This window comes from Streptomyces sp. NPDC059009 (assembly GCF_042740175.1).
GTDB lineage: Bacteria > Actinomycetota > Actinomycetes > Streptomycetales > Streptomycetaceae > Streptomyces.
This window is the reverse complement of sequence record NZ_JBHYJB010000064.1, coordinates 1-47095: the sequence shown is the minus strand read 5'-3', so window position 1 is coordinate 47095 and position 47095 is coordinate 1. Positions and strand designations below refer to the sequence as shown.

47 protein-coding genes are annotated in these 47095 nt (G+C 70.2%); 12 read left to right on the top strand and 35 right to left on the bottom strand.

What is annotated here, in order from left to right; genetic code table 11:
- Nucleotides 1–634 precede the first annotated feature (634 nt).
- Entirely contained in the window at nt 635–1564 is a 930-nt protein-coding gene (locus tag ACFWYM_RS41745; protein ID WP_384849938.1) for a LysR family transcriptional regulator, read from the bottom strand.
- Between the two features lie 151 nt (nt 1565–1715).
- On the opposite strand from ACFWYM_RS41745, the gene ACFWYM_RS41740 reads away from it, so the two are divergent.
- Nucleotides 1716–2840, top strand: coding sequence for a TDT family transporter (locus ACFWYM_RS41740; RefSeq protein ID WP_384849926.1), 1125 nt, complete (start codon nt 1716–1718; stop codon nt 2838–2840).
- Here ACFWYM_RS41740 and ACFWYM_RS41735 read toward each other — a convergent pair.
- From ACFWYM_RS41735 to ACFWYM_RS41715, 5 genes are all read right to left on the bottom strand, one after another.
- Nucleotides 2809–3546 carry a helical backbone metal receptor gene (locus ACFWYM_RS41735; protein ID WP_384849923.1) on the bottom strand — a complete coding sequence of 246 codons (738 nt, stop codon included), beginning with the start codon at nt 3544–3546 and terminating at the stop codon, nt 2809–2811. The two genes, ACFWYM_RS41740 and ACFWYM_RS41735, sit on opposite strands and share 32 nt — an antisense overlap.
- Before the next feature lie 82 nt (nt 3547–3628).
- Nucleotides 3629–4213: a helix-turn-helix domain-containing protein gene (locus ACFWYM_RS41730; protein WP_384849920.1), complete on the bottom strand. Its 585-nt coding sequence runs from the start codon at nt 4211–4213 to the stop codon at nt 3629–3631.
- Nucleotides 4214–4365: 152 nt separating this feature from the next.
- Nucleotides 4366–5397, bottom strand: a complete 1032-nt coding sequence (locus ACFWYM_RS41725; RefSeq protein WP_384849917.1) for a hypothetical protein — start codon at nt 5395–5397, stop codon at nt 4366–4368.
- 404 nt (nt 5398–5801) lie between these two features.
- Nucleotides 5802–6320, bottom strand: coding sequence for a phospholipase A2 (locus tag ACFWYM_RS41720; RefSeq protein ID WP_384849914.1), 519 nt, complete (start codon nt 6318–6320; stop codon nt 5802–5804).
- Nucleotides 6321–6440: 120 nt separating this feature from the next.
- On the bottom strand, nt 6441–6782 hold the full coding sequence (locus ACFWYM_RS41715) for a helix-turn-helix transcriptional regulator (RefSeq protein WP_384849911.1): 342 nt from the start codon (nt 6780–6782) through the stop codon (nt 6441–6443).
- Between the two features lie 121 nt (nt 6783–6903).
- Between ACFWYM_RS41715 and ACFWYM_RS41710 the strand changes: the two genes are divergently transcribed.
- From ACFWYM_RS41710 to ACFWYM_RS41695, 4 genes are all read left to right on the top strand, one after another.
- Nucleotides 6904–7263, top strand: coding sequence for a transposase (locus ACFWYM_RS41710; protein WP_384849935.1), 360 nt, complete (start codon nt 6904–6906; stop codon nt 7261–7263).
- Nucleotides 7264–7694: 431 nt separating this feature from the next.
- Complete coding sequence (locus ACFWYM_RS41705; protein ID WP_384849908.1) at nt 7695–8132, top strand: hypothetical protein; 438 nt, start codon at nt 7695–7697, stop codon at nt 8130–8132.
- Between the two features lie 65 nt (nt 8133–8197).
- Entirely contained in the window at nt 8198–8656 is a 459-nt protein-coding gene (locus ACFWYM_RS41700) for a hypothetical protein (protein ID WP_384849905.1), read from the top strand.
- 7 nt (nt 8657–8663) lie between these two features.
- Nucleotides 8664–9017 (top strand): hypothetical protein, encoded by a 354-nt coding sequence (locus ACFWYM_RS41695; RefSeq protein ID WP_384849902.1) that lies wholly within the window; start codon nt 8664–8666, stop codon nt 9015–9017.
- A gap of 125 nt (nt 9018–9142) precedes the next feature.
- On the opposite strand, the gene ACFWYM_RS41690 is transcribed toward ACFWYM_RS41695, so the two are convergent.
- Both ACFWYM_RS41690 and ACFWYM_RS41685 read right to left on the bottom strand, forming a co-directional pair.
- A complete protein-coding gene (locus ACFWYM_RS41690) occupies nt 9143–11755 on the bottom strand; it encodes an ABC transporter permease/substrate binding protein (RefSeq protein ID WP_384849900.1) in 2613 nt (870 codons plus the stop codon).
- On the bottom strand, nt 11748–12938 hold the full coding sequence (locus ACFWYM_RS41685) for a glycine betaine/L-proline ABC transporter ATP-binding protein (protein ID WP_384849897.1): 1191 nt from the start codon (nt 12936–12938) through the stop codon (nt 11748–11750). The genes ACFWYM_RS41690 and ACFWYM_RS41685 overlap by 8 nt, the downstream gene beginning before the upstream one ends.
- Nucleotides 12939–13229: 291 nt before the next feature.
- On the opposite strand from ACFWYM_RS41685, the gene ACFWYM_RS41680 reads away from it, so the two are divergent.
- Entirely contained in the window at nt 13230–14168 is a 939-nt protein-coding gene (locus ACFWYM_RS41680) for a 5'-3' exonuclease H3TH domain-containing protein (RefSeq protein ID WP_384849894.1), read from the top strand.
- Between the two features lie 48 nt (nt 14169–14216).
- Nucleotides 14217–15053 (top strand): siderophore-interacting protein, encoded by an 837-nt coding sequence (locus tag ACFWYM_RS41675; protein WP_384849890.1) that lies wholly within the window; start codon nt 14217–14219, stop codon nt 15051–15053.
- 78 nt (nt 15054–15131) lie between these two features.
- Here the strand turns inward: ACFWYM_RS41675 and ACFWYM_RS41670 are convergent, their stop codons facing one another.
- The 3 genes from ACFWYM_RS41670 to ACFWYM_RS41660 form a co-directional block, all read right to left on the bottom strand.
- Nucleotides 15132–15908 (bottom strand): ABC transporter permease, encoded by a 777-nt coding sequence (locus ACFWYM_RS41670; RefSeq protein WP_384849887.1) that lies wholly within the window; start codon nt 15906–15908, stop codon nt 15132–15134.
- Nucleotides 15905–16927, bottom strand: a complete 1023-nt coding sequence (locus ACFWYM_RS41665; RefSeq protein WP_384849884.1) for an ATP-binding cassette domain-containing protein — start codon at nt 16925–16927, stop codon at nt 15905–15907. Before ACFWYM_RS41665 ends, ACFWYM_RS41670 begins: the two co-directional genes overlap by 4 nt.
- A gap of 224 nt (nt 16928–17151) precedes the next feature.
- A complete protein-coding gene (locus ACFWYM_RS41660; protein WP_384849881.1) occupies nt 17152–17787 on the bottom strand; it encodes a PadR family transcriptional regulator in 636 nt (211 codons plus the stop codon).
- Between the two features lie 177 nt (nt 17788–17964).
- On the opposite strand from ACFWYM_RS41660, the gene ACFWYM_RS41655 reads away from it, so the two are divergent.
- Nucleotides 17965–18582, top strand: a complete 618-nt coding sequence (locus ACFWYM_RS41655; protein ID WP_384849878.1) for a GNAT family N-acetyltransferase — start codon at nt 17965–17967, stop codon at nt 18580–18582.
- Between the two features lie 7 nt (nt 18583–18589).
- Nucleotides 18590–19582 (top strand): RluA family pseudouridine synthase, encoded by a 993-nt coding sequence (locus ACFWYM_RS41650; protein ID WP_384849875.1) that lies wholly within the window; start codon nt 18590–18592, stop codon nt 19580–19582.
- Here the strand turns inward: ACFWYM_RS41650 and ACFWYM_RS41645 are convergent.
- From ACFWYM_RS41645 to ACFWYM_RS41625, 5 genes are all read right to left on the bottom strand, one after another.
- The gene (locus ACFWYM_RS41645; protein ID WP_384849872.1) at nt 19576–21057 is read right to left on the bottom strand and encodes a cytochrome P450; all 1482 of its coding nucleotides are present in this window, start codon (nt 21055–21057) and stop codon (nt 19576–19578) included. The genes ACFWYM_RS41650 and ACFWYM_RS41645 overlap by 7 nt on opposite strands.
- 128 nt (nt 21058–21185) lie before the next feature.
- Nucleotides 21186–21806, bottom strand: a complete 621-nt coding sequence (locus ACFWYM_RS41640; protein WP_384849868.1) for an ATP/GTP-binding protein — start codon at nt 21804–21806, stop codon at nt 21186–21188.
- Entirely contained in the window at nt 21787–22203 is a 417-nt protein-coding gene (locus ACFWYM_RS41635) for a DUF742 domain-containing protein (RefSeq protein WP_384849865.1), read from the bottom strand. Before ACFWYM_RS41635 ends, ACFWYM_RS41640 begins: the two co-directional genes overlap by 20 nt.
- Nucleotides 22200–22607 (bottom strand): roadblock/LC7 domain-containing protein, encoded by a 408-nt coding sequence (locus tag ACFWYM_RS41630; RefSeq protein ID WP_384849862.1) that lies wholly within the window; start codon nt 22605–22607, stop codon nt 22200–22202. Before ACFWYM_RS41630 ends, ACFWYM_RS41635 begins: the two co-directional genes overlap by 4 nt.
- Entirely contained in the window at nt 22604–24295 is a 1692-nt protein-coding gene (locus ACFWYM_RS41625; protein ID WP_384849859.1) for an ATP-binding protein, read from the bottom strand. Before ACFWYM_RS41625 ends, ACFWYM_RS41630 begins: the two co-directional genes overlap by 4 nt.
- Nucleotides 24296–24822: 527 nt before the next feature.
- On the opposite strand from ACFWYM_RS41625, the gene ACFWYM_RS41620 reads away from it, so the two are divergent.
- On the top strand, nt 24823–25926 hold the full coding sequence (locus ACFWYM_RS41620) for an LLM class flavin-dependent oxidoreductase (protein WP_384849856.1): 1104 nt from the start codon (nt 24823–24825) through the stop codon (nt 25924–25926).
- Between the two features lie 64 nt (nt 25927–25990).
- Here ACFWYM_RS41620 and ACFWYM_RS41615 read toward each other — a convergent pair whose 3' ends face one another.
- From ACFWYM_RS41615 to ACFWYM_RS41560, 12 genes are all read right to left on the bottom strand, one after another.
- Nucleotides 25991–28846, bottom strand: coding sequence for a DEAD/DEAH box helicase (locus ACFWYM_RS41615; protein WP_384849932.1), 2856 nt, complete (start codon nt 28844–28846; stop codon nt 25991–25993).
- 77 nt (nt 28847–28923) lie between these two features.
- Nucleotides 28924–29814, bottom strand: coding sequence for a diacylglycerol kinase (locus tag ACFWYM_RS41610; protein ID WP_384849853.1), 891 nt, complete (start codon nt 29812–29814; stop codon nt 28924–28926).
- Between the two features lie 17 nt (nt 29815–29831).
- Nucleotides 29832–30722: a twin-arginine translocase subunit TatC gene (tatC, locus tag ACFWYM_RS41605; RefSeq protein ID WP_384849929.1), complete on the bottom strand. Its 891-nt coding sequence runs from the start codon at nt 30720–30722 to the stop codon at nt 29832–29834.
- Nucleotides 30723–30817: 95 nt separating this feature from the next.
- Nucleotides 30818–31102 carry a Sec-independent protein translocase subunit TatA gene (gene tatA / locus ACFWYM_RS41600; RefSeq protein WP_384849850.1) on the bottom strand — a complete coding sequence of 95 codons (285 nt, stop codon included), beginning with the start codon at nt 31100–31102 and terminating at the stop codon, nt 30818–30820.
- A 244-nt stretch (nt 31103–31346) separates the two neighbouring features.
- The gene (locus ACFWYM_RS41595; RefSeq protein WP_384849847.1) at nt 31347–31544 is read right to left on the bottom strand and encodes a hypothetical protein; all 198 of its coding nucleotides are present in this window, start codon (nt 31542–31544) and stop codon (nt 31347–31349) included.
- A 9-nt stretch (nt 31545–31553) separates the two neighbouring features.
- On the bottom strand, nt 31554–31817 hold the full coding sequence (locus ACFWYM_RS41590) for a hypothetical protein (RefSeq protein WP_384849845.1): 264 nt from the start codon (nt 31815–31817) through the stop codon (nt 31554–31556).
- A 14-nt stretch (nt 31818–31831) separates the two neighbouring features.
- A complete protein-coding gene (locus ACFWYM_RS41585; RefSeq protein WP_384849842.1) occupies nt 31832–32800 on the bottom strand; it encodes a helix-turn-helix transcriptional regulator in 969 nt (322 codons plus the stop codon).
- Between the two features lie 17 nt (nt 32801–32817).
- Nucleotides 32818–33774 carry a helix-turn-helix transcriptional regulator gene (locus ACFWYM_RS41580; RefSeq protein WP_384849839.1) on the bottom strand — a complete coding sequence of 319 codons (957 nt, stop codon included), beginning with the start codon at nt 33772–33774 and terminating at the stop codon, nt 32818–32820.
- 186 nt (nt 33775–33960) lie between these two features.
- A complete protein-coding gene (locus ACFWYM_RS41575) occupies nt 33961–34335 on the bottom strand; it encodes an FKBP-type peptidyl-prolyl cis-trans isomerase (RefSeq protein ID WP_384849836.1) in 375 nt (124 codons plus the stop codon).
- Between the two features lie 60 nt (nt 34336–34395).
- A complete protein-coding gene (locus tag ACFWYM_RS41570) occupies nt 34396–35394 on the bottom strand; it encodes an FKBP-type peptidyl-prolyl cis-trans isomerase (RefSeq protein ID WP_384849833.1) in 999 nt (332 codons plus the stop codon).
- A gap of 166 nt (nt 35395–35560) precedes the next feature.
- Nucleotides 35561–36922, bottom strand: coding sequence for a Pup--protein ligase (gene pafA / locus ACFWYM_RS41565; RefSeq protein WP_384849830.1), 1362 nt, complete (start codon nt 36920–36922; stop codon nt 35561–35563).
- Between the two features lie 9 nt (nt 36923–36931).
- Nucleotides 36932–38200: an MFS transporter gene (locus tag ACFWYM_RS41560; protein WP_384849828.1), complete on the bottom strand. Its 1269-nt coding sequence runs from the start codon at nt 38198–38200 to the stop codon at nt 36932–36934.
- Nucleotides 38201–38317: 117 nt separating this feature from the next.
- On the opposite strand from ACFWYM_RS41560, the gene ACFWYM_RS41555 reads away from it, so the two are divergent.
- Nucleotides 38318–39349, top strand: a complete 1032-nt coding sequence (locus ACFWYM_RS41555) for a LacI family DNA-binding transcriptional regulator (RefSeq protein ID WP_384849825.1) — start codon at nt 38318–38320, stop codon at nt 39347–39349.
- 99 nt (nt 39350–39448) lie between these two features.
- Here ACFWYM_RS41555 and prcA read toward each other — a convergent pair whose 3' ends face one another.
- The 6 genes from prcA to arc all read right to left on the bottom strand — a co-directional run bounded on the left by prcA (nt 39449) and on the right by arc (nt 45552).
- A complete protein-coding gene (prcA, locus tag ACFWYM_RS41550; protein WP_384849822.1) occupies nt 39449–40219 on the bottom strand; it encodes a proteasome subunit alpha in 771 nt (256 codons plus the stop codon).
- A gap of 79 nt (nt 40220–40298) precedes the next feature.
- Nucleotides 40299–41141, bottom strand: a complete 843-nt coding sequence (gene prcB, locus ACFWYM_RS41545; RefSeq protein ID WP_384849819.1) for a proteasome subunit beta — start codon at nt 41139–41141, stop codon at nt 40299–40301.
- Nucleotides 41123–41683, bottom strand: coding sequence for an endonuclease VII domain-containing protein (locus ACFWYM_RS41540; protein ID WP_384849816.1), 561 nt, complete (start codon nt 41681–41683; stop codon nt 41123–41125). The genes prcB and ACFWYM_RS41540 overlap by 19 nt, the downstream gene beginning before the upstream one ends.
- A 6-nt stretch (nt 41684–41689) precedes the next feature.
- Nucleotides 41690–41908, bottom strand: coding sequence for a ubiquitin-like protein Pup (locus tag ACFWYM_RS41535; protein ID WP_011027899.1), 219 nt, complete (start codon nt 41906–41908; stop codon nt 41690–41692).
- Nucleotides 41909–42039: 131 nt separating this feature from the next.
- Nucleotides 42040–43551: a depupylase/deamidase Dop gene (gene dop / locus ACFWYM_RS41530; RefSeq protein ID WP_384849812.1), complete on the bottom strand. Its 1512-nt coding sequence runs from the start codon at nt 43549–43551 to the stop codon at nt 42040–42042.
- 234 nt (nt 43552–43785) lie between these two features.
- Nucleotides 43786–45552, bottom strand: a complete 1767-nt coding sequence (gene arc, locus ACFWYM_RS41525) for a proteasome ATPase (RefSeq protein ID WP_384849809.1) — start codon at nt 45550–45552, stop codon at nt 43786–43788.
- Between the two features lie 254 nt (nt 45553–45806).
- Between arc and ACFWYM_RS41520 the strand changes: the two genes are divergently transcribed.
- Nucleotides 45807–46121, top strand: a complete 315-nt coding sequence (locus tag ACFWYM_RS41520) for a ferredoxin (RefSeq protein WP_384849806.1) — start codon at nt 45807–45809, stop codon at nt 46119–46121.
- A gap of 163 nt (nt 46122–46284) precedes the next feature.
- On the opposite strand, the gene ACFWYM_RS41515 is transcribed toward ACFWYM_RS41520, so the two are convergent.
- Complete coding sequence (locus tag ACFWYM_RS41515; RefSeq protein WP_384849803.1) at nt 46285–46866, bottom strand: hypothetical protein; 582 nt, start codon at nt 46864–46866, stop codon at nt 46285–46287.
- Nucleotides 46867–47095: the final 229 nt, after the last annotated feature.

Below are 47095 nucleotides of genomic sequence, written 5' to 3'. Positions count from 1 at the left end.
GGGGGGGGGGGGGGGGGGGGGGGGGGGGGGGGGGGGGGGGGGGGGGGCACGCGGCGGTATGTCCGTCCTCGAAAAGCCGGGGGCGCCGGACGAGTACACGAGTACTGACTTGGGCGGGGTGCTGTACTGCGGGCGGACATACCGCCGCGTCCCCACCCCTCACGCCGTCCCCCGCCTGCAGCCCGTCCCCTGCTCCCGCTCCCGCCCAACCTCATCCCCACCCCAGAGCCGGTAGCGCGTCTGCAGCCCGTCCCCCACTCCCGCCCACTCCCCGCGCCACCCCAGGACCAGTAGCGCGCCTGCAACCCGTCCCCCACTCCCGCCCAACCCACCCCACACCAGAACCGGTAGCGCGTCTGCAGCCCGTCCCCCCTGCCCTGCCCTGCCCTGCCCTGCCCTGCCCCAAGACCGGTAGCCCGTCCCCCACTCCCGCCCGCCCCCCGGCACGGGGACAGCCCCTCCAGCCTCCGCAGGGGCTGGCCTTTCAGCCCGTCCGGCGTTTGAGGACGAGGCGCGTTCAGCGCCGAAAAGGGGGTCTAGGGGCGAAGCCCCAGGAAGGCCCGCCCAGGGGCGACGGAGTCGCCGTTTCGGGAAGGGGCGGGGTTGGGGAAGAAGCCCCCGGCAGGGCAACGCCTCACCCCACCCCCCGCGTCAGCCCCAGCAGATCCCTCGCAGGCCCCACCGGCCGCTGCCCCGTCGGCCAGACAGCCCGCAGCGCCCTCCCCAGCCGCACACCGTCCAACGGCACCTCCACCAGCCGACGAGCCGACAGCTCCTCACCCACCGCCAGCTCACTCAGAACCGCCGGACCCGCCCCACTCACCGCCGCCGCCTTGACCGCCGTCGTGGAGGAGAGCTCCATCAGCGGACGGGCAAGACCGCCGAGCGCCGCGTCCAGGACCTGCCGGGTACCCGAACCCTGCTCCCGGAGAATCAGCGGCGCATCCGCCAACTCCCCCGCACCCAACGGCTTTCGGCGCCGCGCCCACGTGTGGTCCGGCGCCGTCACCACGATCAGCCGGTCGTGCCCGATCACCGCCGAGTCGAGACCCGACGGAAGAGTCAGGCCCTCGACGAAGCCCAGGTCGGCCTCGCCGCCCAGCACCCGCTCCGCGACCACCGCCGAGTTCCCGGCGAGCAGGGACACCGCCGTGTCGGGGCGCTGCGCGCGCAGCGCGATCAGCCAGCCCGGCAGCAGGTACTCCGCGATGGTCATGCTCGCCGCGACCCGCAGCCGCGAGTCCCTCCGGTCACGCAACGCCTGCGCCCCCGCGTCGAACGCCTCCGCCGCCTCCACGACACGCCGCGCCCAGTCCGTGACCAGGGCACCCGCGTCGGTCAGCCGCGAGCCGCGCGGGGAGCGCTCGACGAGGGCCACGCCGAGCTGGCGCTCCATGGACCGGACGCGGCTGCTGGCCGCGGGCTGGGTGATGCCCAGCTCCCGCGCGGCCCGCCCCAGGCTGCCCAGGCGCGCCACGGCGAGCAGCAGCTCCAGCGCGCCGAGGTCCGGCACCCGATGGGACAGCGAGGACACCGGAACCGGAACCGGAACCGACACCGGCATCACCACCGCAGCCCCCGCCTCAGCCTCAGCCCCAGCCGCAGCCGGTGCTCCGCCATTGCCCTCCCGATTCGCCTCACTCATAAGTCCACTTTATGACCTCATAGACGAGTGGTCCCTGGCGGGCCGCCCGAAAGGGGATCACCGTGGAGTCATGGTCACCGCAGCATCCCAGCCCCTCGGCGCCGCCGCCCGCACCCGCGTCGGCACCCGCGCCCCCGCCGTCCGCCACCTCGGCCCCAACTGGTACGCCTCCGTCATGGGCACCGCGATCATCGCCAACGCCGGCGCCGCCCTCCCGGTGCACGTACCGGGCCTGCGCACGGCGTGCACGGTGGTGTGGGCCCTGTCTCTGCTGATGCTGACCACCCTGCTCGGCGCCCGGGCCCTGCACTGGCGCCACCACCGCGACCAGGCCCGCGCCCACCTCCTCGACCCGACGATGGCCCCCTTCTACGGCTGTCTGTCGATGGCCCTGCTCGCGGTCGGCGGCGGCACCATGATCGTGGGCGTCGACTGGATCGGCACGACCGCCGCCGTCGCCCTCGACACCGTCCTGTTCATCGCGGGCACCCTCATCGGGCTCGCGGCCGCCGTGGCCATCCCGTATCTGATGGTGGCCCGCCACAAGATCGCCGCGGACCAGGCGTCGCCGGTCTGGCTGCTCCCCGTCGTAGCCCCCATGGTCTCGGCGGCCCTCGGCCCGCTGCTGATCCCGCACCTTCCGGCCGGCCAGGCACAGCAGACGATGCTGTACGCCTGCGTGGCGATGTTCGGGCTCAGCCTGCTCGCCACCCTGGTGATGCTGCCGATCATCTTCGCCCGCCTGGTCACCGGACCCGCGCTGCCCCTCGCCCTCACCCCGACCCTGTTCCTGGTCCTCGGCCCGCTCGGCCAGTCCACCACCGCCACCAACAAGTTCGCCGACCTCGCCCCCGGCGTGGTCCCCGCCCCGCTCGACCAGGGCTTCACCGTCTTCGCCGTCCTGTACGGCGTGCCCGTGATGGGATTCGCCCTGATGTGGCTGGCCCTCGCGCTCGCCATGGTGGTGCGCGCCCGCCGCCAGGGCATGGGCTTCGCGATGACCTGGTGGGCCTTCACCTTCCCCGTAGGCACCTGCGTCACCGGCGCCGAGGGCCTCGGCAAGCACACCGGCCTGACGGCCTACGACTGGCTCGCGGTCGCCCTGTACGCCTTCCTGGTCCTCGCAGCGGCCACGGCCCTCGTCCAGACGGCCCGCGGTCTCGTCAGCGGAAAGCTGCTCGCAGCGCCTCGCTGAGCACCCCCGGCGCCTCCGCCAACGACGGCCCGTACCAGGTGAGATGACGCCCGCTGACCAGCGCGACCGGCAGCCCGGCGGGGAACGCCTCCGGGCCGTCGTCGCGCGTGAAGCGGTACGGCTCGTCGGGGAGGACCACCAAGTCGAGTTGCTCGGAGTGGAGTTGGTCCAGGGGGATGCGGGGGTAGCGCTCGGCGTGGGTCGCGTAGGCGTTGTCGATGCCCAGGCGGTGCAGGAGGTCGCCGGCGAAGGTGTCGCGGCCCAGGACCATCCAGGGGCGGCGCCAGATGGGGATCGCTGCTCTCAAGTGGTCATTGGGGACGGGGAGTTGGGACCAGGATGCCGCCGCCCGGTCCAGCCACTCCGGGCGGTTCGCGCCGCAGGCCGTGAGGACCCGGGACAGTTCGCCCAGTGCCTGGTCGAGCGTGCGGATCTCGGTCACCAGGACGTCGAGGCCCGCCGCGCGCAGGTCCGCCAGGTCGGGGGCGCGGTTCTCCTCCTCGTTGGCGATCACCAGGTCCGGGGCGAGGCGCACGATGCCCGGCACGTCCGGGTTCTTCGTGCCGCCCACCCGCACGACGTCGAGGCCGGCCGGGTGACTGCACCACTCCGTGGCCCCGACCAGCGCACCCGGCGCGCTCACCGCGACCGCCTCGGTGAGAGAGGGGACGAGGGAGACGACGCGCGGGACGCCTGGGCCTGGCACGGGGGAGCTCCTCCTCAGCAGCGGGTGTCGTCCACAGCGGCCTCGGCCTCAGCGGCGGGTGTCGTTCACGGTGGCCTCGGCCTCAGCGGCGGGTGTCGTCCACGGCCTCGATGTGGTCGCCGACGGCCACCACCAGGACCCGGGTGTCCGCGCTCGCGGCCCGCCAGCGGTGCCGCACCCCACCGGTCAGATAGAGGCAGTCGCCGGGACCCAGGTGGTAGGCCCGGCCCTCCGCCTCCACCTCGACGCCGCCCTCGACGACGTACATCAACTCGTCGTTGCGGTGCTGGAATTCGCGGCCCTCGTCGTGGTCGCCGGTGAACTCCAGGGCCTGCATCTGGTGGTGCCCACGGATCAGTCCGCGCAGCTTCGCGTCGGGCGAGAAGTGCGCGGGGCCGCCGCCGTCCCCCGCCTCACCGGCGCGGACGACGTCGACGGAGCAGGCGGGGTCGGCGGCGGCGAGCAGCTCGACCGCGGTGGTGCGCAGCGCGTCGGCGACGGCCTGGAGGGAGCGCATGCTGGGCCGCGCCCGCTCGTTCTCCACCTGGCTGAGGAAGGGCACGGAGAGGCCGCTGCGCTCGGCGACAACGGCGAGGGTGAGCTCCAGCTCGCGGCGGCGCCGCCGGACGGCGGAGCCGACCCGGGGGGTCTCCTTGTTCTCGTCCATCGCTGCGGCTCCCTTCTGCGCTTCGGTCCACCGGTCCCGGCCACCGTGGTCCGTCGCTCGGCCCTGATGGGTTCAATGCACCCTACGCATGTTCGCCAAACGGTTTTGCCTGGTTTCACTCGCCAGGTACTAGAGCTTTCGCCCGAGGCGTACTAGAGCTCACGCCAGTAGAGCAGCTGACCGGCCTCCCCGGGGGCCGATCCCTCCCCCGGTATGAACACGCTGACCAGCAGCGCCGGTTGGCCGCCCGGCGCGGTGAGCAGGGTGGCCGAGGGGTTGGCGAAGGCGTCGCTTCCCCCGTGGGTGCGGATGCCGATCCGGTCGGCCCGGCCGCCCGCGGGGTCGTACGCGTACGTGCGCCAGCTGCCGAAGTCGCCGCGCCAGCGCTGCCCCTCGATGAACACGACGGGCCGCCCGTCCAGCTCGACGCCGGACCGGTCCCCGATGTTGCCGCTGTTGCCCCAGGCTTCCAGGGCCCGGTCGAGGCGGTGGTCCGGGGCGGCGTGCCAGGTGCGGAAGCCGGTGAGGGTGGCGCGCAGCTGCCGGTCGGTGTCGCAGTTCGCGCGGTAGTGGCCGGTCAGCTCGACGGTGTCGCCGCGCACGGCGGTGATCGCGGGGGTGCCCTCGGCGCAGCGCGAGAGGGTGCGCGGCGCGTCGTAGGCGTCGCGGGCCCGCCCGGCCAGGAGGGCCGCCAGATCCTCGTAGCCGCGGACCGCGATGTGGTTGCGGGGGTCCTTCTCGTACGCGAGGACGTAGCCGCCCCGGCCGTCGTGCGCGAGCGACGCCTGGTGCGTGCCGGGGCCGAAGTCGTGGCGGCGCTGCCAGTGGCGCAGGTCGGTGGAGGTGGCGACCGCCGCGTGGAAGCGGCCGTCGTCGAGGAGGGTGTGGTAGACGGCGAGGTAGCTGCCGTCGGGGGCCTGGGCCACCTGCGCGGCGTCCATGGTGCGGCCGGTGTCGTCACGGGCGTCGTAGCGGACCCCGTCGGCGTCCCGTACGTCCCCGGCGAGCGCGGCGAGGAGGGCGGTGGCCGGGGAGGCGGGGGCGGCCCCGGCGTTCGGTATCTGGCACAGCACCAGGGCGACGGCGAGCGCGAGCACCAGGGCGACGAGGGGCGCGGCGGGCGCCGGCTCCGGCAGGCCGGGCTGACGGCCGGGCCGGGAGAGGGGGTGGGGGCGGCGGGGCATGGAGCGGGGGTGACTTTCGGTGGCGGGCGCTGTCGAGCGTAAGGAGCGACGACGGCCCACCGGAACGCCGTGCGGGGTGGGCTTCGCCACATGGAACATGGCGAGGCCCACCCCGCACGGCACGATGCGCGGGTCGGCTCTCAGCGGTACGCAGGTCGGCGACCCGCCCGCGGGCGCGGGAGCGGCCGTCCTCCCGGATCCCGGTCGACGTCCACGACGACGACCGGCCCGCGGGCGCGGGGACGGCCGCACTGGCGCCGCCCGCTCAGCCGCACCACTGGCGCCGCCCGCTCAGCCGCACCACTGGCGCCGCCCGCTCAGCTGCCCGGGCCCCGCCCGCTCAGCGTCCGGTCCCGCCCACTCGGCGGCCCGGCCCCGCTCGCGCGGCTGCGCGGTCCGCTCGCTCAGCTGACCCTCTTGTAGTACTTCTTCGCGGTCGCGCGGCACTTCTCGCGCTGCGCCGAGGTCTTGTTCGGCTCGACCTTGCACTGCTGCAGCATGTCGAAGTAGAACGCCTTGTCCACGCGCTTCTCGTGCTTCGAGCCCGCGAACGCCTTCTTGCCGATCAGCGTCTTGTAGTTGCGATAGCCGAAGTCGTGCCGCGCGCAGGAGAGCCGGAAGTCGAAGCCGCCGGGCTGGTCGACGAGCTTCGTGCACCAGTCGGTGTCCCAGCGGAAGTTCCAGCGGTCGATCCCCGCCTTGGCGAGCTTCCGCGTCTGACGCCAGTCCTTGAGGCTCGTCTTGGAAGAGCGCGTCAGGGTGTACAGGCGCTTCATCTTGGCCGGGCTGGGCGCCTTGGCCGCCTCGGCCGACGCCGTCACCGTGTGGCCGGACTCCGGCGCCGCCGTGGCGACCGCGCCCGAGCCCGTGGCCAGGACGCCCGCCACGGCGAGCGACGCGACGGTGATGCGCGTAGTGAGCATGTGGTGATCCCCGTTCTTCGATGTGCCTCTGATGAGGGCGCATCGAGCGTATGAACGAGCGGTCACCGGGGGTAGTGGATCTTTGGGCACTGCCCCAAAGGGCAGTGCCCGCTCCGTCCTCTAGGCCGTGGCCCCCGCGTCCGGGCACAGCAGGTCGTGGTGGACCACGGCGACGACGACGGCGTCGAGGCGGGTGTGCAGCCCCAGCTTGCCGATGATGCGCGCGACATGAGCCTTCACGGTCCGCTCCGCTATCCCGAGCCTCCGGGCGAGCACGGGGTTCGGCAGCCCCGCTCCCAGAAGCAGCAGCACCTCCCGCTCACGGACCGTCAGATCGCTGACGGCCGGGGGTGCCACGGTCGAGTGGAGTGCGGACCGGCACGGACAGTGCGCTTCCAGCGCGTCCAGCCCGTCCAGAGACTCGTTGCAGAGGTGCCCTTGCTCCGTGTCCTGAATTGTCACAGCGATTGTCACCTTTCCCCGTTCCCCGTTCCCCGTTGTATGTGCTGCAACAAGCACTGTATGGCAGGGAGTTCGCACTAGTGAGCCCACAATTCCGTCTCACGTGGCACTCGGTTACGGCATGATGTCCGGTGTGACCAGTGAGCTTTCCCGACGCCTCGTATCCGACCAACTATGGGATTTGGCACGTCCGTTGCTGCCTCCGTTCGCCGCGCGCCCCCAGGGCGGCGGTACGGCTCCGCGCGATGAGCGCGCCGTCTTGACAGCGGTGGTGTACGTGCTGACCAGCGACTGCGCCTGGCGTCAGCTCCCGGCGATGTTCGGCGTCCCGGCCGCCACCGCGCACCGCCGCTACGCCGCGTGGACCGAGGTTCACCTGTGGCGACGACTGGATGACGCGGCCAAGGAGGCCGGGGTCGACCCCTCCTGGACAGCGACGATCGTCGCGGCGGCGGATCGGCGGGCCTCGTCAGCCACATGAGATGAGAGCCTCATGAAACTCGTTACGCCATCAGGACGGGCCCCGGAACTCCCCGGAATCAACAACTCCACAATGTCGCGATTAGTGGCCATCTGCCGCCCCCTGCCAGGCATGTTGACTGGCTGTGGGCCAACCAACGCCGGTATTTGAGGTAGATTTGAGATAGCGGCCGGAGGCGCCCGCGAGCGCCTCCGGCGTCGGTCACCAGTCGGGACAAAGAGCGCAAACTCCGGCCAAAGCACCGGATTTGCTATTACGACGCGCACACAGCGAAGGCCCCGTGAGGGCGCGCGAGCGCTCCCGGCCCCGACATCCCTTTGAGGCATTGCCCCTTCGGCCAATACCGAGCGTCCGTTACACGTAATACCTTGCGGCGGTCGTTCATTTTTCGCGAGATTGGGGATCCCCAAGTGGCCGGAAACCATGGGCGGATGACGGCCGTCGCCGCCCTCTCCTCCCTCGCCGTCCTTGCCGGCGGAGTCGCTCAGGCCGAGGCAGCGGGGAGCCCGTCGGCACAGGGCGTGACCGCGACCGCCAAGGCCAAGAAGTGCAAGCTGAAGCGGCACCTCTACCACCCGGTGCGCACCACCGTGGTGGTCGGCAACGTCTCGGTGCGCTGCTCGAAGGCGTCCAAGGTCACCAAGGTCAAGAACGTCCTGACCCTGTACCGCAACGGCAAGGTGGTCGACCACCTCAACGCGAACGGCCCCAAGGGCAAGCGCTACGCGGACGCGCAGACGTCGGCGCAGATGTCGGGCAGGCACTGCCAGAAGTGGAAGCTCAAGGTCTGGACGCTCGCCTTCAACAAGAAGCACAAGCTGGTCTACGAGTTCGCCAAGACCTCCAAGGCGAAGAAGATCTGCCCCTGAGATCCCGGCGCCCGCGCGACCGCGCTCGACTGACGTCGCACCAGGAAGAGCACCAGGAAGGAATCATGCTCACTCGCAAGCACCGCATACGCCTCGGCGTATGTGCCGCCGCCGTGGCCGGCGCGGCGCTCACCCCGATGGCGATCGGCAGCGCGTCCGCCACCCCGGAGGGCGCGGGGCCCGCCGCCCTGACGGCCGAGGCCAAGACGGCCAAGGCCGCCAAGGAGATGCAGGCCGCCAAGGTCAAGGGGTTCCACTCCAAGAAGGGCGTCAAGTCCTGCGCGAAGCGCGGCGAGACGGTCTTCGTCTCCATCAAGGCGGCCCTCAAGTACCGCTTCACGTGGAAGAGCCCGGGCGGCAAGCTGCACTCCCAGCACTACTGGAACGCGAGCGACGGCACCATCGGCATCCGCAAGATGCCGACCTGGCGCAAGGACGTGTACTGGAAGGTGACGTCGCTGCCGGGCAAGAACACCAAGGCCCTCGTGAAGGTGTACGCCTACTGCAGCAAGACGGGACTGTGATCCGGACATGAAGAAGCAGCTCACCACCGTCCTGCTCGCCGCCTGCGCGGCCGCCGCCCTGATCCCCGGCTCCGCGGCCCACGCCACCGAGTCCGAGAGCGGCACCAAGCGCTGCGGCAAGGGCCAGCAGGTGATCATCTCGTCCTTCGCCGGCGGCCACGTCATCCACAAGTTCAAGACCCCGGGCAAGGGCCACCACGTCTACACCCACGACTTCGGCGGCACCCAGGGCTGGCTGTTCACGGTCCGCTACACGCCGACCGGCAAGCGGGCGATCACGTACAAGATCATCGCCAAGGACACCAAGAAGGTGAAGAACGCCTTCGTACAGAAGAAGCACCTTCTGTGCAAGAAGTTCTGACGTAGCGTCAGGCAGTCTCACGAACGCGCGTCCGCGGCGGCGGACGCGACGGAGCCCCGCCACCGGAATCCATCCGGCGACGGGGCTCTGCCGTGTGTGTGCGGTGAACTCCCCCGCTACGAGGGTTACTTCACCGGCGCCATCTTGTCGACGATGTCCGGGTGGGCGTCCACCCAGTTCGCGACGCCCTCTTCCTCATGGCCCGTGCCGGCCTTCTGCACGGCCTGCTCGAGGCTCATCAGGTCGTCCGGGCTCATGTGCCAGTTCTTCAGCCAGCCGTTGAGCTCCGAGTACTTCTTCGGGAAGCTCTTGTGGGCCAGCGTCTTGATCTGGTTGTTGGCACCCCAGGTCTTCTTGGGGTCCTCGAGCCGCTGGAGGTCGTACTTCTTGTACGCCCAGTGCGGCGACCAGAGCACGACCGCGATCGGCTCCTTCTTGGAGTAGGCACGCTCCAGTTCGGCGAGCATCGAGCTGGAGCCCGAGCTCGTCACCTCGAAGTCGTCGAGGCCGTAGGCGGGCAGGACCTTGTCCTTGAGGCGCATCATCTGCCCCGTCCCCGGCTCGATGCCCACGATCCTGCCCTTGAACTTGTCCTTGTTCTTGCGCAGGTCGTCCATCGTCTTGACGCCCTTGACGTACGACGGGACCGAGACCTCCAGCGTGGTCTTGTCGTACCAGGCACCGACGTCGACGAGGTTCTTCTTGTACTTGTCCCAGTACTGCTTCTGCGCGACCGGCAGCCAGCCGTCGAGCTCGAAGTCGACCTGCCCGGTGGACAGGCCCGTGAACAGCGGGCCCACGTCGAGCTTGGTGGTCTTCGGCTTGTAGCCGCGCTTCTCCAGGACGTTCTTCCACAGGTACGTGGCGGCGATGCCCTCGTCCCACGCGGGGTAGCCGATGTTCGGCGCGGCCCCGGCCTGCTTGCCCGGCGTGTAGCTGTCCTTGGCGACCGGGGCGAACTTGTCGACGATGCCCGGGTTCTTCTTCAGCCAGTTCTTGACGCCCTGGTCCTGGTTGCCCTTGCCGGCGTCCTGGATGGCGCCCTCGAGGGAGGTGAGCTGCGCCTCGCTGAGCTTGAAGTCCTTCAGCCACTTCGCGACCTGGGGCTCCTTCTCCGCGAAGCCCTTGCGGCCGATGGTGTGGATGCCGTCGCCCGAACCGAAGGCGCCCTTGGGGTCCTTCAGCTTCGTCAGGTCGTACTTGTCGTAGGCCCAGTGCGGCGACCACAGGGTGACCGCGACCGGCTCCTTCTTCTTGATGGAGCGGTCCAACTGGGCCAGCATCGCCGAGGTGTTGGACTTGACCAGCTCGTACTTGCCCTTGAGGCCGTACTCGTTCTGGACCTTGTCCTCGTAGAGCTTCATCTCACCGGCACCGGGCTCGATGCCGTAGATCTTGCCCTTGAACAGGTCGCTCTTGCCCTTGAGGTCGTCGAGCGTCTTGACGCCCTTGACGTACGACGGGACGGCGATCTCCAGGGAGGTCGGGCCGTACCAGCTGCCGTAGTCCTCGAGCTTGTCCTGGTACTTCTTCCAGTACGGGGCGTGCGTGGCCGGCAGCCAGGAGTTGGTCTGCACGTCGATGCTGCCCTGCGCCTGGCCGTTGTAGAGGGCGCCCACTTCGAGGGCCTTCACGTCGGGCTTGAAGCCGCGCTGCTCGAGGATGTTCTTCCACAGGTAGGTGGAGGCGGTGCCCTCGGGCCAGTCGATGTAGCCGAACTTGACGGTGCGGCCGTGGCCGACGTCCGCGGACACCTTGGTGCCCTCGTCGTCCTTGCCGAAGACGTTCATGCCGCCCGCGACGAGCGCGAGGACCAGGACGCCGACCATGGCGACCGGCGTGGCCGGCTTCCACTGCATGATCTTCAGGCCGCCGAGCGCGGCGTTGGCCTTGGCGAGCGCGCGCCGGCCGAGCGGCGAGACCCGCTGGTTGAGGGCGCCGGTCATGCGGTCCAGGTACATCGCGAGGATGACCACCGCGATGCCGCCCTCGAAGCCGAGCGCGACGTCGACGGAGCTGATGCCGTCGTACACGGTGGAGCCGAGGCCGCCACCGCCGACCATGCCCGCGACGACGACCATCGACAGGGCCAGCATGATCGCCTGGTTGACGCCCGCCATGATCGTGGGCAGCGCCAGCGGGAGCTGGACGCGCCACAGGGTGGAGCGCGGGTGGGTGCCGAACGCCTCTGCGGCCTCGACGAGTTCCTCGTCGACCTGCCGGATGCCGAGCTCGGTCAGGCGGACGGCCGGGGGCATGGCGAACACGATGGTCGCGACCATGCCGGGCACCGGGCCGACGCCGAAGAAGAAGATGCCCGGGATCAGATAGACCATGGCGGGCATGGTCTGCATGAAGTCGAGCACCGGGCGGATCAGACCGCTGACGGTGCGGCTCTTGGCCGCCCAGATGCCGATCGGCAGCGCGAACACGAAGATGATCACGCAGGAGACGAGCACCAGCGACAGCGTGTTCATCGCCGGGTCCCACTGCTCGATCGAGTCGATCAGCGCGAAGCCCGCGAAGGCGAGGACACCGGCGAGCAGACCGCGCAGCCAGAAGGCGAGCACGGCGAAGATGCCCATGAGCAGCAGCGGCTCGGGCGAGGTGAGGACCGCGTTGACGCCGTCGTAGGCGTTGCCGACGACCCACTTGATGAAGTCGAAGAGCCACTCGCAGTTGTCGCGCAGCCAGTCGACGCCGCGCGCGACCCAGTCGCCTATGTGGATCCTAGGCATCGGCGATCACCTTGCTCACCTTGGTACCGCCGTTGCTGTCGGCCGCACCGGCCTCGTCCGCCTTGTCGGCACCGCCCTGGGCCGGCAGGACCACGTCCTGCGGCTCGCTCTCCGGCGTCATCGGCTCACCGAGCACGGCGAGCAGCCGGGAGCTCGGCACGACGCCGACGAGGGCGCCGTCGCCGTCGGTCACGGCGACCGGCACGGTGCTGGTGGAGCAGGGCGTGAACAGCTCGATGATCGGCGTGTCGACGGACACGGCCGCGGGGGCGGCGGCCAGTACGTCGTCGGCCGTGCGCAGTTCGGCGCCCTCGGCGGTCTTCGTGCCGAACGCCGTCTCCGGCTCGGCCATGATCGCGCCCGCGGTCAGCACCCGGGCGCGGTCGACGTCCTGGGTGAAGGAGGCCACGTACTCGTTGGCCGGGGTGACCAGGATGTCCTCGGCGCTGCCGGTCTGGACGATGCGGCCGTCGCGCATGACGGCGATCTGGTCGCCCAGGCGCATGGCCTCGTTCAGGTCGTGCGTGATGAAGACGATGGTCTTCTTCAGCGTCTTCTGCAGCTCCAGGAGCTGGTCCTGCATGTCGCGCCGGATCAGCGGGTCGAGCGCGCTGAACGACTCGTCCATGAGGAGCAGTTCGGCGTCGGTGGCGAGGGCGCGGGCCAGGCCCACGCGCTGCTGCATGCCGCCGGACAGCTCGTCGGGCCAGGACTTCTCCCAGCCCTTGAGCCCGGCGAGCTCGAGCGCCTCGGTGGCGCGCTTCTCGCGCTCGGCGCGCGGGACGCCCTGGACCTCGAGGCCGTAGCCGGCGTTCTCGAGGACGCTGCGGTGCGGGAAGAGCGCGAAGTGCTGGAAGACCATGCTGATCTTCTTGGAGCGCACCTCGCGCAGCTCGCGGGGGCTCAGCTCGGTCAGGTCCTGACCGTCGAAGAGCACGTGCCCGGCGGTCGGCTCGGACAGTCCGTTGAGCATGCGCAGCAACGTGGACTTACCGGATCCCGACAGACCCATGACGACAAAGATCTGGCCCGGCTTCACGGAGAAGGACGCGTCGATCACCGCCGCGGTCGTGCCGGCCGCGCGCAATTCCTCCCGGTCCGCTCCGTTACGGAGCTTCTCCACCGCATCGTCGGGTCGTCTGCCGAACACTTTGTACAAGTGCTCGGCCTGCAGCCTGGACACATACACCTCTCGGGTCGAACGAAGACGGCCCGCCTCCCCCGCCGGCGGGCCGTGGAGCCGGCACGGGGTCTGCCCGCTTGCCCTGTCAAATAGTTGAATCTCGACCGGGTCCGCTCCGCGTGCGCGCCTGCCCTCGCTTACACAGGCCAAACCCAGAAGTGCGCCAGCTCACATTTGTTGCACATCCGGAAGGGTGTTTCGCGATGCGCAACGGGCACGCACGGGCAGCCTCCCGTGCGATCGCGCCCGCCCCCGGCCGGGCGCCCCGGACTGTCAGCGGGGTGCGGCATGATGCCGAACGTGACTCAGCAAACGCGACGGCTCATGCTCCTCGACACCGCCTCCCTCTACTACCGGGCGTACTTCGGAGTCCCCGAATCCGTGAAGGCACCGGACGGCACGCCGGTCAACGCCGTCCGCGGCCTGCTCGACTTCATCGCCCGCCTGGTCCAGGACCACCGCCCCGACGACCTCGTGGCCTGCATGGACGCGGACTGGCGCCCCCACTGGCGCGTCGAGCTGATCCCCTCGTACAAGGCACACCGGGTGGCGGAGGAGGTCGAGCAGGGCCCGGACGCGGAGGAGACCCCGGACACCCTCTCCCCCCAGGTCCCGGTGATCGAGGACGTCCTGGACGCCCTCGGCATCGCCCGCGTCGGCGTCGAGGGCTATGAGGCGGACGACGTCATCGGCACCTACACCGCCCGCGCCACCGGCCCGGTCGACATCGTCACCGGCGACCGCGACCTGTACCAGCTGGTCGACGACGAGCGCGGCATCCGCGTCCTCTATCCCCTCAAGGGCGTCGGCACGCTCCAGACCACCGACGAGAGCTGGCTGCGCGAGAAGTACGGCGTGGACGGCCCCGGCTATGTCGACCTGGCCCTGCTGCGCGGCGACCCCAGCGACGGCCTGCCCGGCGTCCCCGGCATCGGCGAGAAGACGGCGGCCAAGCTCCTGGACGCGTTCGGGGACCTGGCCGGGATCATGGCCGCGGTCGACGACCCGAAGTCGAAGCTGACCCCCTCGCAGCGCAAGCGCCTGGACGAATCCCGGCCGTACGTCGCGGTCGCGCCGAAGGTCGTGCGCGTCGCGAGCGACGTCCCGCTGCCCGACGCCGACCTGGCGCTTCCCCGCGAACCCCGCGACCCGGCGGCCCTGGACGAGCTCGCGGCGCAGTGGGGACTCGGGGGCGCACTGCAGCGCCTCCTCTCCACTCTCACGGACTGAGGTGTTAACTTAGGCAAGCCTAAGTATCATGGATCAGGGGAGGCCGCCATGGCAGAACGTCCGGCACGCAAGGCGCCGAAGGCCCACGAGGCGCAGGTCGTGCGCACCGAGCGGCTCACCCCGCACATGCAGCGCGTGACCCTCACCGGCGACGGGCTCGCGGCGTTCGCGGCGGGCGACTGCACCGACCACTACGTGAAACTGCTGTTTCCGATCGAGGGCGTCACCTACCCCGAGCCCTTCGACATCCAGCGGATCCGCGAGGAGTTCCCGCGCGACCAGTGGCCGGTGACCCGCACCTACACGGTCCGCTCCTGGGACGCCGAGACCCGCGAGCTCGCCCTCGACTTCGTGATCCACGGCGACGCGGGCCTCGCCGGACCGTGGGCCCGCGACGTCCGGCCGGGCGCCACGATCCGCTTCCTCGGCCCCGGCGGCGGCTACGCCCCGGAGGCCGGGGCCGACTGGCACCTGCTCGCCGGCGACGAGAGCGCCCTGCCCGCGATCGCCGCCGCCCTCGAAGCGCTCCCCCAAGGCGCGCGGGCGTATGCGTTCATCGAGGTCGAGGGCCCCGAGGAGGAGCAGAAGATCACGACGGACGCCGAGGTCGTCTGGCTGCACCGGGGCGGGCGCCCCGTCGGCGAGGCCCTCGTCGAGGCGGTGCGTGCCCTCGACTTTCCCGCGGGCACGCCGCAGGCGTTCGTGCACGGCGAGGCCGGGTTCGTGAAGGAGCTGCGCCGCTACCTCCGTGTCGAGCGTGAGATCCCGCGCGAGCACCTCTCCATCTCCGGCTACTGGCGCCTCGGCCACAACGAGGACGGCTGGCAGGCGTCGAAGCGGGAGTGGAACGCGCAGGTGGAGGCGGAACAGGAAACCGCGGCATAGCGGAGCGCCCCGTCAGGGGCGCGGGGAACTGCGCGACCAGCCACAGCGGACCGCCAGTTCCCCACGAACCCGCGGCAGCTAGACGGAGCGCTGGTACGACCTGAACGTCCGCGTGGAGAGCCACACAGCCCCCACCGCGAGAGCAAGCAGCGCCCCGCCCCGGCCGAGGACCGTTCCCCAGTCCGGCTGCGAGGACATCGCCGAACGGCCCGCCACCATCGCCCAGTTGAGCGGATTGAAGTCCGCGAGATGCCGCATCCACCCGGGCATCTGGGCCGGCGCCATGAACGCCGACGACAGGAACGTCAGCGGCAGCAGCAGGAACGTGTTGATCCCGATGATCGACTCCCGCTGCCGCACCAGCATGCCCACCGCGTTGGAGAAGGCCCCGAAGACGGCGCCGAGCAGCACCGCCGCGACCACGAGGACGACGATCCCGCCCGCGCCGCCGGGGTACTCGGCGCCCCCGAGCAGTCCGAGCAGCACGATGATCACGGACTGCACGGCGGTGCTGATGCCGTTGTGCACGACGTTGGCGTTCATGAGCGCGCCCCGGCTGACCGGGGTGGTCAAGAAGCGGTTGAGCGTGCCGCGTTCGATCTCCTCGAGCGTCCCCATGCCCGCCCACATGCTGGAGCTGAGCGCGCTCATCACGACGACGCCCGGGACCAGGTAGTCGAGGTAGGAGGAGGTGCCGAAGCCGCCCAGCTCGACGACCTTCTTGAAGAGGTTGCCGAAGAGGAAGAGCCAGACGACCGGCTGGATCAGGGTGATCAGCAGATACGCGGGCTGCCGCGCCACCGCCATCAGTTGACGCTGCGTCATGTACCAGGTCTGGGTGAGGGAGTTGCTCATCGCGCACCTCCCGCGGCGGCCAGGGCGGCCTCGGGCGCGGTCCCGGCCGCGGCATCCGCCTCGGCCTCGGCGTACCGCCGCCCCGCGTACCGCAGATAGACGTCGTCGAGCGAGGGCCGGGCGACGGTGGCCGCGGCGACCGCGACCCCGCTCCGCTCCAGCGCGGCGAGCAGGACGGGCACCGAGGCGGCCCCGTCCTCGGCGCGCACGCTGACCCGCCGCCCGTCGACGAGCACCTCGTGCACGCCGGAGAGCCCGGAGAGGGCCCCGGTCAGCAGCGTGCGGCCCGCCTCGCCGACCGGCTCGGCCAGCTCCAAGTGCACCGCGTCACCGCGCAGTTCACCCTTCAGCTCGTCGGGCGTGCCGGTGACGACGACGTGCCCCCGGTCGACGATCGCGATGCGCTCCGCGAGCCGGTCGGCCTCTTCGAGGTAGTGCGTGGTGAGGACGATGGTCAGCCCCTCGTCCCCCGCGAGCCGCCCGATCTCCTCCCACATCGCGGCGCGCGCCTCCGGGTCGAGTCCGGTCGTGGGCTCGTCGAGGAAGAGCACGGCGGGCCGGTGCACCAGGCCGAGGGCGACGTCGAGGCGGCGCTGCATGCCGCCCGAGTACCCCTTCACGGGCCGCTCGGCGGCGTCGGCGAGGCTGAAGCGGTCGAGGAGTTCGGCCACCCGCCGGTTCAGCTGCTGCCCCTTCAACCCGTAGAGCCTGCCCTGGAGTCGGAGGTTCTCGCGCCCGGTGGCCACCGGGTCGGCGCCGGACCGCTGCGCCACGACGCCGATCGCGCGGCGCACCCGGTCGGGGTGGCGCAGCACGTCGTGGCCCGCGACGGTGGCGGTGCCGGAGTCGGGGCGGGCGAGGGTCGTGAGGATCTTGACGGTGGTGGACTTGCCCGCGCCGTTCGGGCCGAGGAGCCCGAAGACGGTGCCTTCCTGGACGGTGATGTCCATGCCGCTCAGCGCGGTGACACCACCCGGGTAGGTCTTGGTCAGTTGCTGTGTGTGGACAGCGGTGGTCATGACGGCTGTTCTCCGATTTTGGGTACGTGCGTACCCGAGGTCTCGGGTACGCGGGTACGCCGAGCCGGATCACGTGCTGAGCGCCGGGCTATCCTTGGTGTGCCGCACCTCGATCGCCTGGCCCGCCGCACGGTGGGTCCGGTCCGGGGTTCGAGACCCTGGCGGGGCTGCTGGAACAGCGCCGCCGGGGTCTTTCTCGTTCACTGCTTCACTGATTCACTGCTTCACTCGCTGTCGAGCCGCTCCCACTCCCCGGGCTCGAGGCCCGACTCATGGAACCGGCGCCAGGCCGCGACCCCGTCGAGCTCACCGCTCCTGAGCTCCTTCAGGAACCCGCGGATCCACGCGGCCTGGGCCTCGACCATGTGCAGCTGATACTCGTTCTCCACGAGGAAGACGCGCGGCAGCGTCTCGTAGAGCTTCTGCAGCACGCCGTGCCCGCTCGCCGCCTGGACGTCGAGCGAGGCGAGCCGCTCCTCGAGGAGCCGCACCACCTCGTCGGGGTGGATGATCCCGACGAGCGAGAGCGCCGTCTCGAAGATCGGATACTCCCGGGCCGGTACGGCCAGCAGGTCCGAGAGCCACTCGACGGCCTCCTCGCGCCCCGCCTCCGTGATGCCGTAGCGGGTGCGCTCGGGGCGGTTGCCCTGCCGCTCCACATCCTTGACCTCGACGAAGCCGTGCTTCTCCAGGTTCTGGACGACCGTGTACAGAGAGCCGTAGTTGATCTTCGTGCTGGTGTCCTTGCCACGGCTGCGGAGCGTCTGGGCGATCTCGTACGGATGCATGGGCTTCTCCATCAGGAGCACCATCACCGCGAGCGCCAGCGGGTTGTTCAGCTTGCGCCGCTTCAGGGCCATCAGGTCCACCTCGCATTCGAATATCCGTAGACGAATATATTGCGAGTGCGGGCATGGGTCAATCCGCGATGTATCGCGAATCCATCGCGGCGGGCACGGCAGGCGTGGCGGGCACGGCAGGCGCCGCGTGCCGAAAACCCTTTCCGTGCCCCGCCCCACCGCTGCCACGATGAGCCCATGCCCTTCAAGATCCCCGACGTGGTCGCCCCCGGCACCTTCGCCGCCCAGGAGCAGCCGACGATCCCCGCACCCGGCGCCATGGTCCTGCGCCCCTGGTCGACGGCGGACGCGCCCGCCGTCCACGAGGCGTTCCAGGACCGGACCCTCCAGTACTGGCACGGCTACGCGTCGACGTCCGCGGACGAGGTCGTCGGGCTCATCGAGGGCTGGCGAACGGAGTGGACCGAGGAGCGGGACGCGTACTGGGCGATCGCCGACGCCGGCTCGGACGCGCTGCTCGGCCGGGTCGCCCTGCGCCAGATCTCGCTGAGCGACGGCCGCGCCGAAGTGGCGTACTGGACCGTGCCGCCCGCCCGCGGCCGCGGCATCGCCCCGCGCGCGGTCACCGCCCTGACGCACTGGGCCTTCCATGAAATCGGCCTGCACCGGCTGGAGTTGACGCATGCGACGGGCAACGAGGCGTCGTGCCGCGTGGCCCACAAGACCGGCTTCACCGCCGAGGGCACCAAGCGCAGCGCCCTGCTCCACGAGGACGGCTGGCACGACATGCATCTGCACGCACGCGTGCGCGACGACGCCGCACCCCGCACCGATCAGCCCGCCCCCGTACGCTGAAGCGACCATGAGACGCAAGCCCAATGTGCCGCCGCCCCCGCTCCCCCAGCGGCGCGGCATCGACCCCCGGCGCCTCCGGCTCCCGCAGACCGGGCCCTGGGGCAGCGTCCGCGACTATCTGGTCGAGCGGCTCAGCGGCGCCGGGGCCGCTGTCATCGACGGGATGCTGGACGAGGGGCGGATCGTCGGCGCGGACGGGGTGCCGGTCGCGCCGGACGCCCCCTTCGCGCCGGGCGCCTACATCTGGTTCCACCGCGAACTGGCCGACGAGCCCACGGTTCCGTACGGCATCGACATCGTCCACCGGGACGAGCACATCGTCGTCGCGGACAAGCCGCACTTCCTCGCGACGACGCCGCGCGGCAGCCACATCACCCAGACCGCGCTCGCCCGGCTGCGCACCGAGCTCGGGCTGCCGGCGCTCGGCGCCGCGCACCGGCTCGACCGGCTCACCGCCGGGCTCGTGCTCTTCACCGTCCAGCCCGGAGAACGCGGCGCCTACCAGCGGCTGTTCGGGGAGCGGCAGGTGTACAAGGAGTACGAGGCGGTGGCCGCCCACGACCCGTCGGTCCCCCTGCCACGCACGGTGCGCAGCCACATCCAGAAGGACCGCGGGATCATCGCCGCGTACGAGATCCCGGACGCCGAGCCGAACAGCGAGAGCCGCGTCGAACTCGCGGAGCACAAGGGCGCGTTGGGGCGCTACCGCCTGGTGCCGCACACCGGACGCACCCATCAGCTCCGCGTCCACATGAACACCCTCGGGCTGCCGCTCCTGGGCGACCCCGTGTACCCGGTGGTGGCGGACCCGGTGGCGCCGGACGACTTCCGGCGCCCGCTCCAACTCCTCGCCCGGGTACTGGAGTTCACCGATCCGGTGACGGGTGTCGCGCACCGCTTCGTCAGCGGCCGCGAGCTCGCCGCCTGGACCTCGTACGAGAACTGGCGGGACGCCCCCGCGCCACCGGACCGGGATGCCCCCGCACCACCGGCTCAGTAGCCGCGCCACCAGGTGACGAAGCGGCGCCAGGCGCCCTGCCGGGGCACCGGCGCGGCGGCCGGGGCGGATGTCGGGGCCGCGGGCTGCACGGGCGGGGCCGCCTGCTGCTGCGGTACGGCCTGCGGCGCGGGCGAGGACACCTGCCACTCCTGGCGCTGCGCCGGCATCGTCGCCATCGGGTGCGCCGTGACGTCCTGCTGCGGCTTCGGCGCGAACTGCACGGGCAGCGCCACCAGATGCCGGGACAGGATCGACGACGTCCAGCGCAAGTCGGTCTCGGGAACGGACAGTTCGACGTCCGGGAGGCGCATCAGGAGCGCGTCGACGCCGGTGTCCGCGATGGCGCGCCCGATGTCCTGGCCCGGGCACTCGTGCGGGCCGCTGCCGAAGGCGAGGTGCGAGCGGTTGCCCTGCATGTTGGCGGCCAGGTCGGGGCGGACCACGGGGTCGACGTTGCCCGGCGCGATGCCGAAGATCAGCCCGTCGCCCGCCTTGATCCGCTTGCCGCCGAGATGGGTGTCCTGCTTGGCGAAGTACCCGACCATCGCGCTGAACGGCGGCTCGTCCCACAGGGACTGCTCGACCGCCTCGGGCACGGTCATCTGGCCGCCGCTGAGCTGGGCCCGGAAGCGGGGGTCGGTGAGGACCATCCGCAGCACGTTGGCGATGAGGTTGGCCGTCGCCTCGTACGCGGCGATGAGGACGAGCCGCAGGTGGGCCGCGACCTCGTCGTCGGTGAGCTGGGCGGGCTGGGCGAGCAGGGCGCTGGTGAAGTCCTCCTCCGGCTGCGCCCGGCGGCGCGTGCACAGGTCCGTGAGGACCTCCATGATGTACGCGTTGCTGGCGATGGCCGTCTCGGTGCCGCGGATCATGTCGCGGGCGGCCTGCACCATCCGCTCGCTGTACTGCTCCGGCATGCCGAGGACATGGCACATCACCATCATCGGCAGATGCTCGGCGAACTGGCTGACCAGCTCCGCGCGGCCGTCCTGGCAGATCTTGTTGAGCAGGGTGTTGGTGTAGCGGTTGATGTAGCGGCGGATGCCCCGGTGGTCGAGGCTGCCCATGGCGCCGGTGACCGCGCCGCGCAGCCGCTGGTGCTCGGCGCCCTCGGCGAAGGTCGCCATCGGCTGCCAGGTGAAGACGGGGGCGAGCGGGTGCTCGGGGCCCGCGGTGCCGTCCCGGACGGCCCGCCAGATCCGCGAGTCGCGGGTGAACTGCGAGGGCGTGCGCACCATGTGGAGGTTCTCGCTGTGGCCGAGGACCGCCCAGATCGGCACGTCGTTGTGGAGCAGGACCGGGGCCACGGAGCCGTGCTCGGCGCGGACCTTCTCGTAGAGGCCCGCCAGGTCGGTCTCCGCCTCGGGGCCGTACAGGCGGCGCAGGCCGGTCCCGTCGAGGCCGTGGGCGGGGCAGCCGGGCGGGGGCGAGGTCAGGTCGCCGTATCCGGGGCCGGGTTGGGAGGGAGTCGTCACGGTGATCGCTCCGGAGGGGTTGCTGGGGCGCTGGTTCGACAGGTCGGGATCGACAGGTCGGCTTCGGCGGGTCGGGGGGAGAGGGGCGGGTTCGTGAAGAAGGGGTCGGATCCGTAAGGAAGGGGTCGTCAGACGCGGGCGCGGGACACGGACAGCGAGTGCAGATAGCGCATCAAGGTCATCAGGACGTCACGGCTCTCGGCCCGGCGGCGCACGTCGCACGTCACCATGGGCACCTCCGCCTCCAGGTCGAGCGCGGTGCGCAGCACCTCAGGCGCGTAGTGCGGCGCGTCCGGGAAGTCGTTGACGGCCACGACGAAGGGGACGCCCCGCTCCTCCAGGCGCCCGATCACGTCGAAGCTGACCTCCAGGCGGCGGGTGTCGATCAGGACGACGGCGCCGAGCGCGCCCTCGAAGAGCCCGTTCCACAGGAACCAGAAGCGCTCCTGGCCGGGGGTGCCGAACAGATACAGGACCAGCTCGTCGGAGACGCTGATCCGGCCGAAGTCCATGGCGACGGTGGTGGCCGTCTTGGTCTCGGAGCCGTAGTTGTCGTCGACGCCGATCCCGGCCTGTGTCATCGTCTCCTCGGTGGTCAGCGGCCTGATCTCGCTGACGGAGCCGACCATCGTTGTCTTTCCGACACCGAATCCGCCCACGATGACCACCTTCACGGCGGCCGCCGTCGTGTGCGGCAGAACGTCCTCGCGGCGTGGGCCGGGGATGGTGTCAGAGCTTTTGAAGTCCATGCATCACCGCTTCGAGAAGGGAACGGTCGGGGAGCGCGGAGCGGACGAGGGGAGCGCGCGCCTGCACCAGGTCGGCGGCGAGCAGCTCGGTGAGCAGGACCGTCACGACGCTGAACGGCAGTGCCAGGTAGGCGGACAACTCGGCGACGGACAACGGGGTCTGACAGAGCCTCAGCAGCGCCGACTGCTCGGGCTGCGTGGTCGGGGTCGCCGTGCCCTGCGCGACGATGAGGGTGACGAGGTCGAGCGGTGCCCGTTCCGAGTCCTCACCCGTGAGGATGTAGAGCCGCTCCGGATTGTCCGGGTTGTCGGGGCTGCGCCGCTGCCGCTGGGGCGGCGGGTCCAGCGGCGCGGGTGACTCTCGGGGGGGCGGAAGTTCTCCGTGCTCAGGAGTCATACGGCCTGCCCGTCACGCCGCGGCGGGCTGGTCAGATGGGCACCGATGCGTACGACGAGATCCCGCATGCGGGTGCCGATGAGGCCCGCGTCGACCGTCTCGTCGGCGAGCACGGCGAGGTAGGCGCCCGCTCCCGCGGCCATCAGGTAGAAGTAGCCGCCGCTGATCTCGATGATGACCATGCGCATCTGCCCGTCGCTCTCCGGGATCTCGGTGGCCACCGCGGCCGCCAGGCTCTGCAGCCCGGCACAGGCGGCGGCCAGCCGGTCGGCGGCGTCCGGGTCGCCGCCGTAGCGCGCGATGCGCAGCCCGTCGGCGGAGAGCACGACGATCTGCCGGGTCTGCGGCACCCCGTCGGCGAGTTCCTTGAGCATCCAGTCGAAATTGGCCCGCTGCTGGATCACTTCCAGCCCCCCTCGTCAGCGTCGTCGGCGAAGTTGCCGTTGTCGGTGTTCTCGGCGCGGATCTGCGGGGACAGGTGATCCGGTGTGTGGTTCTGCGATGAAGACTGCTGCTGTGCCGGGCCGTTCGGGTCGGCCTGGTCGGCGGTGCCGGACTGGCCCGGCTCGTCACCGTTGACGCCCTTCATGAACGCCTCGATCCAGAGCCCGGGTTCGGGCTCCTCCTTCTTCCTGACCGGCTCGGGCGCGGGGGCGGTCGGCCAGGGGGACGCCTGGGCCTTCCGCTCGGCCTCGGCCTCCTGCGCATAGCGCTGGCTCAGCGGGATCTTCACCCGGGAGCGGCGCTGCGGCAGGCCGTTGGAGGTCCACTCGGTGACCTCGGGGATGTCGTCCTCCATGGACGCGGTGAGCGGCATGGCGTGCCGGGAGGCCGCGGTGATCTTACGCGGCTTCTTGCGGCGGATGTCGCGGGCCTCCTCGATGATCTGGCCCTCGTTGTTGACGCGCGGTACCGCGGAGGCGCCGATGCCGTGGGCGAGCCCCGGTGCCGCTTCGGTGGTGAGCATGTCGTGCGGGACGATGAGCACGGCCCGTACGCCGCCGTAGGCGGACTGCCGCAGCGAGACCTGCATGTTGTACATCTGCGAGAGGCGGCCGACGACGGCCATGCCGAGCCGCGGGGTCTCGCCCAGGTCGTTGAGGTCGATCCCGGCCTGTGCCTGGGCCAGCATCCGCTCGGCCCGGGCGCGGGCCTCCTCGCTGAGGCTGACGCCGCCGTCCTCGATCTCCACGGCGATGCCGGTCTGCACCTCGACGGCGGTGACGTGGACGCGGGTCTGCGGGGGCGAGTAGCGGGTGGCGTTGTCGAGGAGCTCGGCGCAGGCGTGGATGAGCGGCTCGACGGAGACGCCGTTGATGTTGACCTTGGCGATGGAGTGCAGATCCACCCGCTGGTAGTCGAGGATCCGCGACATCGCGCCGCGCAGCACGCTGAACAGCGGTACGGGCTTGGGCCACTGGCGGCCGGGCCGGGCACCGCCGAGCACCGCGATGGAGTCGGCGAGACGGCCGATCAGGGCGGTGCCGTGGTCGATGCGGAGCAGGTCGTCGAAGACCTCGGGGTTGCGGCCGTGGAACTCCTCCATGTCGCGGAGCTCCGCGGCCTGCTGGTGCACGATCGACTGGACGCGCCGCGCGATGTTGACGAAGGCCCGCTGGGCGGACTCGCGCATCGCCTCTTCACGGTCCAGGGTCTCGAGCACGTCGCGCAGCAACCGGCGCTGCGAGTCGGGGATCTCGCGCAATCCGTCGTCGCTGTCGAGGACGTTGCACACGACCTCCGAGGGCGCCTCGCCCTGCCGGAGGCGGAACAGCGCCACGGGCAGGACCTGCCGGCCCAGGCGCAGGCTCTGTTCGTCGTGGAGCGCCACGCGGCGCTCGAGGTGGGCGAGCCGCTGCGTGTACTGGGTGCGCAGCTCCCGCAGGGTGCGTCCGCGGCGCACCGCCTCCGCGCAGGCGGAGATCACCAGCAGGGTCGCGATGCCGCCGCACACGGCGACGGCGATTCGGGCCGGTTCGGTCACGGCGGCGACGGCGGCGCCGGTGGCGGCCGCCATCACCATGGCGGGCAGCAACAGCACGCGTGCGTAAGGGATGTCTCGGCCACCGGGAGGCGATTGAACACTCACCATGTATGCCCTCTGAACGCTTGGCTTGGGGGGATGGGGGGAACGGTCGGGGGAATGACGGGGTAGTCCGAAGTCCGGGGGGACAGGCGGCGCTTCAAGGGAGTTAGGGGACAAGCGTGCGAATCCGTCGCAACTCGCTTCAACTCGCCGCGCTCCGGGCGAGCTTAGTCCGCCCGGAACAACGCCGAGTCATATTCGGCAACCCTCTGCAGCCACCCGCCCGACGGGCATAAACTCTGCCCCATTTACACGCCGGGCTATCAATCGAACACAATGCGTGACCCATCGAACGCCGATGGCGCGCCGTCGGCACAGCGAGGGAGCGGCGGCGGAAATACCCACGCCACACCCGGCGTTGGGACGTTTCATGGACGTCTGTTCCCCGGCGCGCATGCGGCCGCAAGCGCCCCTGGTCACCCGCGACCACATCGACCTCGGTCGTGTGTGGTCGGCCTCGTGTTGCCGCTGACCGCTCCAAGTCAGCGCACTTTCACTCCAGTTCACCTCTGCTGAAACGAGGCCGCTTCACCATGCCCGTAGAGTTCCTCGGCATCGCCGCCACCAACGAAGGCTCCGAAGTCACCGTCCGTTCGGGCGCGTCCTTCGACAAGGACTACACCCTCCGACTCGCCCGCGCGCACGAGGACCACGGCTGGGACCGGGTCCTGTTCGCCTACGGCTCGGGCTCGCCCGACCCCTCCCCCGCCGCCGCGTACGTCGCCGCCCGCACGGACAAGCTCCAGATCCTGGTGGCGCACCGCCCGAACGTCTCGTACCCCACCTTCGCGGCGAAGACCTTCGCGACCCTCGACCACATCAGTGACGGACGCCTGGCCGTGCACTTCATCACCGGCGGCAACGACCACGAGCAGCAGCGCGAGGGCGACTTCCTCACCAAGGACGAGCGCTACGCCCGCACCCGCGAGGCCATCCAGATCATCAAGAAGGCGTGGACCTCGCACGAGCCGTTCGACCACGAGGGCACGCACTACCGCTTCAACGACTTCGTCAGCGACACCTTCCCCGTCCAACAACCGCACCCGAAGGTCTCGTTCGGGGGTTCCTCACCGGCGGCGTACGCGGCCGGGGGCGCCGAGGCGGACATCTACTGCCTGTGGGGCGAGCCGCTGGACCGGACCGCGGAGCAGATCGAGTCGGTCAAGGCGGCGGCGAGGGCGGCGGGCCGCACCGGCATCCCCAGGATCCAGGTGGCCTTCCGCCCGATCATCGCGCCCACCGAGGAACTGGCCTGGGAGAAGGCGTACGCGACCCTGGACCGCATCAAGGCCCGCAAGGCAGGCACTCCCCTGTCCCGCCGCCCCCCTCTCAAGAACCCCGAGAACACGGGCTCCCGACGCCTCCTCGAAGTGGCCGCGTCCGGCGACCGCCACGACCGCGCCCTGTGGACCCCGACGGCGGCGGAGACCGGCGGAGCGGGCAACTCCACGGCCCTGGTGGGCACTCCGGAGACGGTGGCCCAGGCTCTCCTGGACTACTACGACCTGGGCGTGGAGATCCTCTCGGCCCGCGGCTACGACCTCTTGGACGACGCGATCGACTTCGGTCGTCAGGTCATCCCGATCGTGCGGGAGGAAGTGGCGAAGCGGGACGCGGCGAAGTCGGCCGCCGCGTAAGGATGTTCAGCGCTGTGCCCCTGCCGTGTCACGGCAGGGGCACAGCGCTCGGCTCGTGGTGTGCTCACCCCACGGAGCTGTACGCCACAACCCCCCGCAACAGCTGATCGACGGCCCGCCGCGCGTTCTTTGCGACCGTGCTTCCCTCGCGCGGCGCCGCCGCGGAGATCTGCCCCAGCACATCGATCACCTGCTTGCACCACCGCACGAAGTCCCCCGCGGGCATCTCCGCCTCGCGCAGCACCTCGTCGAGGCCCTTCCCGGACGCCCACATGTACGCCGCCCAGGCGAAGCCGAGATCCGGCTCGCGCTGCCCGACCCCCTCGGCCTGATTGATCTTGAATTCTTCCTCCAGGGCGTCCAGACGCCCCCAGATCCGCACCATCTCGCCGAGCGCGGCCTTGGCGCCGCCCGACGGCAGCTTGGGCGCGAGCGCGTCGTCGCTGACCCGCGCCTCGTACACCAACGCCGAGACGCACGCGGCCAGTTCGGCCGGGCCGAGCCCTTCCCAGACCCCGGCCCGCAGGCACTCGCTCGCGAGCAGGTCGAGCTCGCCGTAGAGCCGGGCGAGCCGCTTGCCGTGCTCCGTGACCTCGTTGCCCCGCAGGTAGTCGAGCTCGGTGAGCAGAGCGACGATGCGGTCGAAGGTGCGGGCGATGGTGTTCGTGCGCCCTTCGATGCGGCGCTCCAGCTGCTTGGTGTCGCGCAGCAGCCGGTGGTAGCGCTCGGCCCAGCGCGCGTGGTCCTCGCGCTCGTCGCACCCGTGGCACGGATGCGCCCTCAACTCCGCCCGCAGCCGCGCGATCTCGCGGTCGTCGGCGGCGGGCGCCCGGCCCCTGCGGTGCCGCTCGGGCACGATGTGCCCGGCCTTCGTGCGCAGCGCGGAGGCGAGGTCGCGGCGGGACTGCGGCGAGCGCGCGTTGAACGACTTCGGGATGCGCATCCGCTCCAGGGCCTCGACGGGCACCGGGAAGTCCATCGAGGCGAGCCGCTTGACCTGCCGCTCGGCGGTGAGGACCAGCGGCCGCGGACCGTCGACATGATCGAACCCGCGGTGTCCGTTGGCCCGCCCCGCCGGCAGGCCGGGGTCGAGCACCAGTGCCAGACCCGCGTACTTGCCCGTCGGGACGTGGATGACGTCGCCCGGCTTCAGCTTCTCCAGGGACGCCGCCGCGGCCGCCCGGCGCTGCGCGGCGCCGTGCTTGGCCAGCTCCGTCTCGCGGTCCTTGAGCTCGCGGCGCAGCCGCGCGTACTCCTCGAAGTCGCCCAAGTGGCAGGTCATGGAGGCTTGGTAGCCCTCAAGTCCCTCTTCGTTGCGCTGCACCTGCCGCGAGATGCCGACGACGGACTTGTCCGCCTGGAACTGCGCGAAGGAGGTTTCGAGCAGCTCGCGGGAGCGGTGGCGGCCGAACTGCTCGACCAGGTTCACCGCCATGTTGTACGAGGGCTTGAAGCTGGACCGCAGCGGATACGTGCGCGTACCGGCCAGGCCCGCGAGGTGCTCGGGGCTCATGGCGCGCTGCCACAGGACGACGGCGTGCCCCTCGACGTCGATGCCGCGGCGCCCGGCGCGGCCGGTGAGCTGCGTGTACTCGCCGGGGGTGATGTCGGCGTGCTGCTCCCCGTTCCACTTGACGAGCTTCTCCAACACCACCGAGCGGGCGGGCATGTTGATGCCGAGCGCGAGGGTCTCCGTGGCGAACACGGCCTTCACCAGGCCCCGTACGAAGAGCTCCTCGACGACCTCCTTGAACGTCGGCAGCATGCCCGCGTGGTGGGCCGCGATGCCGCGCTCCAGGCCCTCCAACCACTCGTAGTAGCCGAGGACATGGAGGTCCTCGTCCGGGATCGCCGCCGTGCGGTCCTCGACGACGCGGCGGACCTCGGCGCGCGCCTCCTCGTCGTTGAGCCGCAGGCCCGCGTACAGGCACTGCTGGACGGCGGACTCACAGCCCGCGCGGCTGAAGATGAAGGTGATGGCGGGCAGCAGCCCTTCGGCGTCGAGGCGCTCGATGACCTCGGGCCGCCCCGGCGTCCAGATCCGCGATCTCTGCCGCCGCTCGCGCTCGCGGTCGGCCTCGCGGACCATCTTGCCCTTGCGGCGATCGCGCGGGTTGTACGAGCGGGATGCCTCTATGCGGGCCATGCGCGTCAGGTCGGGGTTGACCGCCTTCTTGCTGCCCTCGCCCTCCTCGAAGAGGTCGTACATCCGCCGCCCGGCGAGGACGTGCTGGAACAGGGGCACGGGCCGGTGCTCGGAGACGATCACCTCGGTGTCGCCGCGGACGGTGTCGAGCCAGTCGCCGAACTCCTCCGCGTTCGACACCGTGGCCGACAAGGAGACCAGCGTGACCGACTCCTGGAGGTGGATGATCACTTCCTCCCAGACGGCGCCGCGGAAGCGGTCGGAGAGGTAGTGCACCTCGTCCATCACGACATAGCCGAGGTTCAGGAGGGACTGCGAGCCCGCGTACAGCATGTTCCGCAGGACCTCGGTGGTCATGACGACCACCGGGGCATCGGAGTTGACGCTGTTGTCGCCGGTGAGCAGGCCGACCTTGTCGGCCCCGTAGCGCTTGGCGAGGTCGGTGTACTTCTGGTTCGACAGCGCCTTGATCGGTGTCGTGTAGAAGCACTTCTTGCCCTGGAGGAGGGCGAGATGGACGGCGAACTCGCCGACGATCGTCTTGCCCGAGCCGGTGGGCGCGGCCACCAGGACGCCCTTGCCTGCTTCGAGCGCCTCACATGCCTCGATCTGGAAGGGGTCGAGGCCGAATTCGTACATCTCGCGGAAGGAGGCGAGCGCGGTGGCCTGCTCGACAGCGCGCTGCCGCGCTGCCGCATACCGCTCGGCCGGTGAGAGGTCCTCTGTCATCGTGCTTTCGAGACTACCGGCCACCACTGACAACAGGACGATCATTATCGGCAGGCGCCCGGACACGAAATCGTGATGCGCTCCGACGCCCGGAATCCCCGGGGCCGCGGCCCCGCGGAGTCTCAGGGCGCGAGCACGCGCACCGCCCCCGGCACGCACCGGGCGGTCAGCGGCAGCTCCCCGAGCTTCTCCCCGTCCGCGTACGCGGTGGTCCCGGCGGCCGCCAGCTCCACCTTCGCGGCCCGGAACACGGTGACCTTGGGGTGGTCGAGGTGCGTCCCCTTGTAGACCCGGGGGAAGACCTTCAGGAGGGTCGTGCGGCTGCAGTCGCCGACGACCGTGATGTCGAAGAGCCCGTCGCTCAGATCGGCCCCGGCGCAGATCCGCATGCCCCCGCCGTACGAGGATCCGTTGCCCACCGCGACGAGCGTCGCGTCCACCTCGTGGACGTCCCCGTCGTCGAGCGTGATGCGGTACGGGACGGGCTTGAAGGTGGCGAGTTCGGCGACGATCGCGAGGTCGTACTTGAAGCGGCCGGTGGGCCAGCGCATGCGGTTGCCGCGGTCGTTGACCCGCGAGTCGAAGCCGGAGGCGAGCACGGTCCCGAACCAGGTCTTGCCGACCCGGCCCAGGTCGACGGCGCGCGTCCGGCCCGCCGTGAGCGCGTCGGCGACCGTCTTTCCGGCGGCGCCCGGGTCCCGTACCGGGAGCCCGAGGGTGCGCGCGAAGTCGTTGCCGGTGCCGACGGCGATCACCCCGAGGGGTGTCTCGGTGCCGGCGACGGCCTGCAGCGCGAGGCTCGCCATGCCGTCACCGCCGACGGCTATCAGCGCTCCGGTGCCGCTCTCCACGGCCTCCTGGGCCCGGCGCAGCGCGTCCGCGGCGTCCTCGCCGATGACGGTGCGCACGGAGAATCCGGCGGCCCGGAGCGCCGAAGCGGCCGGCTGCGCCGCGTGGGCGCCCCGGCCGCGGCCCGCGGTGGGGTTGACGAAGAGGGTGATCTCGCTGGTCACGGCCGGACCCTACAAGGTCAGGTCACATCGTCGAAACCGTTGACCCGGTCCCGGTGGTCGGAACCCGCCTGCTCGGGGAGGGCGCGACGTGCGGTGACGGGCTCGTTGCCGCCGATGTCCTCGGGGGTGAGGTCGAGGTCGGACGCCTCGTCGTCGTCGAGCTCCGCGTCCGGGTCGTTCTTCCGCTTCCTCTTGTCGTTGAGGATCGAGACGCCGACCGCCATGAAGTAGAGCACCACGATCGGACCGGCGAGCGCGATCATCCCGAAGGGGTCGGTCGTGGGGGTCGCGACGGCGCCGAAGACGAAGACGCCCATGACGACGCCGCGCCACCAGCCGAGCATCCTGCGCCCGGTGACCATGCCCGTGAAATTGAGCATGACCAGCAGCAACGGCAGCTCGAAGGCGGCACCGAAGACCAGGATCATCCGGACGATGAAGTCGAGGATCTTGTCCATCGGCAGGAAGTTCGCCGTGCCGTCCGGCGTGATGCCGAGGAGCACGCGCATGCTGATCGGCATGATCGCGTACGCGAGCCAGGCACCGCCGAAGAACAGCGGCACCGCGGCGGAGACGAACGCGTACGTGTACTTCCGCTCGTGCTTGTGCAGGCCGGGAGCGACGAAGGCCCAGAGCTGGTAGAGCCAGATCGGGCTGGAGATGATGATTCCGGCCATGAAGCTGACCTTCACCGTGGTGGTGAAGGGGGACAGCAGGTCGTTGAAGGTGACGGTCGCGCAGTTGCCGCCGTTGCCGACCGTGCCCTCGGGGCACTTCGGCACCGGGTCGCTGAGGAACTTCATCAGCTGCCGGTTGTAGAACGCTGCGATGATCGATGCGACCGTGATCGCGAGAAGACCCTTGGCGAGCCGGTTGCGGAGCTCGCGCAGGTGCTCCGCGAGGGGCATCCGCCCCTCCGGATCCCGCTCCTTCTTGCGGGCAGACTTAAGCAACCCACGTCCTCATCTCGTGCGGCAGGCCGGCGGTCGGGGCCGGCCTTGGATCAGCGCTGCGTCGTGGTGTCGGTCGGCTCGGTGACGGGGCGCGAGCTGGTCACGTCACCGGGAGCGGCCTGGATGGTCTTCGGCTGCGCGGCGCCGGGCTGCGGCGGGTCGGCCGGGGCGGCCTCGTCCTTCTTGCCGTCCGACTTCATCGCCTTGGCCTCGCTCTTGAGGATGCGCGCGGACTTGCCGAGCGAACGGGCCATGTCCGGAAGCTTCTTCGCACCGAAGAGCAGGACGAGGATGACGAGGATGAGGATGATCTCGGTGGGGCCGAGCCTACCCATAGCTGTCTACCTTCTTCACCGAGGCGTCAGGGGATCCGGGGGCAGCTTCTGTCGGGACAGTCGTCCGACCACCGGGCTTGGCAGCGATCGTAACCCCCAGGAGTAAACGCAGGGCAATCCCCGTGCGTACTCCCAGTTGCGACCCGCGCCTCGCCCTTCGGGCCACTTCAGCAGCGTACCTGCCGGACATGGGCAGTTGACAGGCCGCCGGGGCAAAGGGGCTTCCGGGGGCGGCCACGAGGCACTAAAGGACGTCGCCGCCGGAGCGGGCCACCCCGGCCGCCGCCTGCTCGAGGTCCTCGGCCGCCGCTCCGATCTTCTGTGTGGCCTCGGTCACTTGACGTGCCAGGCGCTGCGCCTCCACGAAGACCTTGATCGCCAGGACGCCGAGCACGGCGATCCCACAGAACCCCAGCGCCACCGCCGCCATCGCCCAAGCCATGCGCCGAGCCTAGACGGTCGAGTGCAGACGCAGCGTCCGCACCCCGCCACCGGTGAGGAGTTCGACGATGCGCTCGCCCGCGGGCTTGCGCACCGCGGCGTGGCACTCGGGGCAGGTGAAGGAGTAGAAGGTGGTGCGGTGGCTGGCGCCGATCGCCAACCGGAGCGCCCCGGCGGCCAGTTCGAAGCGGGCGCGGCAGTCCGGGCAGGCCGCCTTGAAGAGCACGGCACGCACCGGTTCCGGCAGAACGGGCTTTACAGACATCACAGCCATACCTCGCACTCTTCTCAGCTCTGCTCTTCGTACGCCGCGAGCGCGTCGCGGGCCTTCTGCCGCGCGCTGTCCGCGAGCTGGGCCGGGGAGACGATGTGCCCGTCCCGGCCGAGCCGCAGCGCGAGCCTGCGCAGCGAGGCCGGGTCCGGGGTGCGCAGCGTGATCCGCAGTCCCCCGTCAGGCAGCTCCTCCGCGCTGTCGTGCGGGTAGTACTCGGCGACCCAGCGCCCGCCGGGGCCCACCTCGACGACCACCTCGGGGTCCTCCGCGGCGGGCTGCACCAGGCCCTCGGAGAGGTCGCGCAGCTCCACCTCGGGCGGCGCCGACGGCTCGTCGAGGATCTTGATCTCGGCGACCCGGTCGAGCCGGAAGGTGCGCCGCGCCTCGGAGCGGCGGCACCACGCCTCCACGTACGTGTGCCCGACGCTCACCAGGCGGATCGGGTCGATCTCACGCTCGGTGACCTCGTCGCGCGCGGGCGAGTAGTAGCGGATCCACAGCCGCCGCCGCTCGGAGATGGCGCGGTCGACGTCGGCGAAGACGCCGCCCTCCGACTCGAAGGTCACCGAGAGGCGCGAGCTGGCGCCCGCCGCCTCGCCGGCCGCCGTCTCCAGCTTCGCGGTGGCGCGAAGGAGCGCCTGCCGGTCGCCCTCGCGCAGGCCGGGGAGCGTGGCCACCGCGCGGGCGGCCACCAGGAGCGCCGTCGCCTCGTCGGCGGCGAGCCGCAGCGGCTCGGCCGCCTCCGCCCCGAGGGCGGCCGGGTTGTGCCACCAGATGCGGTCGCCGTCGGTGTCGATGTCGAGGAGGTCGCCGCCGCGGAAGCTCGTCCCGCACAGCGGCAGCACGTCCAGGTCGGAGATCAGCTCGTCCGGGGTGATCCCGAAGGCACGGGCGACGTCGCTGACGCGCGCGCCGGGACGCTCCCTGAGATACGTGACCAAGGAGAGCATCCGCCTGGTCTGGTCGATGGCGTTCGCGGCCATGGTTGTCCGTGTCCCCCTCAGCCCTTGGCCACGGCACGCAGCCGGTCCACGACGTCCGCCCGCAGCTCCGCGGGCTCCATGACGACCACATCCGGCCCGAACTCCACGAGCCAGGCGTCCAGCCCGTGCCCGTACGGGATCTCCAGCTCCTCCCAGCCGTCGCCCAGGTCGCGCACCGGGCCCGTCGCCTTGGCCCGCAGCGGATAGCCCGCGCCCGCGCGCAGCCGGATCAGGGCGCTGCGGTCGGCGGTCTCCCCCGCCCAGCTCGCGACGGTCTCGCGCACGGTGACCACGTCCGGTACGGCGGCCTTGAACTGCCCGGCCCGGGAGCGGACCTTGCCGGTGATCCGGGAGAGCCGGAAGACCCGCTCCGCCTCCCGGTCCCGGTCCCAGCCCGCGAGGTACCAGTGGCCGCGCCAGCACTCCAGGGCCCACGGCTCCACGTGGCGGGGCTCGGGGCGGGCCGCGGTGGCCTTGCGGTAGTCGAAGACGACGGGGCGCCGGTCCCGGCAGGCCAGCATCAGCGGCTCGAAGGCCGCCTCGTGCACGGGGATGCGGGGCTCCAGGGCGCCGTGCGCCTCGTACGGGTCGACGTCCTCCGGCAGGCCCGCGGCGCGCAGCTTCTGCAGGGCGCCGCTGGCGGCACCGGCGAGGCGGGCCTGCTGCCAGACCTTGGCGGCGAGCCCGAGGGCCGCGGCCTCCTCGGCGTCCAGGGTGATGGGCGGCAGGCGGTTGCTGTCGCGGCGGGCGAGATAGCCGACGTCGCCGTCGAGGTTCTCGACCGTCTCGATGACCAGGCCGAGTTCCCGCAGATCGTCCTTGTCCCGCTCAAACATGCGGTTGAAGGAGTCGTCCGAACCCGCTTCCAGGTAAGCCTCGATGGAGCCCCGCAGCTCGCGCTTGCTGAGCGGCCGTCGCGTCCCGAGCAGACACAGCGCAAGATTCATCAGCCGCTCGGCCTTGGCAATGGCCATCGACGCCCTTTCTCGGCCCGTCCCCTGTGCACTTGTGAGAAGTGCTTCCGCAACAAGTGCTTCCGACCGATGACCGTACCGCTCCGGGGTGTCGTGGCAAAAGCCGAGGGCCCATGCCAGGAACAGGCATGGGCCCTGCGTGGACCTCTATGGACAGGTCCGGTCAGACCTGTCGCACGCGGTGGCTCAGACGGACACCAGGTCGCAGACGAAGATCAGCGTCTCGCCGGGGGCGATGCGGCCGCCACCGGCGCCGCGGTCGCCGTACGCGAGGTGGGCCGGGATGACCAGCTGGCGGCGGCCGCCGACCTTCATGCCCTGCACGCCCTTGTCCCAGCCGCTGATGACCTGACCGGCACCGAGCTGGAACTCCAGCGGCGTGCCGCGGTTCCAGCTCGCGTCGAACTCCTCGCCGGAGCTGAAGGCGACGCCCACGTAGTGGACCTTGACGAAGTCGCCGGCCTTGGCCTCGGCGCCGTCGCCCTCCCAGATGTCCTTGATCTCCAGGTCCGCCGGGGGCTCGCCACCGGGGAAGTCGACCTCGGGCTTGTCGATGCTCACGTGAATGCTCCTGCTTGATACGAAATCGTCAACGCGGACAGTCTTGCATCCCCCGCGGGGTCACATCGCGGCGAGGATGTCCACGGAGAAGACCAGCGTGGAGTCCTTCTTGATGCCGCTGCCCTGCGGCGGCTTGTCCCCGTAGCCCAGCTCCGGCGGGATGACGATGAGGACGCGGCTGCCGACCTTCTTGCCGGTCAGTCCCTGCGCCCAGCCCTTGACGACCTGCGCCAGCTGGAACTGGGCGAGCTGGCCGCGCTTGTACGACTCGTCGAACTCCTTGCCGGTGTCCCAGATGACGCCCTTGTACTGGCACAGGAGGGTGTTGGTCTCCTTCACCTCGGGGCCGTCGCCCTCGATGACGTAGGAGGAGACGAGCTTCTTGGGGGCGTCCACCTTCGGCACGTCGATGGACGGGGCCTTGCCGTCGGTGTTGGTGCCGACCTTGGGCAGGTCCTTGTTGTCCTGCGCGACGTCCTTGCCCTTGGCGGAGCTCTTCGCGTTGAACGTGCCGACCACGTCGACGACGAAGACCAGGGTGTCGGTGCCCTTGATGCCCGCCTGCTTGTTGCCCTCCTTGCCGTAGCCCATCGCCGGCGGGATGGCCATCTCGACGCGGCTGCCGATCTTCTTGCCGACCAGGCCCTGGTCCCAGCCGGGGATGACCTGGCCGACGCCGATCGGGAAGACCGTGGGGGCGCCGCGGTCGTAGGAGTTGTCGAAGACCTTGGCCGTGTCCCAGATCTGTCCGAGGTAATTGGCCTGCAGATAGTCGCCCTTGGCGACCTCGCCGCCCTTGCCCTGGATCACGGTCTTCACCGCGAGGTCGGGCGACGGCTTGCCCGAGCCCTTGGCGACGGTCGGCTTCTCGCCGAACTTGGTGCCCTTGGTGATCTCGGGCACCGGACCGCTCACGATCTTCGCGGTCGGCTCGCCCGACGACGAGTTCGAAGGGGTCGCGCTGTCTTTGGACTTGGCCTTGTCGCCCTTGTCGTCGCCACAGCCGGCGAGCGTGAGCAGGCCGGCCGGAACGGCAAGGAGGAGTGAACGTCGGCGCACGGTGAGGGCCTCGTATCGATCGAACTTGTGGGTTGGCGTGCGCGCAACTCTACGCATGGAGAAGGGCGCCGCACGAGGAACGTACGGCGCCCCGCGTTGCGTTCCCGCAACGCCACTCTGGTCACGCGGCCCTCAGAGCCACCTCACAAAGTGCTCATATCGCTTGTCACATACCGGCGATGAGCTTCTCCACCCGGTCGTCCACCGACCGGAACGGGTCCTTGCACAGCACGGTGCGCTGCGCCTGGTCGTTGAGCTTGAGGTGCACCCAGTCCACCGTGAAGTCCCGGCGCTGCTCCTGGGCCCGGCGGATGAAGTCGCCGCGCAGCCGTGCCCGGGTGGTCTGCGGCGGCACGGACTTGCCCTCGAAGATCTTCAAGTCGTTGCAGATCCGGGCGGCTTGCCCCTTCTTCTCCAAGAGGTAGTAGAGGCCACGACGACGGTGGATGTCGTGGTACGCGAGGTCTATCTGCGCGACCCGCGGGTGCGACATGGTGATGTTGTTCTTCGCCCGGTACCGCTCGATGAGCTGGTACTTCATGACCCAGTCGATCTCGGTGCTGATGCGGTCCAGGTCCTCCGACTCGATCGAGTCGAGCGTGCGGCCCCACAGCTCCAGGACCTGCTCGACGGTGCCGGTGCGGATGCCGCGGCGGTCCACGAAGTCCACGGCCTTCTCGTAGTACTCGCGCTGCACCTCGAGGGCGGATGCCTCCCGGCCACTGGCCAGGCGCACCTTGCGGCGCCCGGTGATGTCGTGGCTGACCTCGCGGATGGCCCGGATCGGGTTCTCCAGGGTCAGGTCACGCATGACCGTGCCCGCCTCGATCATGCGCAGCACGAGGTCGGTGGCTCCGACCTTGAGGAGCATGGTCGTCTCGGACATGTTCGAGTCGCCCACGATGACGTGCAGGCGGCGGTAGCGCTCGGCGTCGGCGTGCGGCTCGTCCCGGGTGTTGATGATGGGCCTCGAGCGTGTGGTCGCGGAGGAGACCCCCTCCCAGATGTGCTCGGCCCGCTGGCTCACGCAGTACACGGCGCCGCGCGGAGTCTGCAGCACCTTGCCCGCGCCGCACAGCAGCTGCCGGGTGACGAGGAACGGGATGAGAATGTCCGCGAGCCGCGAGAACTCCCCGTGCCGGGCCACCAGATAGTTCTCGTGGCAGCCGTACGAGTTTCCGGCCGAGTCGGTGTTGTTCTTGAAAAGGTAGACGTCGCCCGCGATTCCCTCCTCGTGCAGGCGGCGTTCGGCGTCGACGAGCAGGCCTTCCAGAATGCGCTCGCCTGCCTTGTCGTGGGTGACCAGCTCGGTCACGTTGTCACATTCGGGAGTTGCGTACTCCGGATGTGAACCCACGTCGAGATAGAGGCGGGCGCCGTTCCGCAGAAAGACATTGCTGCTGCGGCCCCATGACACGACACGGCGGAAGAGGTACCGCGCCACCTCGTCAGGAGACAGGCGGCGCTGTCCCCTGAACGTACATGTGACGCCGTACTCGTTCTCCAGCCCGAAAATGCGGCGGTCCATGACTGAACATTACGCCTGATGCCCGGTACTGAAACCGGGTTCGACAGCCTCAGTTCGATCATTTTCCGATGAACCCGCAACGACCTCACCATCGCCGGTAGCTGCGAGGACCCGCCCCGTGGCCAGCAGCACGAGCAGCGCGGCCCCGCCCGCGAGCCCCGGCACCGCGAAGCCCCACCCGATCCCGCCCCACTCGACGGCCGGTCCCCCGGCGGCCGTTCCGACCGAGGCGCCCACCGTGAAGGTCGTCACGAGCCACGAGAACGCCTCCGTGACCGTGCCCTTGGGGGCATGCCGGTCCACCACGATGAACGCGCACGCGAGCGCGGGCGCCAGGAAGACCCCCGCGAGCCCGGTGAGCGCCACCATGCCCACCGCGCCCGGCGTCAGCAGCAGCGGCACATAGCCGAGCGCGAGCAGCGCCACCAGGACCCGCAGCCGCTTCTCCGGCGCCCCGCTCCACTGCCGCGCCCCGTACACGGCGCCGCCGATGAGGGCGCCGAGGCCGAGGGCCGCCATCATCCAGCCGTACACCGCGTCGCCGCCGTGCTCATCGGCGTACGCCACTCCGGCCACCGTGATGGAGCCGAGCGCCGTGCCGACGAAGAGGAACGCGCCGAGGAGCGCGAGGAGTCCGGGCGAGCGCAGCGCGCCCAGCCAGTGCGCCTCACGGGGCGCGGACCGCCACGCGCGCGAGGGCTCGGAGACGACGACCGAGAGCGCACCGAGCACACCGATCACGTTGACGACGAGCAGCGCGGCCTGGGCCGACCACAGGGAGACGCACGCCGTGACGAGCAACGGCCCGACGGTGAACATGACTTCCTGGGCCACCGCGTCCATCGCGTACGCGGTGTGGACCTCCTCCTCCTTGCCCAGCACGCTCGGCCACAGCGCCCGCAGGCCGCCCTCCAGCGGCGGTGTGGCCACGCCCGCGACGGCCACCGCCACGTACGCGGCGGCCAGCGCATCGGGCCCGGTGAAGGCGAACGCGGCCATGCCCAGGGCGGAGAAGACCGCGGCGGGCAGCTGCACCCGCGGCTGCCCGTGCAGGTCCACCAGCCGGCCGAGCAGCGGCTGGCCGACGGCGGTGGCCACCCCGTACACGGCGGCGAGCCCGCCCGCGAGGCTGTAGGTGCCGCCCTCGGCGCGGATGAACAGCACGATGGCGATGGCCGCGGTGGCGTTCGGCAGCCGCCCCACGAGCGTGCCGACGAGCAGCCGCGTCGCGTAGCGCGTGCGCAGGATCGCCGCGTAACCCCTCAGTCCGGCAGCCATGTTCGCGCCTCTCCCCCGCGCCGAAGCGCCCCAGGTTTTACGTATAACGTCGAGCGTCATACGTACCATGTGCGCTGTCCGTGAGTCCACCCTCGCGGCAACGACCAGGAGGTGTCCGTGGCCGGGCCACAGCAGGAAGCGGCGGGGCCGCGCCCCACCAGCCGCGACGTCGCACGCGTCGCCGGGGTCTCCCAGGCCACCGTCTCCCTCGTCCTCGGCGACAAGTGGCGCGGCCGCGTCGCCGAGCCCACGGCCGAACGCGTCCGCGCCGCTGCCCGCGAACTCGGCTACCGGCCCAACATCGCCGCCCGCAACCTCCGCCTCGGCCGCACCAGAACGGCCCTCCTGGTCGTCCCCGCGCTCACCAACGAGTTCTTCGCCCGCGTCTACACCGGCGCCGCCCGCGTCGCCGCCCGGCACGGCTTCGGCGTCGTCCTCTACCCCTCACCCGACGGCGTCGGCCCGGCCCGTGACCCCTTCGACTCGGCCCGCGCGTCCCTGGACGGCGTCCTCGCCTCCTCCATGGCCTCCGAGGCCCTCGCCACCATCCGCGGCGACGAACTCCCCCTCGTCATGCTCGACAGCGACCCCGCGGGCAGCCGCGGCGCCACCACCGTCAACCTCGACATCGCCGACGGCATCCGCCAGGTCACCGAGCACCTCCTCGGCCTCGGCCACCGCCGCGTCCTGCACCTCGCGGCGGACGTCGACTCCTGGACCTTCGTCGTCCGCGCCCGGGCCCTCGCCGCCGCCCTCGACGGCACCGGCACCTCGGTGCGCACCGTCGCCGCACCGCTGTCCGTCGAGAGCGCCCGCACCGTGGCCGAAACCGCCCTCACCGCGCCGGGCCCCCGCCCCACGGCGATCGTCTGCGACGACGACTTCCTGGCCGCCGGGGCCTGCAAGGCCGCCCGCCGCCTCGGCCTGCGCGTCCCCGAGGACCTCTCCGTCACCGGCTTCGACGACCTCACCCTGGCCACCGCCGTCGAACCCGAACTCACCACCGTGCGGCTGCCCGCCGAGGAGTTCGGCGAGCGCGGCATGGCCTCCCTGCTGGCCGTCCTCGACGGCCACACCCCCGGGACCGAGACCCTCCCCGTCCACCTGGTCCCCCGCGGCTCCACCGGCCCGGCCCCCAGCGGCAGTTGACCCCCTGCCGCCCTCTGCACGCACGGAAAAAAGCCCCGCGCCCCGGCTACTGTGGCCGGGGCGCGGGGCGTCACCCACGTACGGGACTGCTCTGCGCGACTACTCCTGCGCGGCGTCGTCCGACTGCTCGCCGCCCTCGCTGTCGGCGTCGGCGCCACCCGTGGCGCCCTGCTCGGCCGAGAGCAGACGCTCCAGCTGCCGCCCCACGATGCGCTTGAACTTGCGCTGCTGCGGACGCGTCCGGTCGAGGACCGCGACCTCCAGCCGCTCCGCGGGGATCTCCCGCTCGCTGCCATTGGTGTCCCGGGACAGCGACGTCACCGCCAGCTTCAGCGCCTCCGCCAGCGTCATCCCGTCCTGGTGCCGCTGATCGAGATAGGTGCTGATCTGCTCGGCATTGCCGCCCACGGCGACCGAACCGTGCTCGTCCACGATCGATCCGTCATGCGGGAGCCGGTAGATCTGATCGCCGTCCGGCGTCACTCCGACCTCGGCGACGACCAGCTCCACCTCGTACGGCTTCTCGGCGTTGCTGGAGAAAATCGTGCCCAGCGTCTGCGCGTACACATTCGCCAGACCACGCGCCGTCACATCGTCACGGTCGTACGTGTACCCACGCAGATCCGCATAACGGACGCCGCCGATGCGCAAATTCTCGTACTCGTTGTACTTGCCGGCGGCCGCGAAGCCGATCCGGTCATAGATCTCGCTGAACTTGTGCAGCGCACGGGACGGGTTCTCGCCGACGAACACGATGCCATCGGCGTACTGCATCACGACCAGGCTGCGACCGCGAGCGATCCCCTTACGGGCATACTCGGCCCGGTCGGCCATGGCCTGCTGGGGTGAGACATAGAACGGCGTCGACACCGGCTATCCGTCCCTTCCTTCAAAGACACTCAAGTCAACAAAACTCAAGTCAGTGGCGAATACGGATCGTTCGGATCGACTAGAGCAGCGCGGCCCGCGGGCCGTCCGGCTGCTCGAGACGCCGCTCCAGGATCGACCGGGCGATCTGGGACGACTCGTCGTCGGACAGGCGCCGGAACCCCTCGTCGGAGATCACGGTGACGATCGGGAAGATCCGCCGGGCCATGTCCGGGCCACCCGTCGCCGAGTCGTCGTCGGCGGCGTCGTACAGAGCCTGCACGACGAGCGTCGTCGCCTCCTCCTCCGACAGGTCGTCCCGGAAGAGCTTCTTCATCGCCCCGCGCGCGAAGACCGAACCGGAACCGGTCGCCGCGAAGCCGTGCTCCTCGCTGCGGCCGCCCGTGACGTCGTACGAGAAGATGCGGCCCTTCTCGCGGTCCACGTCATAGCCCGCGAAGAGCGGGACCACGGCGAGCCCCTGCATGGCCATGCCGAGGTTGGAACGGATCATCGTGGAGAGCCGGTTGGCCTTGCCCTCCAGCGAGAGCGTCGCCCCCTCGACCTTCTCGAAGTGCTCCAGCTCCAGCTGGAAGAGCTTGACCATCTCGACGGCCAGACCGGCCGTACCGGCGATGCCCACCGCCGAGTACTCGTCGGCCGGGAAGACCTTCTCGATGTCGCGCTGCGCGATCACATTGCCCATCGTCGCCCGCCGGTCACCGGCGAGCACCACGCCGCCGGGATAGGTCACGGAAACGATGGTGGTGCCGTGCGGCGCCTCGATCGCCCCCTGCACCGGCAACTGCCGGTTGCCGGGAAGAATCTCGGGCTGGTGCACGGAGAGGAAGTCCACGAAGGACGACGACCCAGGCGTCAGGAAGGCAGCTGGCAGACGCCCGGTGCTCAGAGGTTTGGCTTCCACGAGGTTCCCTCCACGTAAGCGATGGCCCGCCGTATGACGTCGGGATCATCTCCCAACTTGCCAATGGCCGAATTGCAGTTGAAGCACAGTACGCCTCGGACCCTACCCGTCGAGTGGCAATGATCCACATGTACTGCAGGAGCCTTGAGGCATATCGCACAGAGTCCGTTCTGAGCGGCGATCATCTCGTCGCGTTCCGCCTCAGTCATGCCGTACTGACGCTTCAGGTAGTGGGCGCGCCCCTCCGCAGCGCGGCATGACTTGCATCGCGTCGACAGCCCGTCAGAGGCAGTCGCATTGCGGTGCCACTCGCTCCACGGCTTGACGTCGTCGCACGACAGGCAATGTTTGTGCCCCTCGGGCACGTTCGCCCTGCGGACTGTCTTGCCAAGAGCCTCACGACGACGGCGATACGCCCCGCCAGTGCATTCACGGCAATTGCTCTGAAGGCCGTCGAGTCTCGACCTGTTGACCGCGAATGCACTGGCCGGGAGCCTCCGCTGGCATGCCGAGCATTTCTTCTCGGCACCCAATCCGGACATTTGCTACTACTCTCCGCCCTTCTGGACAAATGAGCGCACGAAGTCCTCGGCGTTCTCCTCCAAGACGTCGTCAATCTCGTCCAGCACCGAGTCCACGTCGTCGCTCAGCTTCTCCTGGCGCTCCTTGAGGTCTTCCGAAGCCTGCGCGTCCTGCGCCTGCTCCTCGACCTCCTCGGTGGAGCGCGTCGCCTTCTGCTGTCCGCCGCCGGTGTCCTTGGTCGCCATCTACCTCACCCCGCTCGGTTCGACGTTCTTGATCAGACCCTACAAGCCGGGTCCGACATCGGCCCCGCACTTCTTTCAACGTGCGGGGGCCACCCATGTGATTCCCCGGCCGTCGGCCTTTCAGCCGTGACTCAGCCTCCGGACAGGACCCTGACCAGATCCTCGGCCGTACGGCACCGGTCGAGGAGCTCCTTCACGTGGTTACGCGTTCCGCGAAGGGGTTCGAGGGTCGGGACCCGCTGGAGCGAGTCACGGCCCGGCAGGTCGAAGATCACCGAGTCCCAGGAAGCCGCCGCCACGTCGTCCGCGTACTGCTCCAGGCAGCGTCCGCGGAAGTACGCACGGGTGTCCTCCGGCGGCTTCGTACGGGCCTTCTCGACCTCTGTCTCGTCCAGGAGGCGCTTCATCTTGCCCCGGGCCACCAGACGGTTGTACAGGCCCTTCTCGGCCCGTACATCGGCGTACTGGAGGTCGACGAGGTGGAGCCGGGCGGCGTCCCAGTCGAGGCTGTCGCGGCGGCGGTAGCCCTCCATGAGCTCCCGCTTGGCGACCCAGTCGAGCTCCCCGGAGAGGCTCATGGGATCCGACTCCAGGCGGCCAAGGACGTCCTCCCAGCGGGCCAGGATGTCCTTGGTCTGCTCGTCCGCGTCCGCGCCGAAGCGCTCCTCCACGTACTTGCGGGCCAGCTCGAAGTACTCCATCTGGAGCTGGACAGCGGTGAGTGTCCGGCCGCTGCGGAGCGTGACCAGCCGCTTGAGCGTCGGGTCGTGCGAGATCTGGTGCAGGGTGCGCACCGGCTGGTCGACGGCCAGGTCGACGGCGATGAAGCCGTCCTCGATCATGGCGAGGACCAGCGAGGTGGTGCCGAGCTTCAGATACGTCGAGATCTCGGAGAGGTTGGCGTCGCCGATGATGACGTGCAGGCGGCGGTACTTCTCCGCGTCGGCGTGCGGCTCGTCGCGGGTGTTGATGATGGGGCGTTTGAGGGTGGTCTCGAGGCCCACCTCGACCTCGAAGTAGTCGGCGCGCTGGCTGAGCTGGAAGCCGTGCTCGTGCCCGTCCTGGCCGATGCCGACGCGGCCGGCGCCGGTGACGACCTGGCGGGAGACGAAGAACGGCGTCAGATGGCGCACGATGTCCGAGAAGGGGGTCTCCCGCTTCATCAGATAGTTCTCGTGCGTGCCGTAGGACGCGCCCTTGTTGTCGGTGTTGTTCTTGTAGAGGTGGATCGGCTGTGCGCCGGGCAGCTGGGCCGCGCGCTCGGCGGCCTCCGCCATGATGCGCTCGCCTGCCTTGTCCCACAGGACGGCGTCACGGGGGTTGGTGACCTCCGGGGCGCTGTACTCGGGGTGTGCGTGGTCGACGTACAGGCGTGCCCCGTTGGTGAGGATGACGTTGGCCAGGCCGATGTCCTCGTCGGTGAGCTGACTGGCGTCGGCGGCCTCGCGGGCGAGGTCGAAACCCCGCGCGTCCCGCAGCGGGTTCTCCTCCTCGAAGTCCCAGCGGGCGCGTCGCGCCCGGTGCATCGCCGCGGCGTAGGCGTTGACGATCTGGGACGAGGTGAGCATGGCATTGGCGTTGGGGTGGCCGGGGACGGAGATGCCGTACTCCGTCTCGATGCCCATTACTCGCCGTACGGTCATGCGGCCCTCCTTGCCCGGCGGCGCCCCCGGGTGGGGGCGGCGCTCAAGTACCGCTGGTTCTCCGGTGCGTGTGCGGTGCCCGTCCCCGCACTGCGCGACTCGGCGGTACCGAAGAGCCTAGAACGCCTTTGCGCTGGTGGGGAGATCAATTCCGTCATTGCTCTGCTCTGGTCGTGGCCTGAAAAACAGTCGGCTGCGGGTACCCGTGAAGGGCACCCGCAGCCGCCCTGTCTTTTACAGGTACTGACCGGTGTTGGCCACCGTGTCGATGGATCGTCCGGTGTCTGCGCCCTGCTTTCCGGTGACGAGGGTGCGGATGTACACGATCCGCTCGCCCTTCTTTCCGGAGATCCTGGCCCAGTCGTCCGGGTTGGTGGTGTTCGGCAGGTCCTCGTTCTCCTTGAACTCGTCCACGCAAGCCTGGAGGAGGTGGGAGACCCGAAGGCCCTTCTGGTTCTGTTCGAGGAATGCCTTGATGGCCATCTTCTTGGCGCGGCCGACGATGTTCTCGATCATGGCGCCGGAGTTGAAGTCCTTGAAGTACAGGACTTCCTTGTCGCCATTGGCGTACGTGACCTCGAGGAAGCGGTTCTCCTCGGACTCCGCGTACATCTGCTCGACGACCGACTGGATCATGCCGACCACGGTGGCGCGCCGGTCGGCGCTGTGCTCGGCCAGGTCGTCCGAGTGCAGCGGGAGGCGCTCGGTGAGGTACTTGGCGAAGATGTCCTTGGCCGCCTCGGCGTCCGGGCGCTCGATCTTGATCTTCACATCGAGTCGTCCGGGGCGCAGGATCGCGGGGTCGATCATGTCCTCGCGGTTGGAGGCGCCGATGACGATGACGTTCTCCAGCCCTTCCACGCCGTCGATCTCGGCGAGCAGCTGCGGGACGATGGTGTTCTCCACGTCCGAGCTGACACCGGATCCGCGGGTGCGGAAGAGGGATTCCATCTCGTCGAAGAAGACGATGACGGGGGTGCCCTCGCTCGCCTTCTCCCGGGCACGCTGGAAGACCAGGCGGATGTGGCGCTCGGTCTCGCCGACGTACTTGTTGAGGAGTTCGGGGCCCTTGATGTTGAGGAAGTAGCTCTTCCCCGCGGGCTGCCCGGTGACCTCGGCGACCTTCTTGGCAAGGGAGTTGGCGACGGCTTTCGCGATCAGCGTCTTGCCGCAGCCGGGAGGCCCGTACAGCAGCACGCCCTTGGGCGGCCGCAGTTCGTGCTCCTTGAAGAGGTCGGGGTACAGGTACGGGAGCTCGACGGCGTCCCGGATCATCTCGATCTGGCCGCCGAGGCCGCCGATCTTGTCGTAGCTGATGTCCGGAACTTCTTCGAGGACGAGCTCTTCGACCTCGCTCTTGGGCACGACCTCGTAGACGTATCCGGAGCGGGGTTCGAGCAGGAGGGCGTCGCCGGGGCGGATGGTGATGTCCAGCAGGGGCTCGGCGAGCCGCACCACCCGTTCCTCGTCGGTGTGCCCGACCACCAGCGCCCGTTCGCCGTCCTCGAGGATCTCCTTGAGGGTGACGATGTCGCCGACGCTCTCGTACTCCATGGCCTCGACCACGTTGAGCGCTTCGTTGAGCATCACTTCTTGGCCGCGCCTGAGCTCTTCGAGCTCGACGCTGGGGCTGACGTTCACCCGGAGTTTGCGTCCTCCGGTGAAGATGTCGGCCGTGCCGTCCTCGTTCGCCGTGAGGAAGACTCCGAAGCCGGCCGGCGGCTGTGCGAGCCGGTCGACTTCCTCCTTGAGGGCCACGATCTGGTCGCGGGCCTCGCGGAGTGTGTTGGCGAGCCGCTCGTTCTGGGCGGACACGCCGGCCAGGTTGGTCTGCAGCTCGACGATCCGCTCTTCGAGAATCCTCGTGTGCCGCGGAGAGTCGGCGAGCTTGCGTCGCAGGACGGCGATTTCCTGCTCGAGATAGGCAACCTGACCGGCAGGGTCTTCAGACCCTCGCCCGGGCCGGATGCCGCGGTTGATGTCGTCGTCGTGGGCTGCCACGGTCCTCACCTCCTCCAAGGGGAGCTGGACGCTTCCAGACCCTACCTGGGTGGGTGTCGATTGAAACCCCTAGATCACAAAGACGATAGGGGTGTGTCCGATCTTCACCCTTGCGCTCTCCCTCACGCCAGGGGAATACCCACCCAACAACATCGGAAAGCGGGCGGTTGTATCGTCGAACCGTTCAACACCCGTCAGGGCTGGCCCGACTTGCTGCAGAGTCGGCACGCTCGACGCAGCAAACGGCAGGAGAGATGACCGTGCGGCACGAGGCCGAGACCAGCAGTGACAGCCATGATCTGCTGGAGGTCTGGATCGACCAGGACCTCTGTACCGGCGACGGCATCTGCGCCCAGTACGCGCCCGAGGTCTTCGAGCTGGACATCGACGGCCTCGCCTATGTGAAGAGCGCGGACGACGAGCTGCTGCAGGCCCCCGGGGCGGCAACGCCCGTACCGCTGCCGCTCCTGAGGGACGTCAGGGAGTCCGCGAAGGACTGCCCCGGCGACTGCATTCACGTGCGCCGTGTTTCGGACAGGGTCGAGGTGTACGGGCCCGACGCGGACTGAGCGGACGGCCTTCGGATCCGCCGCGGAATCTGTTCAACCGTCCACCGCGCAGTTGATGAAAGAAGGGCCCGCGCCTGCCGGTCTCCGGCGGGCGCGGGCCCTTATTCCTTTTCTTTCACGCCTACTTCATGTCTGACTTCTCACACGGTCCGCCGGTGGGCGCTCAGACCGAGCGCGCCCCGGCGGGGGTGCTGCGCGTGAACGTGCCGTTGTCCCATTGCCACTTGGCGGCGTCCTTCTTGTCGGGGCAGCAGCGGGGCACGTCGGGTGAGGAGTAGCCGAGGAGGGTGGCGGTGACGGCTCCGTCACGGACGGCGAAGTCCGTGACGGTCTGCCGGTCCTTGGGGTCGACGAGGGTGGCGACGACGCGGGGCTTGCCGCCGCCCTTCGGGCTCGTCAGTACGTAGACGCCGTCGGGCGGGGTGCCGGAGCCGGCGGCGCAGTGGACGACGGCGACGGTCTCGGCCCCGCCGTCCCCGTCGAGGTCGCCGGTGGCCTTCTTCTTGACGACGGATTCGGCCGTGCCGCAGTTCAGCGGGAAGCGGACGGTGGCTGGGTCGGGAGTGGGGGCCGGGGCCGCGGCGCTCTTGTTGCTGGGCTCGGGGCCCGACTGGGCGGCGGTCGCGGAGTCGGGCTGCAGGAAGGAGGAGCCCGCCACGACGGCGGCGATGGCGGCCGCGGTGGCCAGCCAGTGGATGGGGCGTGTGTGCGTGTGTGCCAGTTCCGGGACGGCCGGGTGCTGCACGAGGAGTGTCTCCTGTGGATGCTGTGCCGGTGGGGGTGGCCAGCATCGTGCCATACCTCACACTGAGGTGGAACACCTGGGTCCGGTGGGTCTGGTGTGCTGCTGCCGGTACGTCAACGAACGGGCGCCGCCGCCGAGTTCCCGTGGCGTGCGGGGAACACCGCCGCGGCGCCGGGGTGTTGGGCGGGCCGGGTCGGCCCGGGGCGAGCGGGGGCTGCCCCCCACGGCG

Bases quoted from the DNA above. Each gene is read 5' to 3' on its own strand.
- ACFWYM_RS41745 (WP_384849938.1), bottom strand. From the start codon at position 1,564: ATGCCGGTGTCGGTTCCGGTTCCGGTTCCGGTGTCCTCGCTGTCCCAT.
- ACFWYM_RS41740 (WP_384849926.1), top strand. From the start codon at position 1,716: ATGGTCACCGCAGCATCCCAGCCCCTCGGCGCCGCCGCCCGCACCCGC.
- ACFWYM_RS41730 (WP_384849920.1), bottom strand. From the start codon at position 4,213: ATGGACGAGAACAAGGAGACCCCCCGGGTCGGCTCCGCCGTCCGGCGG.
- ACFWYM_RS41725 (WP_384849917.1), bottom strand. From the start codon at position 5,397: ATGCCCCGCCGCCCCCACCCCCTCTCCCGGCCCGGCCGTCAGCCCGGC.
- ACFWYM_RS41720 (WP_384849914.1), bottom strand. From the start codon at position 6,320: ATGCTCACTACGCGCATCACCGTCGCGTCGCTCGCCGTGGCGGGCGTC.
- ACFWYM_RS41710 (WP_384849935.1), top strand. From the start codon at position 6,904: ATGATGTCCGGTGTGACCAGTGAGCTTTCCCGACGCCTCGTATCCGAC.
- ACFWYM_RS41705 (WP_384849908.1), top strand. From the start codon at position 7,695: ATGACGGCCGTCGCCGCCCTCTCCTCCCTCGCCGTCCTTGCCGGCGGA.
- ACFWYM_RS41700 (WP_384849905.1), top strand. From the start codon at position 8,198: ATGCTCACTCGCAAGCACCGCATACGCCTCGGCGTATGTGCCGCCGCC.
- ACFWYM_RS41695 (WP_384849902.1), top strand. From the start codon at position 8,664: ATGAAGAAGCAGCTCACCACCGTCCTGCTCGCCGCCTGCGCGGCCGCC.
- ACFWYM_RS41690 (WP_384849900.1), bottom strand. From the start codon at position 11,755: ATGCCTAGGATCCACATAGGCGACTGGGTCGCGCGCGGCGTCGACTGG.
- ACFWYM_RS41680 (WP_384849894.1), top strand. From the start codon at position 13,230: ATGCCGAACGTGACTCAGCAAACGCGACGGCTCATGCTCCTCGACACC.
- ACFWYM_RS41675 (WP_384849890.1), top strand. From the start codon at position 14,217: ATGGCAGAACGTCCGGCACGCAAGGCGCCGAAGGCCCACGAGGCGCAG.
- ACFWYM_RS41670 (WP_384849887.1), bottom strand. From the start codon at position 15,908: ATGAGCAACTCCCTCACCCAGACCTGGTACATGACGCAGCGTCAACTG.
- ACFWYM_RS41665 (WP_384849884.1), bottom strand. From the start codon at position 16,927: ATGACCACCGCTGTCCACACACAGCAACTGACCAAGACCTACCCGGGT.
- ACFWYM_RS41660 (WP_384849881.1), bottom strand. From the start codon at position 17,787: ATGGCCCTGAAGCGGCGCAAGCTGAACAACCCGCTGGCGCTCGCGGTG.
- ACFWYM_RS41655 (WP_384849878.1), top strand. From the start codon at position 17,965: ATGCCCTTCAAGATCCCCGACGTGGTCGCCCCCGGCACCTTCGCCGCC.
- ACFWYM_RS41650 (WP_384849875.1), top strand. From the start codon at position 18,590: ATGAGACGCAAGCCCAATGTGCCGCCGCCCCCGCTCCCCCAGCGGCGC.
- ACFWYM_RS41640 (WP_384849868.1), bottom strand. From the start codon at position 21,806: ATGGACTTCAAAAGCTCTGACACCATCCCCGGCCCACGCCGCGAGGAC.
- ACFWYM_RS41635 (WP_384849865.1), bottom strand. From the start codon at position 22,203: ATGACTCCTGAGCACGGAGAACTTCCGCCCCCCCGAGAGTCACCCGCG.
- ACFWYM_RS41625 (WP_384849859.1), bottom strand. From the start codon at position 24,295: ATGGTGAGTGTTCAATCGCCTCCCGGTGGCCGAGACATCCCTTACGCA.
- ACFWYM_RS41620 (WP_384849856.1), top strand. From the start codon at position 24,823: ATGCCCGTAGAGTTCCTCGGCATCGCCGCCACCAACGAAGGCTCCGAA.
- ACFWYM_RS41615 (WP_384849932.1), bottom strand. From the start codon at position 28,846: ATGATCGTCCTGTTGTCAGTGGTGGCCGGTAGTCTCGAAAGCACGATG.
- tatC (WP_384849929.1), bottom strand. From the start codon at position 30,722: ATGCCCCTCGCGGAGCACCTGCGCGAGCTCCGCAACCGGCTCGCCAAG.
- tatA (WP_384849850.1), bottom strand. From the start codon at position 31,102: ATGGGTAGGCTCGGCCCCACCGAGATCATCCTCATCCTCGTCATCCTC.
- ACFWYM_RS41595 (WP_384849847.1), bottom strand. From the start codon at position 31,544: ATGGCTTGGGCGATGGCGGCGGTGGCGCTGGGGTTCTGTGGGATCGCC.
- ACFWYM_RS41590 (WP_384849845.1), bottom strand. From the start codon at position 31,817: ATGGCTGTGATGTCTGTAAAGCCCGTTCTGCCGGAACCGGTGCGTGCC.
- ACFWYM_RS41585 (WP_384849842.1), bottom strand. From the start codon at position 32,800: ATGGCCGCGAACGCCATCGACCAGACCAGGCGGATGCTCTCCTTGGTC.
- ACFWYM_RS41580 (WP_384849839.1), bottom strand. From the start codon at position 33,774: ATGGCCATTGCCAAGGCCGAGCGGCTGATGAATCTTGCGCTGTGTCTG.
- pafA (WP_384849830.1), bottom strand. From the start codon at position 36,922: ATGGACCGCCGCATTTTCGGGCTGGAGAACGAGTACGGCGTCACATGT.
- ACFWYM_RS41560 (WP_384849828.1), bottom strand. From the start codon at position 38,200: ATGGCTGCCGGACTGAGGGGTTACGCGGCGATCCTGCGCACGCGCTAC.
- ACFWYM_RS41540 (WP_384849816.1), bottom strand. From the start codon at position 41,683: ATGTCCGGATTGGGTGCCGAGAAGAAATGCTCGGCATGCCAGCGGAGG.
- ACFWYM_RS41535 (WP_011027899.1), bottom strand. From the start codon at position 41,908: ATGGCGACCAAGGACACCGGCGGCGGACAGCAGAAGGCGACGCGCTCC.
- dop (WP_384849812.1), bottom strand. From the start codon at position 43,551: ATGACCGTACGGCGAGTAATGGGCATCGAGACGGAGTACGGCATCTCC.
- ACFWYM_RS41520 (WP_384849806.1), top strand. From the start codon at position 45,807: ATGACCGTGCGGCACGAGGCCGAGACCAGCAGTGACAGCCATGATCTG.